Origin of the sequence: Clostridium frigidicarnis, assembly GCF_900111985.1 — a bacterium.
Taxonomy (GTDB): domain Bacteria; phylum Bacillota; class Clostridia; order Clostridiales; family Clostridiaceae; genus Clostridium_Z; species Clostridium_Z frigidicarnis.
Window position 1 is genome coordinate 57,672 of the sequence record NZ_FOKI01000001.1, and the last position, 57,137, is coordinate 114,808.

Annotated in this window: 77 protein-coding genes (2 of these 77 cut by a window edge); 2 read left to right on the top strand and 75 right to left on the bottom strand. The window is 28.7% G+C overall.

Annotated elements, in window-relative coordinates; translation table 11 throughout:
- On the top strand, nt 1-28 hold the 3' portion of the coding sequence (locus tag BM119_RS00230) for a tyrosine recombinase XerC (RefSeq protein ID WP_090037494.1). The gene continues 959 nt to the left of window position 1, outside the view; the window shows 28 of its 987 coding nt (coding positions 960-987); its start codon lies off the left edge, out of view; the stop codon is at nt 26-28.
- A gap of 195 nt (nt 29-223) precedes the next feature.
- Here BM119_RS00230 and BM119_RS00235 read toward each other — a convergent pair whose 3' ends face one another.
- The 16 genes from BM119_RS00235 to BM119_RS00300 form a co-directional block, all read right to left on the bottom strand.
- Complete coding sequence (locus BM119_RS00235; RefSeq protein WP_090037497.1) at nt 224-1,006, bottom strand: hypothetical protein; 783 nt, start codon at nt 1,004-1,006, stop codon at nt 224-226.
- Between the two features lie 38 nt (nt 1,007-1,044).
- A complete protein-coding gene (locus BM119_RS00240) occupies nt 1,045-2,427 on the bottom strand; it encodes a helix-turn-helix domain-containing protein (RefSeq protein WP_090037500.1) in 1,383 nt (460 codons plus the stop codon).
- Between the two features lie 416 nt (nt 2,428-2,843).
- Nucleotides 2,844-3,677 (bottom strand): DUF2785 domain-containing protein, encoded by an 834-nt coding sequence (locus BM119_RS00245; RefSeq protein WP_090037504.1) that lies wholly within the window; start codon nt 3,675-3,677, stop codon nt 2,844-2,846.
- A gap of 347 nt (nt 3,678-4,024) precedes the next feature.
- Nucleotides 4,025-5,167, bottom strand: a complete 1,143-nt coding sequence (locus BM119_RS00250; protein ID WP_090037507.1) for an ABC transporter permease — start codon at nt 5,165-5,167, stop codon at nt 4,025-4,027.
- Nucleotides 5,168-6,289: a SagG family ABC transporter permease subunit gene (locus BM119_RS00255; protein WP_090037510.1), complete on the bottom strand. Its 1,122-nt coding sequence runs from the start codon at nt 6,287-6,289 to the stop codon at nt 5,168-5,170.
- 10 nt (nt 6,290-6,299) lie between these two features.
- Entirely contained in the window at nt 6,300-7,238 is a 939-nt protein-coding gene (locus BM119_RS00260) for an ABC transporter ATP-binding protein (protein WP_090037514.1), read from the bottom strand.
- Between the two features lie 11 nt (nt 7,239-7,249).
- Nucleotides 7,250-7,987, bottom strand: coding sequence for a SagF family protein (locus BM119_RS00265; protein WP_090037517.1), 738 nt, complete (start codon nt 7,985-7,987; stop codon nt 7,250-7,252).
- On the bottom strand, nt 7,971-8,633 hold the full coding sequence (locus BM119_RS00270) for a CPBP family glutamic-type intramembrane protease (protein WP_090037519.1): 663 nt from the start codon (nt 8,631-8,633) through the stop codon (nt 7,971-7,973). The genes BM119_RS00265 and BM119_RS00270 overlap by 17 nt, the downstream gene beginning before the upstream one ends.
- Complete coding sequence (locus BM119_RS00275; RefSeq protein ID WP_090037522.1) at nt 8,608-9,966, bottom strand: YcaO-like family protein; 1,359 nt, start codon at nt 9,964-9,966, stop codon at nt 8,608-8,610. Before BM119_RS00275 ends, BM119_RS00270 begins: the two co-directional genes overlap by 26 nt.
- A gap of 6 nt (nt 9,967-9,972) precedes the next feature.
- Nucleotides 9,973-11,052, bottom strand: coding sequence for a hypothetical protein (locus tag BM119_RS00280; RefSeq protein WP_090037525.1), 1,080 nt, complete (start codon nt 11,050-11,052; stop codon nt 9,973-9,975).
- A gap of 2 nt (nt 11,053-11,054) precedes the next feature.
- Nucleotides 11,055-11,990, bottom strand: coding sequence for a SagB family peptide dehydrogenase (locus BM119_RS00285; protein ID WP_090037528.1), 936 nt, complete (start codon nt 11,988-11,990; stop codon nt 11,055-11,057).
- Nucleotides 11,991-12,121: 131 nt separating this feature from the next.
- Nucleotides 12,122-12,280 (bottom strand): streptolysin S family TOMM toxin, encoded by a 159-nt coding sequence (locus tag BM119_RS19530; RefSeq protein ID WP_143087276.1) that lies wholly within the window; start codon nt 12,278-12,280, stop codon nt 12,122-12,124.
- Between the two features lie 101 nt (nt 12,281-12,381).
- Complete coding sequence (locus BM119_RS19535) at nt 12,382-12,537, bottom strand: streptolysin S family TOMM toxin (RefSeq protein ID WP_143087277.1); 156 nt, start codon at nt 12,535-12,537, stop codon at nt 12,382-12,384.
- Between the two features lie 75 nt (nt 12,538-12,612).
- A complete protein-coding gene (locus tag BM119_RS19540; RefSeq protein WP_143087278.1) occupies nt 12,613-12,771 on the bottom strand; it encodes a streptolysin S family TOMM toxin in 159 nt (52 codons plus the stop codon).
- Between the two features lie 399 nt (nt 12,772-13,170).
- Nucleotides 13,171-14,223 carry a hypothetical protein gene (locus tag BM119_RS20150; protein ID WP_242948249.1) on the bottom strand — a complete coding sequence of 351 codons (1,053 nt, stop codon included), beginning with the start codon at nt 14,221-14,223 and terminating at the stop codon, nt 13,171-13,173.
- Nucleotides 14,224-14,687: 464 nt separating this feature from the next.
- Nucleotides 14,688-15,089, bottom strand: a complete 402-nt coding sequence (locus tag BM119_RS00300; protein WP_090037531.1) for a hypothetical protein — start codon at nt 15,087-15,089, stop codon at nt 14,688-14,690.
- A gap of 596 nt (nt 15,090-15,685) precedes the next feature.
- On the opposite strand from BM119_RS00300, the gene lexA reads away from it, so the two are divergent.
- Entirely contained in the window at nt 15,686-16,297 is a 612-nt protein-coding gene (lexA, locus tag BM119_RS00305; protein ID WP_090037534.1) for a transcriptional repressor LexA, read from the top strand.
- 514 nt (nt 16,298-16,811) lie between these two features.
- On the opposite strand, the gene BM119_RS00310 is transcribed toward lexA, so the two are convergent.
- From BM119_RS00310 to BM119_RS00585, 59 genes are all read right to left on the bottom strand, one after another.
- On the bottom strand, nt 16,812-18,092 hold the full coding sequence (locus BM119_RS00310) for a methionine gamma-lyase family protein (RefSeq protein ID WP_090037537.1): 1,281 nt from the start codon (nt 18,090-18,092) through the stop codon (nt 16,812-16,814).
- 92 nt (nt 18,093-18,184) lie between these two features.
- Entirely contained in the window at nt 18,185-18,430 is a 246-nt protein-coding gene (hfq, locus tag BM119_RS00315; RefSeq protein WP_090037540.1) for an RNA chaperone Hfq, read from the bottom strand.
- A 59-nt stretch (nt 18,431-18,489) separates the two neighbouring features.
- On the bottom strand, nt 18,490-19,419 hold the full coding sequence (gene miaA, locus BM119_RS00320; RefSeq protein ID WP_090037543.1) for a tRNA (adenosine(37)-N6)-dimethylallyltransferase MiaA: 930 nt from the start codon (nt 19,417-19,419) through the stop codon (nt 18,490-18,492).
- Between the two features lie 13 nt (nt 19,420-19,432).
- Nucleotides 19,433-21,358 (bottom strand): DNA mismatch repair endonuclease MutL, encoded by a 1,926-nt coding sequence (gene mutL / locus BM119_RS00325; RefSeq protein WP_090037546.1) that lies wholly within the window; start codon nt 21,356-21,358, stop codon nt 19,433-19,435.
- Between the two features lie 65 nt (nt 21,359-21,423).
- On the bottom strand, nt 21,424-24,093 hold the full coding sequence (gene mutS, locus BM119_RS00330; RefSeq protein ID WP_090037549.1) for a DNA mismatch repair protein MutS: 2,670 nt from the start codon (nt 24,091-24,093) through the stop codon (nt 21,424-21,426).
- Nucleotides 24,094-24,226: 133 nt separating this feature from the next.
- Nucleotides 24,227-25,606, bottom strand: coding sequence for a tRNA (N6-isopentenyl adenosine(37)-C2)-methylthiotransferase MiaB (gene miaB / locus BM119_RS00335; protein ID WP_090037553.1), 1,380 nt, complete (start codon nt 25,604-25,606; stop codon nt 24,227-24,229).
- A 147-nt stretch (nt 25,607-25,753) separates the two neighbouring features.
- Nucleotides 25,754-26,341, bottom strand: coding sequence for a hypothetical protein (locus tag BM119_RS00340; RefSeq protein ID WP_090037556.1), 588 nt, complete (start codon nt 26,339-26,341; stop codon nt 25,754-25,756).
- 360 nt (nt 26,342-26,701) lie between these two features.
- Nucleotides 26,702-27,538, bottom strand: a complete 837-nt coding sequence (locus BM119_RS00345) for an N-acetylmuramoyl-L-alanine amidase (RefSeq protein ID WP_090037559.1) — start codon at nt 27,536-27,538, stop codon at nt 26,702-26,704.
- 5 nt (nt 27,539-27,543) lie between these two features.
- A complete protein-coding gene (locus BM119_RS00350; protein ID WP_090037562.1) occupies nt 27,544-27,744 on the bottom strand; it encodes a hypothetical protein in 201 nt (66 codons plus the stop codon).
- A 14-nt stretch (nt 27,745-27,758) separates the two neighbouring features.
- Entirely contained in the window at nt 27,759-27,956 is a 198-nt protein-coding gene (locus BM119_RS00355; RefSeq protein ID WP_090037564.1) for a BhlA/UviB family holin-like peptide, read from the bottom strand.
- Between the two features lie 91 nt (nt 27,957-28,047).
- The gene (locus BM119_RS00360; RefSeq protein ID WP_242948251.1) at nt 28,048-28,191 is read right to left on the bottom strand and encodes an XkdX family protein; all 144 of its coding nucleotides are present in this window, start codon (nt 28,189-28,191) and stop codon (nt 28,048-28,050) included.
- Nucleotides 28,191-28,577 carry a hypothetical protein gene (locus tag BM119_RS00365; RefSeq protein WP_090037567.1) on the bottom strand — a complete coding sequence of 129 codons (387 nt, stop codon included), beginning with the start codon at nt 28,575-28,577 and terminating at the stop codon, nt 28,191-28,193. The genes BM119_RS00360 and BM119_RS00365 overlap by 1 nt, the downstream gene beginning before the upstream one ends.
- Before the next feature lie 12 nt (nt 28,578-28,589).
- Nucleotides 28,590-30,098, bottom strand: a complete 1,509-nt coding sequence (locus tag BM119_RS00370) for a hypothetical protein (RefSeq protein WP_090037570.1) — start codon at nt 30,096-30,098, stop codon at nt 28,590-28,592.
- A 10-nt stretch (nt 30,099-30,108) separates the two neighbouring features.
- Nucleotides 30,109-30,663 carry a putative phage tail protein gene (locus BM119_RS00375; RefSeq protein ID WP_090037573.1) on the bottom strand — a complete coding sequence of 185 codons (555 nt, stop codon included), beginning with the start codon at nt 30,661-30,663 and terminating at the stop codon, nt 30,109-30,111.
- Entirely contained in the window at nt 30,663-31,760 is a 1,098-nt protein-coding gene (locus BM119_RS00380; protein ID WP_090037576.1) for a baseplate J/gp47 family protein, read from the bottom strand. The genes BM119_RS00375 and BM119_RS00380 overlap by 1 nt, the downstream gene beginning before the upstream one ends.
- A complete protein-coding gene (locus BM119_RS00385) occupies nt 31,753-32,199 on the bottom strand; it encodes a DUF2634 domain-containing protein (protein WP_090037579.1) in 447 nt (148 codons plus the stop codon). The genes BM119_RS00380 and BM119_RS00385 overlap by 8 nt, the downstream gene beginning before the upstream one ends.
- A complete protein-coding gene (locus tag BM119_RS00390; protein ID WP_090037582.1) occupies nt 32,199-32,603 on the bottom strand; it encodes a DUF2577 family protein in 405 nt (134 codons plus the stop codon). The genes BM119_RS00385 and BM119_RS00390 overlap by 1 nt, the downstream gene beginning before the upstream one ends.
- Before the next feature lies 1 nt (nt 32,604).
- Nucleotides 32,605-33,531: an XkdQ/YqbQ family protein gene (locus BM119_RS00395; RefSeq protein WP_090037586.1), complete on the bottom strand. Its 927-nt coding sequence runs from the start codon at nt 33,529-33,531 to the stop codon at nt 32,605-32,607.
- Complete coding sequence (locus tag BM119_RS00400) at nt 33,532-33,987, bottom strand: hypothetical protein (RefSeq protein WP_090037589.1); 456 nt, start codon at nt 33,985-33,987, stop codon at nt 33,532-33,534. It abuts the gene before it with no gap.
- Between the two features lie 41 nt (nt 33,988-34,028).
- The gene (locus BM119_RS00405) at nt 34,029-36,479 is read right to left on the bottom strand and encodes a phage tail protein (protein WP_090037592.1); all 2,451 of its coding nucleotides are present in this window, start codon (nt 36,477-36,479) and stop codon (nt 34,029-34,031) included.
- A gap of 20 nt (nt 36,480-36,499) precedes the next feature.
- Nucleotides 36,500-36,688 carry a hypothetical protein gene (locus BM119_RS00410; protein WP_090037595.1) on the bottom strand — a complete coding sequence of 63 codons (189 nt, stop codon included), beginning with the start codon at nt 36,686-36,688 and terminating at the stop codon, nt 36,500-36,502.
- 26 nt (nt 36,689-36,714) lie between these two features.
- On the bottom strand, nt 36,715-37,122 hold the full coding sequence (locus BM119_RS00415; protein ID WP_090037598.1) for a hypothetical protein: 408 nt from the start codon (nt 37,120-37,122) through the stop codon (nt 36,715-36,717).
- 23 nt (nt 37,123-37,145) lie between these two features.
- Nucleotides 37,146-37,583 carry a phage tail tube protein gene (locus tag BM119_RS00420; protein ID WP_090037600.1) on the bottom strand — a complete coding sequence of 146 codons (438 nt, stop codon included), beginning with the start codon at nt 37,581-37,583 and terminating at the stop codon, nt 37,146-37,148.
- A gap of 66 nt (nt 37,584-37,649) precedes the next feature.
- Complete coding sequence (locus BM119_RS00425; protein ID WP_090037603.1) at nt 37,650-38,747, bottom strand: phage tail sheath C-terminal domain-containing protein; 1,098 nt, start codon at nt 38,745-38,747, stop codon at nt 37,650-37,652.
- Between the two features lie 20 nt (nt 38,748-38,767).
- Complete coding sequence (locus BM119_RS00430; RefSeq protein ID WP_090037606.1) at nt 38,768-39,229, bottom strand: phage tail terminator family protein; 462 nt, start codon at nt 39,227-39,229, stop codon at nt 38,768-38,770.
- Nucleotides 39,226-39,705 carry a hypothetical protein gene (locus tag BM119_RS00435; RefSeq protein ID WP_090037609.1) on the bottom strand — a complete coding sequence of 160 codons (480 nt, stop codon included), beginning with the start codon at nt 39,703-39,705 and terminating at the stop codon, nt 39,226-39,228. Before BM119_RS00435 ends, BM119_RS00430 begins: the two co-directional genes overlap by 4 nt.
- A gap of 12 nt (nt 39,706-39,717) precedes the next feature.
- The gene (locus BM119_RS00440; RefSeq protein ID WP_090037612.1) at nt 39,718-40,059 is read right to left on the bottom strand and encodes a phage head completion protein; all 342 of its coding nucleotides are present in this window, start codon (nt 40,057-40,059) and stop codon (nt 39,718-39,720) included.
- 78 nt (nt 40,060-40,137) lie between these two features.
- On the bottom strand, nt 40,138-40,410 hold the full coding sequence (locus BM119_RS00445; protein WP_341465739.1) for a head-tail connector protein: 273 nt from the start codon (nt 40,408-40,410) through the stop codon (nt 40,138-40,140).
- A gap of 42 nt (nt 40,411-40,452) precedes the next feature.
- Nucleotides 40,453-41,535, bottom strand: coding sequence for a phage major capsid protein (locus BM119_RS00450; protein WP_090037618.1), 1,083 nt, complete (start codon nt 41,533-41,535; stop codon nt 40,453-40,455).
- A 40-nt stretch (nt 41,536-41,575) separates the two neighbouring features.
- Nucleotides 41,576-42,181, bottom strand: coding sequence for an HK97 family phage prohead protease (locus BM119_RS00455; RefSeq protein WP_090037621.1), 606 nt, complete (start codon nt 42,179-42,181; stop codon nt 41,576-41,578).
- The gene (locus BM119_RS00460; RefSeq protein WP_090037624.1) at nt 42,174-43,460 is read right to left on the bottom strand and encodes a phage portal protein; all 1,287 of its coding nucleotides are present in this window, start codon (nt 43,458-43,460) and stop codon (nt 42,174-42,176) included. Before BM119_RS00460 ends, BM119_RS00455 begins: the two co-directional genes overlap by 8 nt.
- Nucleotides 43,461-43,679: 219 nt before the next feature.
- Complete coding sequence (locus BM119_RS00470; RefSeq protein WP_090037631.1) at nt 43,680-45,392, bottom strand: terminase large subunit; 1,713 nt, start codon at nt 45,390-45,392, stop codon at nt 43,680-43,682.
- Nucleotides 45,385-45,855 carry a P27 family phage terminase small subunit gene (locus BM119_RS00475; RefSeq protein WP_177199264.1) on the bottom strand — a complete coding sequence of 157 codons (471 nt, stop codon included), beginning with the start codon at nt 45,853-45,855 and terminating at the stop codon, nt 45,385-45,387. Before BM119_RS00475 ends, BM119_RS00470 begins: the two co-directional genes overlap by 8 nt.
- Nucleotides 45,856-45,978: 123 nt before the next feature.
- On the bottom strand, nt 45,979-46,140 hold the full coding sequence (locus BM119_RS19695; protein ID WP_177199265.1) for a hypothetical protein: 162 nt from the start codon (nt 46,138-46,140) through the stop codon (nt 45,979-45,981).
- Nucleotides 46,141-46,202: 62 nt separating this feature from the next.
- Nucleotides 46,203-46,787, bottom strand: a complete 585-nt coding sequence (locus BM119_RS00480; protein ID WP_090037638.1) for a DUF4236 domain-containing protein — start codon at nt 46,785-46,787, stop codon at nt 46,203-46,205.
- A 37-nt stretch (nt 46,788-46,824) separates the two neighbouring features.
- Nucleotides 46,825-47,256, bottom strand: coding sequence for a hypothetical protein (locus tag BM119_RS00485; protein WP_090037641.1), 432 nt, complete (start codon nt 47,254-47,256; stop codon nt 46,825-46,827).
- A gap of 11 nt (nt 47,257-47,267) precedes the next feature.
- On the bottom strand, nt 47,268-47,576 hold the full coding sequence (locus BM119_RS00490) for a hypothetical protein (protein ID WP_090037644.1): 309 nt from the start codon (nt 47,574-47,576) through the stop codon (nt 47,268-47,270).
- The gene (locus BM119_RS00495) at nt 47,569-47,766 is read right to left on the bottom strand and encodes a hypothetical protein (protein WP_090037647.1); all 198 of its coding nucleotides are present in this window, start codon (nt 47,764-47,766) and stop codon (nt 47,569-47,571) included. The genes BM119_RS00490 and BM119_RS00495 overlap by 8 nt, the downstream gene beginning before the upstream one ends.
- A gap of 15 nt (nt 47,767-47,781) precedes the next feature.
- A complete protein-coding gene (locus BM119_RS20345) occupies nt 47,782-47,907 on the bottom strand; it encodes a hypothetical protein (protein WP_278336764.1) in 126 nt (41 codons plus the stop codon).
- An 8-nt stretch (nt 47,908-47,915) separates the two neighbouring features.
- Nucleotides 47,916-48,257 carry a hypothetical protein gene (locus BM119_RS00500; RefSeq protein WP_090037650.1) on the bottom strand — a complete coding sequence of 114 codons (342 nt, stop codon included), beginning with the start codon at nt 48,255-48,257 and terminating at the stop codon, nt 47,916-47,918.
- A 164-nt stretch (nt 48,258-48,421) separates the two neighbouring features.
- Nucleotides 48,422-48,640 carry a hypothetical protein gene (locus BM119_RS00505; RefSeq protein WP_090037653.1) on the bottom strand — a complete coding sequence of 73 codons (219 nt, stop codon included), beginning with the start codon at nt 48,638-48,640 and terminating at the stop codon, nt 48,422-48,424.
- A 241-nt stretch (nt 48,641-48,881) separates the two neighbouring features.
- Nucleotides 48,882-49,424, bottom strand: coding sequence for a site-specific integrase (locus BM119_RS00510; protein ID WP_090037656.1), 543 nt, complete (start codon nt 49,422-49,424; stop codon nt 48,882-48,884).
- A gap of 131 nt (nt 49,425-49,555) precedes the next feature.
- A complete protein-coding gene (locus tag BM119_RS00515) occupies nt 49,556-50,179 on the bottom strand; it encodes a tyrosine-type recombinase/integrase (RefSeq protein WP_423230986.1) in 624 nt (207 codons plus the stop codon).
- Nucleotides 50,176-50,490, bottom strand: a complete 315-nt coding sequence (locus BM119_RS20530; protein ID WP_423230987.1) for a hypothetical protein — start codon at nt 50,488-50,490, stop codon at nt 50,176-50,178. The genes BM119_RS00515 and BM119_RS20530 overlap by 4 nt, the downstream gene beginning before the upstream one ends.
- A 29-nt stretch (nt 50,491-50,519) precedes the next feature.
- Nucleotides 50,520-51,044 (bottom strand): hypothetical protein, encoded by a 525-nt coding sequence (locus BM119_RS00520; RefSeq protein ID WP_090037659.1) that lies wholly within the window; start codon nt 51,042-51,044, stop codon nt 50,520-50,522.
- A 17-nt stretch (nt 51,045-51,061) separates the two neighbouring features.
- Complete coding sequence (locus BM119_RS00525) at nt 51,062-51,292, bottom strand: hypothetical protein (protein ID WP_090037662.1); 231 nt, start codon at nt 51,290-51,292, stop codon at nt 51,062-51,064.
- Nucleotides 51,293-51,385: 93 nt separating this feature from the next.
- Entirely contained in the window at nt 51,386-51,535 is a 150-nt protein-coding gene (locus BM119_RS19700; protein ID WP_177199266.1) for a hypothetical protein, read from the bottom strand.
- A gap of 45 nt (nt 51,536-51,580) precedes the next feature.
- Nucleotides 51,581-52,450 (bottom strand): radical SAM protein, encoded by an 870-nt coding sequence (locus BM119_RS00530; protein WP_090037666.1) that lies wholly within the window; start codon nt 52,448-52,450, stop codon nt 51,581-51,583.
- Nucleotides 52,451-52,485: 35 nt separating this feature from the next.
- Nucleotides 52,486-52,692 (bottom strand): hypothetical protein, encoded by a 207-nt coding sequence (locus BM119_RS00535; RefSeq protein ID WP_090037670.1) that lies wholly within the window; start codon nt 52,690-52,692, stop codon nt 52,486-52,488.
- Nucleotides 52,693-52,764: 72 nt separating this feature from the next.
- Nucleotides 52,765-53,073, bottom strand: coding sequence for a hypothetical protein (locus BM119_RS00540; RefSeq protein WP_090037673.1), 309 nt, complete (start codon nt 53,071-53,073; stop codon nt 52,765-52,767).
- A 32-nt stretch (nt 53,074-53,105) separates the two neighbouring features.
- Nucleotides 53,106-53,408, bottom strand: a complete 303-nt coding sequence (locus BM119_RS00545) for a hypothetical protein (RefSeq protein ID WP_090037676.1) — start codon at nt 53,406-53,408, stop codon at nt 53,106-53,108.
- 66 nt (nt 53,409-53,474) lie between these two features.
- The gene (locus BM119_RS00550; RefSeq protein ID WP_090037679.1) at nt 53,475-53,717 is read right to left on the bottom strand and encodes a hypothetical protein; all 243 of its coding nucleotides are present in this window, start codon (nt 53,715-53,717) and stop codon (nt 53,475-53,477) included.
- 103 nt (nt 53,718-53,820) lie between these two features.
- Complete coding sequence (locus BM119_RS00555) at nt 53,821-54,225, bottom strand: YopX family protein (RefSeq protein ID WP_090037681.1); 405 nt, start codon at nt 54,223-54,225, stop codon at nt 53,821-53,823.
- Entirely contained in the window at nt 54,212-54,475 is a 264-nt protein-coding gene (locus tag BM119_RS00560; protein WP_090037684.1) for a hypothetical protein, read from the bottom strand. Before BM119_RS00560 ends, BM119_RS00555 begins: the two co-directional genes overlap by 14 nt.
- A 101-nt stretch (nt 54,476-54,576) precedes the next feature.
- Nucleotides 54,577-55,053, bottom strand: coding sequence for a hypothetical protein (locus BM119_RS00565; RefSeq protein WP_143087280.1), 477 nt, complete (start codon nt 55,051-55,053; stop codon nt 54,577-54,579).
- 43 nt (nt 55,054-55,096) lie between these two features.
- Nucleotides 55,097-55,606 (bottom strand): helix-turn-helix domain-containing protein, encoded by a 510-nt coding sequence (locus BM119_RS00570; RefSeq protein WP_177199267.1) that lies wholly within the window; start codon nt 55,604-55,606, stop codon nt 55,097-55,099.
- Nucleotides 55,607-55,680: 74 nt separating this feature from the next.
- The gene (locus BM119_RS00575) at nt 55,681-56,064 is read right to left on the bottom strand and encodes a hypothetical protein (RefSeq protein WP_090037694.1); all 384 of its coding nucleotides are present in this window, start codon (nt 56,062-56,064) and stop codon (nt 55,681-55,683) included.
- A gap of 13 nt (nt 56,065-56,077) precedes the next feature.
- Nucleotides 56,078-56,857: an ATP-binding protein gene (locus BM119_RS00580; RefSeq protein WP_090037697.1), complete on the bottom strand. Its 780-nt coding sequence runs from the start codon at nt 56,855-56,857 to the stop codon at nt 56,078-56,080.
- Nucleotides 56,751-57,137, bottom strand: the 3' portion of a protein-coding gene (locus tag BM119_RS00585) for a phage replisome organizer N-terminal domain-containing protein (RefSeq protein WP_090037701.1). 525 nt of this gene lie beyond the right edge of the window; 387 of the gene's 912 nt are visible here — the last part of the coding sequence; the start codon falls outside the window, past its right edge — the gene reads right to left on this strand; its stop codon occupies nt 56,751-56,753. Before BM119_RS00585 ends, BM119_RS00580 begins: the two co-directional genes overlap by 107 nt.

Genomic DNA, 57,137 nt, shown 5'->3' on the forward strand with positions numbered 1-57,137 from the left:
TAAGTCTAATCCTCTTGGAGATCTTTAATAAAAGTGACAAGTTGAATGTGACAAACTTCACTAAAGTAACAAATTTAAAATGCTAAGTTGGAGTTTATGAGTTTATAATTGAAATATATAGAAAAAGATGAACTGTATGTTTAATATATAGTTCATCTTTTTCTATTGTTAACTTTTAAAAGTTAAAATATTATAGTTACTAATAAGATTGTTTAACCTGATATTAAACAATTTTATCAAGTGTATTTAAATCATTTACTGTATCATTAAACAATTTGATTGCCTCTTTATGTTTTAATGCCAAATCTTTAGTATCTAGTATGAAATAGAACTCTTCAAGTTTTTTTACTACATTTTTAGGTAAGTCATAGTATACATACCTTGACTTAAAGTTATATCTATAAGGATTATATTTCATTCTCAAAACTTCTACTAGTGGATTTAGTGTAAAGTTTTGATAAAATGCTAATGCTTCTATATGATTATTTCTATTAATCTCTTTTTCTATTAAGAATTGATATATATTAAATAGTTTGTCCAGAGTTTCTACTCTTGTCTTCAAGTTTTTATTGAAAATCTCATTATTAATAGGTTTAATATCAGTTATGTTTTTCTTATCAAAATGGACAAAGACGTTGCCATGTATTTCTTTTTGGAGAAATTTTTCAGAGCTGCTGTGTTTTACAGCACATATTTCAGCAACCATGAACCTGCTTACACCTTCTAGTTTGTAAACCTTTTGATAACCTCCTGGTGACATAGTCTGAGGATATTCTAAACTAAGTTCTATTGGTGCTAAAGATACTAATGCTTTATCTATAACTGGAAATATATCTCTAACTCTATCATCTTCTACATCAACTGCTATATCAAGATCTGACCATTGGTCAACCCTTTTAAAGGCTGCAGAACCACATTGCCACATTCCATAAACATAATCTAAAGGTTGTAATGCCTCAGTTATAACCTTTAATATTTCTTCTCTTCTCAATACCATTGTTTCCATTTTTAATCCCCCAATACTTTAATTATTAAGTTTAGTGTTTAGTTTTTTAAATTCACAGTTTTACAATTAGATAAATTATTTTTATATAATGTATTTACTTCATTTGATTTTTTTAATAATATATAGGCATTCTCATAATAGCCATTTAGAGAATACACTTCACTTAAACTGTTGTAGGCAAAAGATAATTCATTTAGTGCACACATAACAAACCCCTTGTATTCTAGATTTGCGTAGGACTCAATATCTTTAATTCCTTCTTCTATTTCGATAACAGACTCCTGAAAGTTTCCTAGCTTGCAATAAATCAAACCCTTATAAATCTTTGAGGTTGCTATATAAATACAGTCCATTAGATAAGCAGGTTTTTCATTAGGGTTTATTTTCATCAACGCCTCTATAGCTTTAGTATAATTACCTATTAAATATTGTGTTTTTCCATATTCCAGGTAATAATAAAAAGTCTTTTCACTTATAGTAGATTCTAATAAATGTAGATATTTCATAGCTTCCAGCGGATTATTTCTTTTGTTTTCATACTTTGCATAGTTATGATAAATTTTAGATAAGTTTAATTTATTACCTGTAAACTCTACATATTTTTTAGCTTCATTTGCATTTATATCAAATCTGTTAAAATCCCCTTGAAGCATATACGTAATAGCTAAAATTCTGTAAGCATCATCTAATCTATAGTAAATGTTATTTTCCTTTGATAAAGAAATTGCTTTTTCACATACATGTATTGTCTTTTCAAAGTCCCCCAAAGCAAAATATATAGATGGTTTTATTACTAGCATTTCAATTTCTAAGAATATATTCTTGTTAGTGGATTTACTATAAATTTCGTGAATTTTATCTAACATATTCATACAGGCGTTATAATTATAGTTTTCTAGCTCTAATTTTAATAAATCCATATATGATCTTGTTGCTTCTTCATATAAAAAATTATCCATATAAATATTACAACATGTATCTATAAGTTTTTTTCCTTCTTCCGTTCTGTTTAATTTAAGATTACAGTATCCTAATCTATACACTATATCAGCATACAGCTTATTTTCTTCATTAAATGTATATGAGCTTAAAAGCTTTTCAGTTTCTGTTTTAGCTAATTCATAGATTTTCTTTTTAATTAGTTCATCAATATTTTTAAAGACATAGAGTATTTTATCCATAGGCAATTGTTTCTCTTCACGTTGTTTACTAATACTCTTTGTATCATCCTCAAGAAAGTAAGCTACGGGTTTGTTAAGCTTCATTGCAATATACTCTAAGCTTTTCATAGAAGGATTTGAATGACCGGTCTCAATGTGACTAAGCATGCTTTTAGTCAGTTCGTTACCTGCTAACTCTGATTGTGTCATTTTAAGTTCTTTACGTAGTTCTCGTATTTTTTTTCCTATTGTTGTACTCATTCAAATTCACTCCTTGTTTTAAGATAATATTACCTTGTGATATTATTATAGTATAATTAAATTATACTTTCAATAGATTTCCAGCTTATAAATTTAATAATAATCATATTTGTACATGAATATCTTTAAATTTATATATAAATTCACAATAAAATATAATTAAATTATATTTTGTTGATCATGTGTAAGAAGATTTCATCATTAACTTATCACTGATTAAAATTTCTTTAACCCTAGCTTTTATCAGCATTTTATAATCGAAAATTTTTATACTTTTCTGTATATGAAATAAGGCGGCTATGCCACGTTCTAGTTTAAAATTGGCCATTATGGTTGAAAACATAAATTTTCCAAATAGAAAAAGCTCTAATGCATATCTAATACGCTTAGAGCTATGTTTTTGCTATAATAAATCACTAGGAAAAAATGTTATTTAGTGGTTCTTCAACGGCATTTATAAGTTTTTTATTTGCATTTATCTTTTTTAACCTGAAATATAAGCTGCGCATAAACATTTTGCGGTTTATCCTTAAATGATCATCTTCAGGATATTTATCAATGTACTCTATATTTTTAAAACTATTTATCCAATTTATTATTTCTTCATCAGTTAATATATTTCTATCAAGTATAGAAACAACTGCATTTATTAACCTTTCATCTTCTCTGTTTATATAAGTATATGTGTTTATGCATATTTTTTCTTTTATTGCTTGTAAAATTTCAATTAACTCCCTATGTTTTATAACTTTAGATTCTGATAAACTACATAATACATCTCCAGTATGAGCACTAGAATGTGCCCAACCTTTAATATTTACATATCCTCTCACATCTTTTTCATTTCTAAAATATCTTAATACTTCATTATATACGTGAAGTATGTCTTTTTCACTTAAAAAGCTATCATCACATTCATTATTAAGATTTAAAATCATGTTTATTATACAAAGGGTAAAAGTTCTTTTAAATACAGAATCATCTTCATTTTCACCAATTTTATAAAACAAATGATTATCATTTAAGGAAAGTTTTAATAACTCTTTAATTTCATTATATGATATTTTTTCGCATGATATTATATTATAAAGCAATTCTAATATAAGCATATCTCTAAGTTCAGGGTCAGTAGAACCTATATTATCCATCATCTCTAAAGATAAAGCGTAGATGTCAACATCCTGTGGAATATTCCAATCATTTTCCCATATGTTTTTAAGTTGAATTTTAAGTTTGTTTTCATCCCCCATAATTTATATTAGTGAGTTATTAATACTCACTAAATCCACCCCCTTTTTTAATATATCATTGGATAAGGCAATTTGTTGTACTTATTAAAACTTATTCCTTATTTTGTAGATAATGTTATTATACTATAATTTCAATAGATTTACATCTATTGAATTTTAAAACAAAGATATTCATCTTCAAATATCTTTAAAATTACACATAAAATAAGGGATTAAGTATAATTAAATTACACTTAATCCCTTACTTTGATGATGGATAGTTGAATAACAGTTTATATATAATTAATTATACGCTTAATTATTTAATACACTTTAAGTTTTTTTATTAAACTTTTTATCTTTAAACCTTATATTACATTTCTAATATCTTCATCATTTCTAAATTTAACTAAAGCTACTATAAATACAATTATAGCAAAAATTAAAATCATTAGTAAATAAGGAATTATATTTTCTAACTTTTCTCCAAACTGTAAATTATCTATGGCTTTAAGAACCCAACTTTGAGGGAAAATCATAGCAAGCTTTTGCATAAAATCTGGCATGATTTCAACTGGCCAGAAACAGCCTGCCAGCATTGATGTTGGCACAATGATAATATTTTGAAGTTGAGAGCTTTGGGATATACTTTTTGAGAAAGCAGCAATAAGTATACCAAAAGCTATGGAAGCAAAACCAAAACATATAAACAATATATATAAGTTTAATATACTTGTATAGAAGTTTAAATGTAATAATTTTGTAGATATAAGAATTATTAAGGAAATCTGAAACATATATATAGTCATATTAGCCAAGATATTAGCTATAATATACTGAGATTTTGTTAAAGAAGATGAAAATATTCTAAAGAAAGTTCTATTGGATTTATCTTTCATAATATAATCTGTTGTAACCTTTGATGCCATTAACATAAATACTAGCAAGAATCCAATACTTTGCTTTGTAACACCTTTATTTTTAGTTTTATCATTTACTTCTTTATCAATAAATTTAATAGGAGAATCCTTAAATTCCTTATATGTATTATCAAAAGTCTCTTTATCTCCTTTTGCTGCAAGGCCTATAGATTTTAAGTTGTCTACATAAAAATTTAAGTAGTTTTCAATCCAAGAAGTAATTTCAGTTCCTTCTGATGAGTAAATATTTATATCTTCAACAGAATTATTAAGGATTGATTCCTCAAATTCTTTAGGTATTTCTACTATACATTGCAGATTATTGTTTTTAAGTACTTTTTCAAAGTCAGAACTATTTACTGAATAAACTTTAAAGTTTTCATTTTCCCCAATAGATTTTACTACATCTTGAGATAAGTAAGAGTTATTTTCATCATATACACCAACATTTACAGCATTATTTCCGCCACTATTAAAAGCTAAAGCTGCAAATATACTTAGAAGAGGTAAAAGCAAAAATGTTATCCAATTCCCTTTTTTACCTAGAGATATCTTTAATATATTTTTTGCTATTGTAAATATATTTTTCATTTATACCACATCCCTTCTATTAAAAGCTATTAATGGCATACTTAAGAATATTAATCCTATTATTAAATTTACTGCAATGGCTATAGGTACTATACTTAGATCATTATTATAAATCAATCTAAAAATTGCATCATTAGTCCATTTTAATGGAGATATATTAGAAACCATATTAAGTATCTTATTATTAAATATAGTTAATGGTATATACCCTCCTGCTAAGAATACAAATAGAGGTATTGTCATGTTCAATCCAGCAGACATAACTATAGGGTTTTTAATTCCTATGGACAATCCTATTCCTAAGGAAACAGCCATAAATATTAAAGATGCTGATATTAATAATATAAAATATGGTCTATCTCCCCAATTAGTGTTTAAAACATATCTACTAAATAAATATACTATTGAAACTTGAAAAGATGTTATTAAAAACGCTCCTAATACCTTAGAACATAGATATTCAATAGGAGTTACAGTGCTAGCCATTATTCTTTCATAGGTTTTTCTCAAATTCTCTCCAAGAACTCCAAAGGCACCTATATTAGTGCTATAAAGAATTATCATAGTAAACATAGTTACAGCATAGTAATCTCTTGAGGTTGGCTTTGTGCTACCTTTAACTTCATTTATCTTAACGTTGTCTGGCATAGGCTTATTTATTATATCTTCTACTGATGATGGATTAACTTTTATTACTGCATTTACAACATTACTTTTATCAGTAAAAGTTTGTATTACAGTTTTGAGTAAGTTTCCATTTAACTCTCTTATATTATTTTTAAAGAGTTCTATAGTATCATCATCAGTAAACTTTATTAGCCCATCATATCTACCATCACTTACCATTTCTTTTGTGGTCTCTTCATCTTTAATTTCTTCGAATTCAATATTTAATGTCTTTTCCTTTGTAAATTCTTTAAAACTTTTATATATTTCTTTATCACTATCTCCTATATAAGCAACCTTAATTTTTGAAGGCATTATTGATGAACTAAAAGTTCCTGAAAGAGCCATTCCTAATATTAAAATTAATAATATAGGAAATATAGTCATTAAAAACATAGCTTTTTTGTCTCTGAAATTATGTATTAGTTCTTTTTTTACTAGTGAAAAAAATCTCATATCATCACTCCTAATCTCTAAGGCTTTTTCCGGTAAGAGTTAAGAAAATAGCTTCTAAGTCATTATGTTTTCTCTCTATGTTAATAATAGATAAATTATTGTTAGTTAGGTGTAATATTATCTTATCTAAGTTGTTGACATTTTTGTTGTTTTCTACAATAATCATTTTATCTTTTATTATAACTTTTCGTACTCCAGTAAAATCTTCGATAGACTCCACATCTTCTTTAGATATAGATGACATAAATTGAATAGTTATTACATTATCAGGACTATACTTTGTAAGTATATCCTCTATCTTTCCCTCTACAATTAATTTACCATGATCAATAATAGCTATGTTAGTGCATATATGTTGAATCTCCTCCATGTAATGGCTTGTATATATTATTGTACTTCCCATATCTCTAAGTTTTTTAATTGAATCTAGTATATGGTTTCTTGACTGAGGATCAATACCAACTGTTGGTTCATCCATAATTATTAGTTTAGGATTATGTACTATAGCGCAAGCTATATTTAATCTTCTTTTCATCCCACCTGAAAAGTTTGAGGGCTTTTCTTTAGCTCTTTCACTTAGACCAACAAATTCTAAAGCCCTTTTAGCATTCTCTTTTAAATTTTGTCCTTTTAAGTTGTATAAACTACCAAAAAACATTACATTTTCTATAGCTGTTAAATCTTCATATATTGCTATATCTTGTGGCACAATTCCTATATTGGATTTAATATTTCTTGAATTTTTAGTAAGTTTTTTTTCAAATATATGTACTTCTCCAGATGAGGGAGTTAGCAATCCAGTTAACATGTTTATAGTAGTGCTTTTACCCGCACCATTTGGGCCTAATATTCCGTAAATCTCTCCTTCGTTAACTTTAAGGTTTAGATTATTTACCGCAATGTGTTGTCCGTAGGATTTAACTAAATCTTTTAATAAAACTATTCCCATAACTAGACCTCCTAAAATTTAACTTTAAAATCTTTAAAAGCTATCATAATAAGTATAATATACAAAAACAAAATCCCTACTAATAGACTATTCACTGTATTTATCAAGGATAATGTAGTTGATGATATTGCAAAACCTAATATACTAAGCATTATGTACTTGTCTTTATTTCTTCTAATAATAAACTTTCCATAGCAATAATATAAAACAGTTATAATCATGCTTAGTGCTATGGATAATTCAAACTTTTCATTTAATATGCTGAATATAAGATTAAAGAAAAATAATACTTCAAAAATAGCTATACCTAAAGTTCTTATATATCCTGTATAAACAAAGTGATTTAAATTTACTTTTATCCAATCTATAGTTTCTAAACCTTTATTAAAATCTTTTTTCAAAAACCCTAAATATACAACAGTTACTGTTAGAAATAATATTTGGATAAATGCTATAAAGGAAATCACTATTATTAATAAATTCTTTATAGTAAGTTTCATATAAATATTTCTAATAATAAAATCATTATTAATAAATAAAAATACTGAAAAAAATCCTAATACTACTACTAAATAAGATATTCTAATAAATTCTTCTGCTACCTCTTTTGAAAAAAATCCTCCTAAAGAAAGTATTCTTCTCTTAAGCCATCTAGAATTTTTTGAATTTACTCTACCTTGTCCATATATTAGTGAAGTGAAAATAAAAAAGCAAACTAAGTATATAAGTAAATTAACCTTTACATCCATTCATATTCCCCCTTATTACTACAATTAAGTTTTGTAATCCGTGGCATATTAATGGTATTAGTATTGCGTGTCCACTAAGATAAAATAACATTGAGAAAATTAACCCACTTATAAACTTTTGAATTACAACATACTTTCCTAAAGTAATATGGTTTAATGAATAAAATAAACTAGATATTATAATAACTAAGATAATATGTATATCTAATATATAAACCATTAAGTAAAACCATATTTGTCTATATACGATTTCCTCTAATATTCCTATAAGTAAGGTATATATAGTAACCTTTACACTGCAATTAACCCATTTGCTGGCTATTTTAACTTTACTAAACTCTTCACCTTTAAGTTTTAATATTATATATGAAGTTAAAATTTCTAATAATATAACTAATGGAGCACATAAAATACCTATAACTATCCATAAACTATTCATTGGCATTTTTATATCATAACTTTGAGGTATTAAATAAAAACTTAATACAATGAATAATATATAGATAAGTGTTAAATTTCTAAAAAAAACTGCTATCTTGATATTCTTTCCACTTCTTTTTATAAATTCAATTAACTCGGCTATACTTAAAGGGTTTAATGTAAATAAAATAACTATTAAACTAAGGCATTGGATGTGGATATTCATTCTTTACTCCTCCATATTTAATCATTCGAGGATGATTAGCAAAAGGAAAATCTGGAATACACATTTCTAAAATTTCTGGTACCAATAATCTCATTACGTACCAACCCTTTTCTCTAGCTTCAGGAGGAGTTAAATCCATATATACAGCATATTCACTTACTTTAGATAATTCTTTTATTAAATGTTTAATTTGCATATCTACATCATAATCAGCATAGTTATTTATTTCAGATAAGTTGATTTCTCCTTCTATTAAATCTTCAAGAAGTTTATCTTTCTCCTCTTGTTTATATGGCATTGCATAGAAAAGAACATTTTTATCCAAATCAATAAATTTAGCATTAGGCGACATAACCTCTTCAATTGCTTCTCTATGAAATATAGTATTATAGAAAGTGCTTTGGGCTATTGGTACTGCCTCCATAATCCCTCTTACCATACCGTGAATTGGGTCCATATCTCCTTGTATTCCTAAAAGCATATAAGGTGCTTTATTATCTTTTCTTCTAAGATAAACTGCAAAGCTTGGTAAATCTAAATCAGGTAAAGTTAACTCCATTGGAATTATTTCATACTCACAGTTTTCATCTAATTCATGTTGTTTTATAATTTCTTTAACTCTTTTATCATCTATATTAACTCTTTTACATTTTCTCTTTGTATACCAGTTAATCATAAATGCATCTATTTGCACATACTCTATAAGAGCATTTAAAAGAGCCTTATTTAAAGATTTATGAGATGCTGTTCCTGTGCTAAAAGCTGGAATATATCTCTGTTCACCTCTTAGAGTATTATTTTCATACCCTATAAAAAGCATCTGGGCTGGAACCCAAATATCCTCTTTAGGATTAAAAAGAGAAGGACATTGTATCCAAGCAATAACATCATTATCAGTTATTTCCTTATCACATAATATAATCCTCATTTCCTTTATTTTTTCTATCTGTCCTTTGGTAAAGACATTCATATATTTTACAGGCATAGTCTTTCCAGTTTTGCTAATTTCATTATAGCTTGCATAAACTAATTTATCTTTAACTAGTTCGCTTCCTACTAAGGTGGAATATCTTTCAATGCTTTCACCTATATATTTGATAAACGCCTCTTCATAGTGAGACCCATATCCGATAATGTGATATTGAATAGATTGACCTCCAGTTAAAATTTGCTTATGGTAATCAGGCATAGTTCCTGTCATACTCTTTAAAGTTGGTTCTCCTTCATAGTTAACTAAAGGAACGACCATAGAAGTAATTATTCCTGTTTGAGTACCGGCAACATCATTAAATTCTTTTAAAACTTTATTATAACTAGGATAGAACTTAAGCATATCATCTTACCTCTCTTTTATGTCCTTAATGATTTCATCAATAATAACTCTTGATTTAACATTCATTTCTTCAAATTTAGATTTAGAAATATGTCCGCATGCTGGGCAATAAGGTACTCTTAAGATATCTTGAACTTGTATTTCTAAAGTAGGTATAAATATACTTAAAACTCTTCCTTCAAATTTAGTTGCGCCTAAAGAGCTTAAAAGTAAACTTTCAGATAGTAATAAATTAGTTAACATGCTTGATAATAATATTTTGGATGGATTTACAGCTGATTTATTTACAAAGTCATTCTTAACATATTTATTATAAAGATAATGATCTTCTAATCTTGCTAAAATCCTTTGTTCATAACATTCGATACATCCAGTAGCTGGTGGTGTAACACTAAACACCGTAATAAAAGGACCATCAATCATACCCACTACCACTGGTTTATTAAGTTCTATTATGGTTCTATTTAAATTTCTTAAAGCACTCATATTAATATGTGTCATAAGTATTACTACTGAATCAAAATCTTTTATTCTTTCTTTAATAATATTTACGCTGTCTAGTGTTTTTAATGCATCTATATTAGTTACAGCGTCTATATTAGAAAACTCTTCTATAAGATCTGACCCCTGTATATTTATTTTTAAATTCATTTCATTGCATAAATCTTTACATAACTTTTCAGAATAAGCACAGTCAGTCACAAATAAAACTTCTCTATGTTTTCTATCTTCCTCAGTAAAGACTTGAGTCATATCTCCTAAAAGAATCTGGTTTATACGTTCTTTTAAATCAAGGTTTCCTTTTTCATAAATCATCCCTGCATTTTCTAATTCAGAAATTAAATTTTTTAGATTGTCTAAATCATCATTATTTAAGTTTAAGTCTTTTAAATTATCTAAATTAAAACCATCCTTTTCTTTCATTAAAGAAACTGTTTTAACTAAAGCCTCTTTAAGATTATCTGAAAAATCATTTAAAGATATTGTTGCTTCATTATAATTCCACAATCCCATTCTAATTCTTAATTCATTTTTCCCATTATGTAAAATTCTTAAATCAGTATCTAATTTATATTGTTTTCCCATATTTATTTCTCTCCCTCAGTTCCTACAATAGTCATATGAATAAGATGTTTGTTTAATCCATCTATATTAAGATCCTTTTCAACTATGTGTTTTACGTATCCACCAATATCACATACTCCATAACCCAAACTACTTGAGACCAGCTGAATATTTTGTGATAGTTGTCCTGCTTCTAAAAATCCAAATGCTGCTCCTATATTTCCGTATTTTCTTGAGTTAACTAAAAGGTTATAAACATAAAAGAAAATAAGATTTACATTAGAAACATCTATCATAGCAAAATCTGCATAGCTATTTACATCTGACATGGTCTCTCTTTTAGCAACTAACTTTATGCTATGTGATTCAGGATAATATTCATATATACCATCTTCTATTTTATCAATATTCCTTGCAGAGAAATATAGGGTTACAGGATATAAACCTCCACCAGAAGAGGTATTTCTTAGGGTTAATTTAAGCTCATCTTCATAGTAATCCAGTTTTACTTTATCTATAGCAGATACACCTTGAGTATAGAAAAGAAGATTACTTAGGTTTTGAAGGCTCATTTTCTCATCTTTATAACATCTAACACTTCTTCTATTAATAATTGCATCTGATAAATTTACTCTGATTTTTTTAGGTTTAGGTAATTTTATTGAATTTTCAAGATCCTCACCTAAAGATTTCTCACTTAAAGTTAATAATCCACCTGACTGATAAAATTCACCAGCAGTCATTCTATTTCCAACATATTTATTGTTCATAGAAAAATTCAAAAGATATTCTTCGCTACTAAATCTATTTTTCGAAAAAATTCCTCCATTTATAGTGTTACTATGCATTTTAACAACAACACTATCACAGTATTGAGATAAGCCAATATATTGAGTATTGAAATGATAAATTTGAGGTATCTTTTTTATGCGTATTGATTCACTAGTAGTTGTATCCATTATAATCACCTCGCCATCTTTCTTTGGTTATAATATGTAAACAGTATATTTTCTAAAAGTATTAGATTTTATTATTAAATAGTCTATATTGTACCTATAATTATGTAGGTACAATATAGACCTAACAATACCTATTTTTGAGGATTATTTGTTACTGTATTGCTACCACCAGTGTTTATAGTGCAACAACAACAACAGCATGTACAACAGCAGCAACAACCACCAGGTGCTAAAGTTACATTGTCCTTAACTAAAGATGTATTCATTGTGTTTTTTTCAAAGTTAATCATTTTGAAATCCCTCCACTTTTTCATTTTTATAAGATATTAGAATTACTAAAATTAAAAGACATAGAAATTAAAAATTTTTATTTATTATTAGGGGTTATTTATTATTGAGGATTATTTGTTACTGTATTGCTACCACCAGTATTTATAGTGCAACAACAACAACAGCATGTACAACAGCAACAACAACCACCAGGTGCTAAAGTTACATTGTCCTTAACTAAAGATGTATTCATTGTGTTTTTTTCAAAGTTAATCATTTTGAAATCCCTCCTTTTTGATTTTTATAAGACATTAGAACTATTAAACTTAAAAGACATAGAAATTAAAAAAGTTTATTGTTGAGAATTATTTGTTACCCCATTGCTGCAATTGATATTTATAGTTGAACAACAACAACAGCATGTACAACAACAACAACAACCACCAGGTGCTAAAGTTACACTGTCCTTAACCAACGATGTATTCATTATACTTTTTTGAAAACTAATCATTTTGAAATCCCTCCATTTTAAAAAATTTTAGTTTTTTGCAAAACCGTATAAAATTGAAATTGTCGGTCAGCGCTAAACTAAATTGGTAAGCCATCTTTTATATTTATTATATATATAAATACGTTATAAACCGTAAATATGTAGTAAACACATGTTTTTTCATCTTAAACGCTTAAAAACTTTAGCTGTTTTATCATGAACGCTTGATATTTTGTCATGAACGCTATTTATAAAATAAATTTTTTCATTATAAGTACGTTATAGATTAAAGCAATATATAAATATCCCCCTACATTTACTTTCTAAATCTATAAAAAAAGGATTAAGAGATTGTCTTCTCTTAATCCTTTTAAAATTCACTATTTAATCCAATCAATGGGTTATAGGAATATATATATTTCAACTCTTAAGTCTTTGTAATGCACCATTTGGTCTAGGTATGTTATTAATATCAACTTCTTTAATCTTACAATAATGATCTAAAAACTCTTTTGAAAGTTCTTCTTCTAAAGTGCCTTTTTTTATTTCACAAATTTTCTTAAGTACCTGAGCTGATTGAACATCTGTTAAATATCTATGCATACCACTTCCAAATAGAATTTTTTCAGGCTTAGTAGAATTAAAATAATAATCCCAAAACTTCACTTTTTTAGCTTCATCAAGGGATAATTGTATTCTATACTTAGAGTTTGCTCCAACATACCCTTCTTCTCTATTACCACCCTCATAGTTTTCATCTACTAAAAACACGGCAAAAATAAATCTATCTTTGTCTTTAGCATGTGGAAGTCTTGTTGTGAGTAATGCTAAACTATTTGAACTAACATTTCTTAAAGTCATTGGTTTTCCTTTATTCAAACCGCTTTGAGTAATGCCTGCATATGCACGCCAAAATTCCAACATTTTACTTTCATAGCATATAAGACTATCTTCTTTATAAAGGTCATTTAATTCTTTCCTTGTCATTTCATTATTCAAATACTTATAACATTGAGAACCTGAACTACAACACCATATATGCTTTGCTACATTAATATTATATTTGATTAAGTCATCACTACAAAGACCTTTAAACCCAACTATTTCTTCACTATTTCCCCCATCACAATAAGTACACTTAAAAGCAATATTATTCCTATCAGAAGTTTTTATATTAGTGCTTTTTGAACATCTTACCTTATCAGATTTTGATTTTATGGCCATTGCTACTTTTTCTTCTTTAATCCTTTTATCCTCAGCTTCCTTTTGAATAATTACATTTTTATCTTCTTCAATTTGCTTTAAAAAAGATTTTTTTTCTAATTCTAAAAATGGACCAAAAGCAGATGGATAGGTAAACTTCTTTTCTAATTCACCCTCATCAAATAATACTGTTACATAATTATTTACAAACTTTACTATTTGACCTCTGCCAAAAAATTTATGATTGACGACTTCGCCACAAAGTTCCAATTCTACACCCCCAACAATAATTTTATAAAATCAACTGTTACATAAAAACCCCTATATTATATAATTAACTTACCTCATATTTTCATCTAAGAATATAGTGTTTATCTAAAGATTACCCTAGTGTTTTACAGAAATATCTAAGATAATAAGATTATCTAAAACCTTATTATAGAAATTTAATCATACGGTTAGTAAATTAAGTCTATTGTATGAATTTTGATATTATCTGTAATTTACTATTACTTTTAAAGCAACGTCAAGTTAAATTATACCACAAACCACGATTTAAATAATGTTTACACTATAATTAGATTGTTTCCATTGAATCAAATGCTGTAAAAGATGTTGCTCTTATTATTCCAGTTCCAATAATTAATGCTAAAAATTTATTCTTAATTTATATTATCTCCTTTTACTCATGATAAAAAGCCCTTGAAAAATCAAGGGCTTAATTATAAATATGTTTATTTCTTCTTTTTTAAAACTCTAACTCCAGGGAATAGCTCATCAGTCATCTCATCTAATGAATCCTCATCAGATATATCTAAATCCTCTAAATACTCTATATGTTCAAAGGCATCCTCATATTCTTCATTATCTAAAGGTTCATCAACATAAGAATCTAAGTCTATGCTTTCATCTTCCATATAATCTTCTTCGTTGTCTTCATTTTCAAGTCTTAAATTTTCAAACTCAGCTTTAAGCTCTTCTTCAAGGACTTTATTCTCCTCTAAATCCTTAGCTATATCTTCTATTTTTATAGCTCTTATATCTATTCCAGCATCTTCTAAGCATTTTCCACAGTTATCGCATAATTTCTTTGAATATATATCACAGTAATCCTCTTCGGTATATTTTTTATCCATATAAACACCTCTACTCTTCACTAAAAATCAAACTAAATTATATCAAAGTAATGATAAATAAGCAAATCATGATTTCTTGTACATTAACATATAACTCCATCTACATTAAATTTATAATTAATTACTACAAGTCATACTAAGATTATGTCTTGTTAGCAGGTTTATTATACCATTAATTTCTATATAAGATATATAGCTAAACACATAGAGTGAATTGTTCCTTGGTATTTTGTTAAGGTATATCTATAATATATTATTAATGATATTTATATCCTTTTGGTATAAATATGTTGTTTTATCCTTGAACCTTTGAATCATAAGGGTTTATAGAGGTTTATTCGTAAATTAAATGTGAAAAAAGTGCCATTTTTACGGGGTCTGAACATATGTTCTTTAGCCTTGTTTTCAATAAAAATAAGACGATTTCAATGGATATTTAATAATATTAGAAAAAATAATATACAGTATTTTGAAATCTAAGCTTAATTTTTAGTATAATCCTGGTGTGAAAATGCCCTTTTAAAGGTAATAGAACATAAGTTTGCTATATGGTTTATGCTATGATATAATAGCTTTAATATAGCGAGGTGAAAGTTATGGTAGACATTAAAGATAAACAATATGAGATATACGAGTTTTTAAAGAGATACGTTCAAGATAAAGGGTATCCACCATCAGTAAGAGAGATATGTGTAGCTGTTTCTTTAAAATCAACATCAACAGTGCATGGTCACCTTAAAAAGCTGGAGGAAAAAGGATTTATCAGAAGAGATCCTACAAAGCCTAGAGCATTAGAAATTATGGGAGTAAACAAACCATTATCTAAAGAAATGCTTACTATACCTATAGTTGGCAAAGTTACTGCGGGGCTTCCTATTTTAGCACAGGAAAACATAGAGGATGAATTTACAATTCCATCAAGCTTTATAAAGCATGATAAAGAGCTTTTTATACTTAAGGTAACTGGTAATAGTATGATAGAAGCTGGAATACATGATGGAGATCTTGCCATAATTGAAAAGACCTCATATGCCAAAAATGGGGATAAGGTTGTTATTTTAATTGAAAATGAAGCAACTCTTAAAACATTCTATAAAGAAAAAGATCATTATAGACTTCAGCCAGAAAACAAAACTATGGAGCCTATAATAGTAAAGGAATGTTCTATACTTGGCCAACTTGTTGGAATATATAGAAATTATGTATAGTAAATATTAAAAAAGCTGGTATGTGCAAAATAAATTGCGTATACTAGCTTTTTTATGTTTTTTAATAAAAGATAGGGTTAAGCATTAGCAAATTATCTGATGAACAGTTAGTATTGTTGGTATAAAAAATTTATATGGCGTTAAAAATTCCAATTGTTTCAACGCTTTGAGTTATTAGAATTTAGCTATCAATGCTTTTTTATAACTTAGAATAATATGTGCAACTAGCTAATTTATGTTGCTTATACTCACATATTTTTATACTTAAATTGCATATTCTTATAATAATAAAAGTACCTTAATGAAAATAGAATGATAAGCGTTAGTAAACTATCAGATAAACCGTAAGTATTCTTAGTGAAAAAAAGCATTGGTTCCGTTAAGAATTTCAATTGTTTGAACAACGTGAGTTATTGAAATTTAGGAAACAATGCTTTTTTACTTTAGAATACTAGGTGAAATCTGCTTGTTTACGGTGCTTATCATTCTATCTTCATGTTTAGCTGAATTTACTTTATTGAATTATCTTTGAAAGAGCTATAAGAACTCCTATTTTTCCGTGATCAAATGTTAATCCACCTTGAAGGTAAGCTATAAAAGGCTCTCTTATTGGTGCATCAGCAGAAAGTTCTATAGAAGAACCTTGTATAAATGCTCCAGCTGCCATTATAACTTTATCTGTATAACCAGGCATAGCCCATGGTTCACACTGAACAAATGAATCTATTGGAGATCCCTTTTGTATTCCCTTACAGAAGTTTATTAACTTTCCTTCGTCATTAAATTTAATGGCTTGTATTATATCACTTCTTTTATCATTATACTTAGGCATTACTTCAAATCCTGCAAGTTCCATTATTCTTGCACAGAATATAGCAGTTTTAACCGCTTCCATAGCAGTATGTGGTGCTAAGAATAATCCTTGGAATAATGATCTCATAACTCCAAATGTAGAACCACACTCTCCTCCTATACCAGGGATTGTTAGTCTATATGCAGCTTGTTCAACATATTTTTCCTTACCAACTATATATCCACCAGTTGGAGCAATTCCTCCACCAATGTTTTTGATTAAAGAACCTGCTATTAAGTCAGCACCAACATCTGTAGGTTCTCTATCTTGAATAAATTCTCCATAGCAGTTATCTACAAATACTAAAACATCATCTCTTAAAGATTTAACAAAAGATATAACCTCTTCAAGTTCTTCTATTAAAAATGATTTTCTCCATCCGTAGCCAGTAGAACGTTGAACATGTACTAGTTTAATTGATTTGTCTTCTTGTAAAACTTTTTTAATTTTATCAAAATCAAACTTTCCATCTATTAAGTTTACTTGCTTATACTTTACACCATACTCTTTAAGTGAACCTATGTTTTCTTCTCCACTTATTCCTATTATATTATGTAAAGTATCATAAGGAGCACCTGAAATACAAACCATTGTATCATTAGGTCTTAAGTTTCCCATTAAAGCACAACCTATAGCATGGGTTCCGTTAACAAAATGAGGTCTTACTAAAGCACTCTCTGCATTAAATATTCTTGCATAAACCTTTTCCAAAGAATCTCTACCAATATCTCCATAACCGTATCCTGAAGAATTAGTAAAGTGTGAATCACTTATATGTTCTTCTTGAAAAGCAGCTAATACCTTTAATTGGTTTAACTCTCTTATTTCATCATATATTTTAAATTGTTCTTCTACATCATTTATAGCCTTTTCATATAAACTAATTGTAGCGTCATTTATCTTATATTGCTTAAAAAGCAAATCTTTAGTAGCTTGTAACATTACATTTCCTCCAACACAATAAAATATTCTCTGTATATATTATCACATAAAAAAAGAATAGGCAAAAATAATTACCTATTCTTCCTTTAATTTTATGATGATTGATTTTCGGTATTGTTATTAAAAAGAATTATTTTAGCTGGATTTATAGTGCTAATGGCATGTTTATATATTAACATTTGCTTTCCATCACAATCTAAAACAACTGTAAAACTATCAAAACCTTTAACATAACCCTTTAATTGAAATCCATTTGTTAAGTATATAGTAACTGGAATTTTATTCTTTCTAGCTCCATTTAAAAAAATATCCTGTAAATTATTAGCCGTCTTACTCATGCCAATCCCTCCTTAATTTTTAGAACTTTTAAATTATATAGCTAATTAAATTATACAACCTAAGTACTACTTATGTCATCTCTTATTTTGCTTATAATTTCTTCTTTTGTCAAAATATCCTTGTCTAGATACATTACCCTAGGGTCTTTTCTAAACCAGGTAAGCTGTCTCTTTGCATAGTTCCTAGACCCTTGTTTTATCATGTCAGCAGCTTTTTCTAAAGATATATCTCCATCTAGGTAGTAAAGCATTTCTTTATAGCCTATACCCTTCATAGATTGCATATGAGCTTCACATCCCATATCTTTAAGGGTTTTAACCTCTTCAATAAGACCTTTTTCCATCATAATATCTACTCTTAGGTTAATTCTTTCATAAAGCTTACTTCTATCCATAGTCAAAACATAATATCCTAAATCATAAGGTATATTGTATATTTCATTTCCAGCATTATAGGAACTAAAAGGTTTCTTTGTAATTTTATAAACTTCTAGTGCTCTTATAACTCTTTTAACGTTGTTTTTATGAATTCTTTCAGCACTTATAGGATCAACTTCTTTTAGCATATTATGGATATAGTCATTTCCTTCTTTTTCACTTAGTTTAGTTAAGTATTCTCTATATTCTTCATCTTTATGTCCCTCAGTGAAAGTCATATTACATACTAGGGAATCAATATAAAGTCCTGTTCCTCCAACAATCATTGGAAGCTTTCCACGGGAATATATATCATCTATTATTTCAGTAGCTTTTTCTTTAAAATCTGCCACAGTGAAATCATCTTTAGGATCTACAACATCAATCAAGTAATGCTTAACTCCATCCATTTCTTCTTCAGTAACCTTTGCAGAACCGATGTCCATATGCTTATATATTTGCATTGAATCTGCTGAGATTATTTCTCCGTTTAAAAGTTTAGCAAGTTTAATTGAAATATTAGTTTTACCTACAGCAGTAGGTCCACTTAAAATCAAAAGTTTTTTCTTCATATCTATTTTACCTCTATTGTATTCTTTTAAATCTTTTCTCTATTTCATATAAATCCATTTTTATTATTGTAGGTCTGCCATGTGGACAAGTAAAGGGTTCATCTATATATCTAAGTTTTTCAAGCAAGTGCTCCATTTCATCTAATGTTAGGGAATCATTTGCCTTAATAGCAGCTCTACACGCCATAGAAGCTATTTTGTTAAACTTAATATCTTCTTTTTTACCAGAACCTAAGTTTTTAATATTATCAATCATATCCATGAAGAAATTCTTAAGGTCTAACTTTCCTAATACATAGGGAACTTCCCTTATGGTAATAGAAGTATCTCCAAATTCCTCTATATTAAAACCTGATTTTAAGAATATTTCTTTATTTTCTTCATATATACCAAAATCATCTAAAGAAAGCTCGAGTAAAAGAGGAACTAAAAGAGGTTGACACACAACTTTACTATTTTTAATTTCATTTTTATACCGTTCAAATAGTATTTTTTCATGGGCTGCATGTTGATCTATTAAATATAAGGCTTCATTATATTCAGATAATATATATGTTTTGTTAAATTGGCCTATTATCCTGAAATAAGGAAACTTAGGTTTTATACTTTCATCTACATTTACATTTTCTTTAGAATCACTTTGCTTTATTTCTTCAGTAGTATGTTCAATGTTTTCACTTAAAGGTTTAACATAAGTATTAGTTTTTACTTGAGATGTAGCGTTATATAAATCATTATTTGTATCTTTATCATTAAGTATATCCTTATATGTTAATCCCTCTTTATTGTGAGGATTTAAATCCACTGGTATATTAACACCATCTAAAGGTTTATCATTCTCTTTTACTTTCATAGAATTATCAATCTGATGAAAATAGTCTATAGGTTCAACTTTCTCTGAATTATTATTTTCACTTGTATGTTCTTCATCTAATGAAAAATTGTCCTCTAAGGATTTTCTAAGAGCTTTATGAACACTATCAAATACAACCTTAAAGATAAGTCTATCGTCTCTAAACTTTATTTCTGCTTTTGTAGGATGAATATTAACATCTACAAAGTCAGGAAATATATCAATAAATAATATGAAGAATGGAAATTTGTTAACTGTTATGAAAGACTTAAATGCATTTTCAACAGCTGTAGCTATTAATCTATTTTTAATAAATCTATTGTTAACAAAAATACTTTGATAATTTCTACTGCCCCTAGCTATCTCTGAATTACCAATGTATCCATGAACAGATAAGATATCAGTAAGTCCTTCAAAATAAGTAAGATTTTCTGATATGTTTTTTCCATATATAGCTCTAACAACATCTAATATATTGCTATTACCATAGGTAGTTAAGGTTCGTTTACCATTATTTATTAATGTAATACTAATATCTGCATTGGCTAAAGATATTTTACTTACAATTTCATTTATTAAAGCACTTTCTCTAGAAGAACTTTTCATAAACTTTTTTCTTGCAGGCACATTAAAAAATAAATCTCTAACTTCTATTATAGTACCTACATTACATCCAGTATCTTTAATATAATTTATTGTTCCACCCTCTATATAGATTTCACGTCCAAATTCAAACTCCTCTATTCTTGAGAAAAGCTTGGTTCTTGAAACAGAAGCTATACTTGCTAAAGCCTCTCCCCTAAAACCTAAAGTATTTATAGAAAAAACATCTTCTATATCCTTTATTTTACTTGTAGCATGGGGTAAAAATGCTCTTTCTACATCGTCAGCATGTATACCTGATCCATTGTCTATTATTTTAATTAGTGTTTCTCCACCATTTTCAATTTCAACTGTTATTTTTGTTGCATGAGCATCTATGCTGTTTTCTATTAATTCTTTTACTACAGAAGAGGGTCTTTCAACCACTTCCCCTGCAGCAATCTTATTTGATGTTTCTATATCTAAAAGATTTATTCTTTTCAAGGTTTCTTAACACTCCCTTGCATAAGGTATACTCAAGAAAATAACTAATGAATATTATAATCTAGTTATTTTAAATTTTTAGCCTTTTTAACTAAATCAAATAATTTATTCATAGCGTCCATTGGAGTCATATTTAATATATCTATTTCTTTTATTTCATCTAAAAAATTATCTTCAGCAACATCCATAAAAGATATTTGAGTTGATTCTTTAAAATCTACTGCTATTTCATTTATAACAGTACTTTCTTTTGTTTCTACTGCTTTTTCTAAAGTAGGTTTATATTCTAATATTTCATCATTTTCTTTTATAGAAGAAACATTAACTTTATTATTCTCATGTTTTTCTTCTAAATCTTTTAATATTGAATTGGCTCTAATAACAACCTCTTTAGGAAGTCCTGCAAGTTTTGCAACCTCTATACCATAAGATTTATCTGCCCCACCCTCTACAATCTTTCTTAAGAATAGAATACTGCCATCTATCTCTTTTACTGATACAGAGTAGTTTTTAACTCCTTCTAAGGTGTTTTCAAGATCAGTTAACTCATGATAGTGAGTTGCAAATAAGGTTTTACATTTTAAATCTTTTTTAGAGCATATATATTCTATTACAGCCCAAGCTATACTTAAGCCATCATAGGTACTAGTTCCTCTACCAACCTCATCTAATAACACAAGACTTTTGCTTGTGGCATTATTTAATATGTTGGCAACTTCCCACATTTCCACCATGAAGGTACTCTTTCCACCAGATAAATCATCAGAGGCACCTATTCTTGTAAAGATTTTATCACATAGGGATATTTCTGCATAACTTGCAGGAACAAAACATCCTATTTGTGCCATAAGAGTTATTAATGCCACTTGTCTCATATATGTAGATTTACCTGCCATATTAGGGCCAGTTATTATAAGAAGCTGATTATCATCCCTATTTAAAAGTGTATCATTGCTTACAAAGGTTCCTTGTGGTATAACCTTCTCAACAACAGCATGTCGCCCATCCTTAATATTTATATTATCATTTAAATTAACTATAGGTTTAACATAGTTATTATCAAGAGATACCCTTGCAAAAGATAATAAGCAATCAAGTTCAGCTAAAATTTTAGCACTACTTTTCATTCTGCCTATTTCTTTTTCAATATTATCTCTTATCTCAACAAACAATTTGTATTCTAAAGAAATAAGTTTTTCCTCAGCACCTAGTATTTTTTCTTCTACAGTTTTAAGATCTTCTGTTATAAATCTTTCTGCATTGGCTAAGGTTTGCTTTCTTATATATCTTCCCTCTGGAATAGAATTATAATTTGCTCTACTTATTTCTATATAGTAACCAAATACTTTATTGTACCCAACCTTTAATGATTTGATTCCTGTAAACTCTCTTTCCTCAGCTTCTAGAGATGCAATCCATTCTTTTCCGTGGGTTTTAGCATTTCTAAGTTCATCTACTGCTTCGTTATATCCATTCTTTATTATATTACCTTCTTTAACAGATAAAGATGGAGTATCTTGTACTGAAGTATCTATTAATGAATATATATCTTGAAGTTCATCTAAATTTTTAAACATGTTATTAAGAAGAGGGCTAGAAAAGTTTTCAAGAAGACTTTTAACCTTTGGTATATTTCCTATAGAATTTTTTAATGACATAAGTTCCTTGGCATTAACACTTTTAGCAGCTATTTTACCAAGAATTCTTTCTATATCATATACATCTTTTAAGCTATCCCCTATGTCTTCCATTAATCCTATATTATTTAAGACTTCTTCAATAGAATCTAATCTTTCATCTATTAAATCCTTATTTATAAGAGGCATTTCTATCCATCTTCTAAGGGTTCTACTACCCATGGCTGTAGAGGTTTTATCTAGAACATGTAGAAGACTTCCTTTTTTTCCTTTGTCTCTAATGTTTTCTGTAAGTTCAAGATTACGTCTAGAATTTATATCTATTGTCATTGTATCTGTAATATTATAAAACTCTACAGAATTAATATTAGAAAGAGCTAATTTTTGAGTTTCTAATATATATGTAATTAAGCCTTTATTTGAAGGGGTATCATAGCAATCATCAAAACACTTAAAAGTATCTTTTAAAAGTTGGAGATTTTCCGTACTATTAAAATAATTCTCGTGTCTTTCAGTTGTAGACATACCGAAGTCTTTTAATCTTTCTTTAACATCATTATTTATATTTGAATTTAATAAGATTTCACTTGGCTTAAATTTAGATATTTCATCATATATAAGTTCTAAAGAATTTCTAAAAGATGTGCTATAAAATTCTCCAGTGGAAATATCAGCAAAGCTTACAGAGATAAATTTATCCTCTGATATGTAAAGACTCATTATAAAATTGTTTTTACATTCATCTATAAAGCTTTCATCAGTAAATGTTCCAGGAGTTATAACTCTTATAACATCTCTTTTAACTATACCCTTTGCTAAAGCTGGGTCTTCCACCTGCTCGCATATTGCAACTTTATAACCTTTATTAACAAGCCTTCCTATATATGAGGTTGAAGCATGAAATGGTATTCCACACATGGGAGCTCTTTTTTCAAGGCCACAGTCCCTACCTGTTAAAACAAGCTCAAGTTCTTTAGATGCAGTTTCAGCATCTTCAAAAAACATTTCATAAAAGTCACCTAATCTAAAAAATAGTATACAATCCTTATATCTTCCTTTTATTTCAAGATACTGTTGCATCATTGGAGTTAAATTCATTATTTATTACCACCTTTATGAGAATATATGTTACAGATGCCAGTCATCAGATAAAAAGCTCTTATTATTTTTTATAAGAGCTTTTTAAACAGTGACCTTTTTACATCACTGCAAGGTAAATTTCATCTTAAAGTTAAATTTGTTCTCCTATTAAAGAGAAGGAATTTGCTTTAGTTATTTTTACATTAACAAGTTTTCCGATACTGTCATTGTTTCCATAAAAGTTAACAAGCTTACCCGTTCTAGTTCTTCCCATAAGCTTTTCAGAATCCTTAGCACTTACTCCTTCAACTAATACTTCAACTGTTTTTTCTTCATATTCTTTATTATTTTTAGCACATCCTCTATTAACAGCCTCAATTAATCTGTTAAATCTATCATGTTTAACATCATCAGGAATTTGATTTTCCATTCTGTCAGCTGGTGTGTATTTTCTTCTTGAATAAATATAAGTAAATGCTACATCATATTGAACTTCATTAACAAGACTTAAAGTATCTTGGAAGTCTTCTTCAGTTTCTCCAGGGAATCCTATTATTATATCAGTAGAAATAGATGCATTAGGAAGTTCTTTTCTTATCTTCTTTATAAGATCTAAGTAATAATCTCTTCCATAATGTCTATTCATTTCTTTTAATATTCTATCAGATCCACTTTGAACTGGTAAATGTATTTGCTCACAAAGTTTTTCACAATCTCTTATTGCATATATAACCTCATCAGATATATCTTTTGGATGAGATGTCATAAATCTTATTCTTTCAATACCTTCTATTTTGTCTACTCTTCTTAAAAGCTGTGCAAATGTTATTTCATTTTCAAGACCTTTTCCGTATGAGTTAACATTTTGTCCAAGTAAGGTTATTTCTTTGTATCCTTTACTTACAAGGTCCTTTATTTCATTTTCAATATCTTCAGGTTTTCTGCTTCTTTCTCTTCCTCTAACATAAGGTACTATACAGTAAGTACAGAAATTGTTACATCCATACATTATAGTAACAAATCCTTTTGTACTGCTCATTCTTTCTATTGGAAGACCTTCAACTATTTCAGTTTCTTTGTCCATTATTTCTCTAACCTGAATACCTTGTTGTTGAACTCTACTTAAGTATTCTGGGAACTTATACGCATTGTGAGTTCCAAATATAATATCAACATGAGGATACTTTTTAGCAATCTCTTCAGGTACCCCCTTTTGTTGCATCATGCATCCACAAACTGCAATTATAAGGTTAGGGTTTTCTCTTTTAAGCTTTTTAAGAGCTCCTAGATTACCATGTACCTTTAATTCTGCATTTTCTCTAACACAACAAGTGTTAAATATAATTACTGATGCTTCGTCTCTTATTAAAGTACTTTCATATCCTATATTCTTTAGCATACCTGCAAGCTTCTCTGAATCTTCTTCATTCATTTGGCAACCGTAAGTGGCAATATAGAAGAATTTCTTTTCGCCATCTTTATTTCTATTTTTAAGGTCTATTATATTATTTTTAATTTTATTAATCTCCATGTTTTGTTTTATCCTCCAATGTACAAATTTCTTTTGTATTATAACATATTAATTGATTTAAAATAAAGAGAAGGTAGTTAAGTTTTATATTCTTAACTACCTTCTAAGCTTTTGTAATTACATCTTTGCTAACAATTCATTTTTCTTTTAATTCTCTAATTGTAATTTTATTTCATATTCTTTAGCTTTTGAATCAAATTTATCATCTGCACCTTTATGACTACGCCAAGAAAGTTTTATCCATTCTATATCTTTTGCAGTACCATCTTTTTTAAGATACCAAATTATATCTCCTTCTTTCGTAACTCCTTCATCTATTTCGCCACCCAAGTGGTCACTTGCCCAAAGATTAGGAGTTTGTATTTGTTCTCCAGTAGATGTTACAAGTACAGCCTGGTCGGGATACGTTGTGAATTTCTCTTTAGTTGTATTAGTAACTTTCATTTTAATGCCTACAGCTGAACTTGTATTTCCTTTTCCATCTGATCCTATAGCTTTATCTGTTACAACAACTTTTTCTATTTCTGTCTTCAACCCTTCGTAATCATCTTCCCATTTTGAATTCTCAAAGTATGTCCAAACATCATCTTTTTTTTCGTCTTGTTTTTCCTCTTGCTTAGTCTCCTGTTTAGTATTTTCAGTTTTAGTTTCTTCTTTTTTGTTTTCTCCCCCACAAGCTACTAGTCCAATACTTAGAATTCCCACAAGGAAAATAGATAAAATTCTTTTAATCATATAATTAACCCCTCCTATGTATAAATATATTAATAATTTTAACATATTTTACACACTTTTGGTATAAATAAACCTGTTTTTGTAGATAATTACATAAAATAGATTTAATATATTTGAGAAATAATACAAATTAATATATAATTAATCATAACATTAACCTACTATATTATTCGATAAAACAAAGAAGCAATCACTAAAATTAAGAGGTTGCTTCTTTGTTTTTTAGTTTTTTATATGTTTAGAACCTATCAATATGGATATAATCCTAACTAAGTCTGTATCAATTTTTATATTTCTCCTAACGTTCCCTATCTTGTTGTATATGTAATAAAAGAGTAGTCAATGGCTACTCTTTTGTTTTTATTTATTATTTGTTCTAAATTCACAGAACCAACTTCCTAAACTGTTTCTTATATTTTTGGCTGTTTCAGGATCTAGTAATTCTGTTACTATCCATTGACCAAAAGTATTGTGTCTCACTTCCCACCTAACACCGAGAAGGTAAGGTCTTATATATTCTATATCTATCCCCTGAAAGTCTGTATTAGGATGTCCTAAGTATCCTGTAGGTAAATACTCGCTTAATACATAACAATTTTGGTTTGCTTCTTCAATTTTAGAATTTACACCTACACTTTCTCCTTTTTGAACTTCTTGTCCTGTTATACCTTTTATAATAGCGTTAGCAAGTGCAGTGTCTCCAACTCTGTTATATACGGCTACATCCTCGGTAGCTTCTACAAAGAAAGGTTCTATTATTATAGCAGGCATATCAGTATTGTTCATTTCTGCAAGTCCACGTGTATCTGCATATGCACCTTGATGTTTTACAAAGCCTAAATTTAATAGTTCTGAATTAACCTTTTCCGCATATTCTTTACCTTTAGAACTATTTCTATGATAAAGGACCTCGCAACCCATTGCTCCATTAAATTCCTTATATGCATTATTCACATGACAACTTACAAATAAATCAGCACCCCAATTATTAGCTTTTTCTATTCTATAATTTAAACTATTTGATAGGGATCTATTGGCTTCAGGTGGAGTAACATCTAACACCTCATGACCTTGGCTTCTAAGTCCTTCTATAACTAACTTATAATATTTTTCAGCTACATCAATTTCTTTAACTAGTCCTTGTGATGCTCCATCTTCTCCAGTATATTGGTGGCATCTTCCTACTGCTATTTTCATTCTATCTACTCTCCCTTAACGCTTATATTTTTAGAACTTTGACCAAAATAAAAACCTATTACAATTAGCAAAATGTTAGTAAAACTTTCTGTAATGTTTCCATTCCACAAAGTTAATGCACAAAAAGTAAGAGTTAAAAGTAATGCTATTATGCTTTTAACTCTTAATAGGTTAGCAACTCTATCTTTTATATTTAGTTTTTCCAATCTTAAATCATCTCCTATAATTTATTTTTTATGTCTATAACATCCCTCTTAACTTCTTCAACTATATTGAACTTCTCTGTAAGCTTATTAAGTAAGTTTTGATAATTACACTCTCTTGTACTATTTTCTTTAAGTACATATAAAAGTAAATATACAAATAACGCACAGAATATGCCCTGTGTAATTACATATTTAAATAACTCATTTTCCATCATGTCCTCCTTAAAAAGGAGCATAAAAAAAGAACCTCTTAGGCTCTATCTAATGCTCTAATATTATTTTATTTTGTGTCATCTTATAAATCTATTCTGTTACATAATTGTCGCCTGTTATCTCTTTATACTGTTCAGACGTTATTTTCTTATAGTCAACAAAGTCTGCCACATCTCTATTATCATAACATTTTAATTTATAATATTTTTCTATTTTTTCAAACCAATTTATCATTATTTATTACCTCCAATTACTTTATAAATATCAGCTACATCTTTATTTAAAGATTCTATCATAGCATCTTTTTTTGCATTTTCTTTTAATAATAGTGCATTATCTTTTTGTAGATTGTCTATAGTATCTTTAGTCAATTCCTCATCTGATTTTGGAATTTCTGAATACTCATACCATACTTCGTTTGTTTCAGGATTTACATGTAATTCAGGAACTTTATTTTTTATTAGCGAAGGTTTTGGTATACTATCTATTATTATGCCTTCTTTTTTTAAATTATCTACTGATTCATTTAGACCATATTCATCATTGAATGGATCGTAATGTATATAGCCAACTATGCTATTCTTTGAATTTATTGGTTTTAATTGTGCTAAAAATATCATCTTTATCATCTCCTATTTAATTACTTTATATTTGAGGTCTGTAAACTCCGAAATCCCGTTATTATCCTGAACTATTAATTTTTTATTACTGTCTAAAAATCCGTCGTAAATTTTCGTAGAGCTTAAATTTAACGGTTCTAAAGTGTTTTTGTAATTATTCTTTTTAATCTTACCTATAGGTTTAGCAACTCCAAAATCTCCTATAACGTACATATAATCAGAGTTACTAATAGGAATTACTTTTTTAAAATTAGACATTAAAGAAGATATGAATTTATTTCCCCATATTACATTCCCATCTCTATCTAATACAAAAATACAACGTGATGAAACATCCATATTCGGCTCGTAAACATAGTAAATATATTTATTATCTATACTGATTTTAACACCAGAATATGCGGTACCAGCATACAAAAGATTGTCTGTAAAAGGATTTATTAAAGACATAAGAGTTCCAGATAAGTTTATTTGTAATATAATTCCTAAGTCTGTATATCCTTGATAGTAGTGCCTACAAGACATAGCTACATATATACAATTATCATATTCAGTAACGTCCCTTATAGTCCACGGATAGGCTCTTTCAGATACTCTAAATACTGAAGGTATAAAACCAGTAAAATTCTCGTCTAATTTTCTTTCCCATACCTTAGTGCCATCAACTTTATATTTAACTAAATTTTGTTGGTTCTCAGTCAAATCATATATATACATATATCCAGTATTATTACAATATATTGATTGGTATTGTGATGATTTCCTAGATGTCAAATTAAACTGATTACCTTGTTTATCAAATTTAATTACATTATAATTAGATACATCACTTGAACTATTATAAATTATTATTAAATCATCTCCTGATTGAGAACAAGCACAAATTTCTCTAAAATCTATTTTTTTAGACCAGTATGTGGCTTCTCTATGACAACAAGTCACGGTATTACTATTTTTCATATAAAAATATTCTGAATCAGGTGAAGAATAAATACTACCACTTGATTGTATATTATTAAATTTCCTCAAAGTAGGTTGTATTATTTCAATATTATCACAAGACACTTCATCACCTGTGGTGTATCCAATCTTTATATTCCCAACTTTATTAACTAAACTTTGTAAACTCTCACTTCCATTACTAGGTTGTTCTTTAGCAGTTAGATTACTTGCTAAATTGTTTTTCAAGCTTTGTGTTTTACTCTTTAGGGTAGAGAATGTATCTGTAGATACTAACGGAGAACCAATAACGTCTACCCAATTTTGTTTACCATTATTGGCATTTGTAAAAAGCTCGTTTATAGAACCTGTAATATCTTTTGCTTTTGTCAATCTTGTGTCGTCTGTCTTCAAATCATCCAAGGATGACTTAACTGAATTTATATCATCAGCTTTTTTCTTGCTATCTGCATCTATCTTTTCCCAGTTTTCGTTTAACCCTGTATCTATATTGAATGTCATTTTTTTATCTGTAACTGGATCATACTGAAATAATTTTAAATTAGTGGTTTCTTTACTCATACCACACCTCCTATTCTATGACTAACGTATTAAATGCAAATTCTTCTATTGTATGAGTTTGTAACTCTTCTATTGTCATTTTATTATGTATATCTTCTATAAGAAAATAAGCAAAAGTATACATAAGTGCTAAATGTGCTGGTTTGATATCATCTAGGGCTTCTATTAAGCTTTTTAAATCTTTAGGTACTCCATGTTCACCAATAAATTTTAGATTTATTTTACCTTCTATAAACTCTACATTTACAGAACCATTTTTCCAGCTATTTGCAACAGCTTGTATTAAATCTAAGTCACATTTTCCACCACTACTTTTCCACTTAGCTTCCACAAGTGCCCTTCTATCTTCTATATCATTTTTATGGTTAGATTTTATTCCTAGCAATTTCTCATACAATGGCAAAAAATCCTCATCCACAGTATCAAACCAATATTGTTTATATAATCTATCTATTTCTTTTTCCGCTTCATCTAAAGTTAATCCAGTAGACTTAAACAATTCATTAAGCCAAGGGTCTTTCCTGTAAAGCTTGTGTAAGTTATTTAGTAATTGTTCTTTTTTCATTAAATTACCTCAACACTTCCTAATGTTGCAACTTCTTCATTACTTATAGTTATATTTGAAGATCCACCATTTATATTTAAGTCCTTATAGTCTTGTACACCTTCCGTATTCAATATAATAGCTCCTACCCTAGCATAAGAAATAAAGTCTTGCTTAAATGCTATTTCTTTAAGATAATTGGTAATATCAGTTTTTATATTTTTTAGTACATCCTCACTCTTATAATTATTCATTTCTTGAATATCTACACTTATATTGATAAGTAATGCGGTTGCTGATACTACTGTGGTATATGCTCCAATTGGTGCTTCACCACTTCCAGAACCCCAAGTTGACCATGTTTTTTTATCTTCATTATAAACGCCTACAGGGTCTATATAAGTTTGCACACGATTAATTAATTCCTCATTTGCTGGTAAATTATTATCATCTATAATAACTACTTTTACAGTATTGTCCCCATTCCACAAAGGAATTACTTTTACATTTCCAACCCCTATAACTTCCTTAGACCATTTTATGTAGTGAAATTTATTTGCACTTGTTGCAGGTATCTGCAAAGCTTCATAATATCTCTGTCTTAGGCTTTCATCGGTTTCAGAATCATAACCATCATAAGTTGGATTTATATTTGTAACTGAGACAATGCCCTGTAGAGTTACAGGCATTTGTGTAATTGTATTTTGTCCAACTATCCCAGTACTTCCGGGTTGTATTGCTTCAATGCTTATTTCAGCTTCATTTACTATTTTTTTAGTTTCTAAACTTCTAAATCTTATTCCAATTGCAGTAGAAAACAAATCACCTTTGTTTATTTGCCCATTACCCTTAACTATGATTATTCCTTTTGCATTTGTTGCTATCTTTCTTTTTAAGCCTTTTCTTTGATATATATACTTTTCTAACTCTTTACCTTCTAATTTATCTACATCTAATTTATTAATCATTTCTTGCATAGCGTTATATAATGTACTTGCTTCAATAGCAAAACTTTTTGTTAGATCATACATAGGATACCCTATATTTTTGGCATAATCATTTGAAATATTATCTAACATTTCATTATGAATAACATTAGGTGTTTTATTTTCATACACTAATTTTTACCTCTCTTTCTAATAAGCTTTTATTTTTTAACTCTATTTCTAAGTGAACTATTAAATTAAATCCCTTTTGTTCCAAAGTTAAAGAATTAATCTTTGTAAATTGCTCATTTTTTAAAATAGCTTCCTCTATTTCTCTTCTCATTTCAGTTTTATAAAATGCATTTAGTTTTTTATTTATCATGTCCTCAGTATTACAACCAAATCCACTATCTTTATATATATTGAATTTGTCTTTATGGGTTCTTAAACAAAGTTCTATCCATTGTTCTAGTGCTTGTATTTTTGTAGTATCTTTTATTTGTCCGTCCTTCATTAAAAACTGACCTGTCTTAAAGTCAAACATAAAACTTCTTCCAACCTTTTTAACTTCTATATCTTGTTGTGTATTTATAGGAGTCTGTAAAGGTGCACCAGTTGGAAATAACCCCATTAGATCACCCCTTTAACTAATTTATCTACAATAAAAAAAGTCTTGTTATCCTCACCACAGACAACTAAGACCTTATCCTCTATACTTAAGCCTTTATATTTTATTTTTGTATCATAATCTGATTTACTATCTACGGTTATATTAGATAGTGAACCGCCTCCATTAGGTGTACTTATACTTGCTGTGGCACCTACTGTATATTTTTTTATTTCCATATATGCATATTTTTCTATTAGCCCACTACATATGTAAGTAGAAGGATTATCTTCGCTTATAATGACTTGATTATTAAGTATACCTATTTTTATAGGATTAATTTGTAATACAGTTCCTACAACTGCTCCTATTTTGCTTAAATTATTTCTATTTTTAAATTCTTGTGCAAATTCTGTACTCCATGTCATATTACCACTCCAAACTTAATGATATTTTATGTTGATTATTAGCTAAAGTATGGCTTACACTCTTAATCCAGTACCAGCCTTCTCCACCGAATTTATCATAAAAATAGAAATATAGATAGTTATTAGGTTTTATATTTTGTCCACCTTCCAAAGCTATACAGCTTATATTTAATGTATTCTTATCCTTATTTAATTTTCTAAGTGTATTTTCTGCAATTTGTTGGGCTTGTGAATAGTTTTTATCATCTACATTTACAACTTCTTGTAACCTTCCTATCCTATTAATGCTATCACTATCCCAAACATTTGCTATTATATTAGCATTTTCACTTTCGTTAGATACTACAACCACACTATTTTTTAATTCTTCCATATCAGAATCTAAAGTCATATCACTATTTATAAGTAGTTTGGCTCCTATACGTGCAGTTGATGTTTGGGCTATTGTAAATACTTCGTTAACCATATAGAAATGATAATTTATACCAGTCTCGTTATAAACCTGTTCTAGTATTTCTTTTATAATATCACTTATTGGTTTATCCTTAAAAACTTGATTTATATTAGTCCCAATCCAAGGTATATTAGTTTTTATTTCTTCTTTAGCAAGTAGTTGCTCAATTGCTTGACTTGCTGGTATGCTATTAAATTGAATTACTTCTTTAGATTTATTTAGATACCACATGTAGTCCATTGCTGTGTAACTGTATGTATTTTTTTTAGTTGCTTTTTTAACTATAATACCTCGAAAAAATTCTTCTTTATTATCTGTTAAACTTACTAAATTTCCTTTGAAATTTTCTGTTATACTATCCCAAGTTACTTGCATTGCAAGGTTGTCCGCATCTTGAGACCAACTCAGATTATTTGCAAGTGGTGTATAATCCTTCCACGCTGTTAAATCTGTAATCCATAGTTGTTTACTCAATTACCACACCCCCAAATTGTTAGTATCTATAGGTTTATATTCTTTACAGGTTATAGAATACACATAATCCAATTGCTGATTTAACTGCCAACTTAAACTTTCTATAGTAATAATACCGTTATAATATTCGTCAACATCAGGGTTTCCTGTCTCACCTCTAATCATTAAGCAACGTAGTGGGATTTTATAAAACATACTACTTCTCCATAAATTTTTTAATTCTATAGCATGATTATTACCCCTTTGCCAATGGTATTTTCCATAGTCACCTGGTAGTGATCCTTCTAATGAAAATGTTGTTAATGATATATTACCTTGAAAATTATAAAATCCATTGTTAAATGTTTCAAATTCTTCATTTCTAGCTGAATTATCTAATTTAGGAAAATCTTTAGGTAGCTGAGGTAATTGTAATACTATGCTCCTATCTAATGTACTAAAATATATATCTGCCAATGTCATTCCTCCTAACTAAAAAGTGGGATAAAAACCCCACTCTAAACATTTAATAAATCTGTCTTAATTCTATTTATTAAATAATCACCTGTTTGATCCATATATTCTTCATTTCCTATCATGTTCCCTTGAATAGTAATATTCACGTATATAATAGGTTCTTTATTTATATTCTTATTACTAGAACTACCTATCTGGTTTTTAGTTCCTATTGAAATTTCATGTGACATACTTAATGCTTGAGACTTCATGTTAGCTAACGCACTTGGCATTTCCATTCTAAATCCAAGTTCAATACCTTGTGGTATAAATTTACCAACTTCATCTGCGAATAGCCTAGATGGTGAATGTATTCCTAATCCATCCTTAATACCTTGTACAAAACTATCAAAGAATTCTCCGGCTTTAGCTTTTAGCCATCCAGCACAACTTTTTATACCATCCCAAATACCTTTTATAATGTTTTCTCCTATATCAAAAAACTTTCCTGGCAAATCTACAAACCATCCTAATAAATCTGAAATAAATGAAGGTGCCCATCCACTTGCCCACTCTCCGAGGTTTGTACCCCAATCTATAAATTTGTTCCAACATTCTACTAACCAATCCCAGATTCGACCGGGTAACTGACATATCCATTCTATAATGCTATCTATAAGCTCTCCCATTGCTGTTCCAGCCCATTCTAAAAGATTAGCCCCCCATTCTATAAACTTATTCCATGTTTCTACTAACCAACCCCAAATTCTTCCCGGAAGTTGAGCAAACCAGCTTATTAGAAATTCTATAAAATTGGATATTTCTGTGGATGCCCAAATCGTTAGATTTATTGCCCATTCTCTAAATTTGTTCCAAGTTGCCACTAACCAATTCCATATATTACTTGGTAAATCTTTAAACCATTTTATAATGGCATTTACTATCTTAGGAACTTCTATTGCAACCCACAATGATAAAGCAGCGCCCCACTTAATAAACTTACCTACAATAAATCCTAGTACGTAAGCAATTTTATTAGGTAATTCTTTAAACCAATTTATAATTGCGTTTATAAGTTTTGGTATTAACTCTACTACCCATTTAAAAAAGTTTGCAATTCCATTTCCTATCCACTTAAAGAACTCTACAACTCCATTAATAGCCCAAGTGAAAAATTCAGATATACTATTACCTATCCATTTAAAGAAGTTGAGGGTTTTATCTATGCAATACTTCCACGCATTCACAATTGAGTTTTTTATATATTCAAATTTATTACTTATCCATTCGCCTAATTCTCCAGCTTTTTCTTTTATTTTATCCCAATTTCTCCATAGTACCACGCCCACAGCTACAAGTGCCATTATTATGAATACAGTTAATCCTATAGGTGCTCCTAAAAAAGCAATAGCTGAACCAATTTTTTTGAAAATATCTATTATCGCCAAAGTTGTTAAAAATATTTTTATAACTCCTATCCATGCAATACCTATTTCTGTTATTGTTATTATTACTTCTTTATGTTCACTTATAAAGTTAAATACATTTTTTATGGTTTCATATGCTTTTGTAAATCCATCTGTAAATTTTTTAGCTATATTATCTAAAGTACCGTCACTTTGCCATTTTTGTAGTGTTTCAGCTAATTGCAACGCCTTTTCTTTTATTTTATCTAATAATGAACCAGCTTTTATAGTACCATCAGACTGCGCACCTAAAATACTAGCAAAAGCATTTTTAGAAATACCTTGAATTGTACTCCATAAACCTTTAGTTGTTTGTGCTAATCTTTCAGAGCCACCTTTAAATTTTTCTTGCATCATGGCTTGTACTGTATCCATTAATTTAGCTTGATCAACAACCTGACCTTTAGCATTTATAACAACACCCTCGCCATAACGTTTATTACTTTCAAGAAGTATCTGGTCTTTTTTAATACCGAATTCTTTAATACGTTCAAATTCTCCCACTGCTATATCAGCCATAGCTTCTGTGGCTTGATCTATGCTTTTATTTGTAGAACCAGCCATATCAGCAACATCTTTTAGCCACCGCCTAGAACTAAGCCCATACATTTCCATCTTTGCAGTTGCTTCTACAACTTCACCGGTTTGAAAGGGCGTACTATTAGCAAAAGCAACTGCTTCTTGCATTAATTCACTTGCTTTCTGCGTATCTTTTGTAGCCGTCTCTAACTGTGTCCGGTAACCTTCCATATTAAAAGCTTCTTCAAATCCAGCTTTTAAACTTAATCCTGTTATGGCTCCGCCTATCATACTTCCATATTTCAAAACATTTTTAGCTACACCATTAAATTTATTATTAAAGCTTTCAGCTCCTTTTGCTACCTTATCAAATGCCCGTCTAGTTTCTGTATCCCATTTACTTTTATGGAATACATCAGTTGCTTTCTTTGCCTGTTCACCAAACTTCTTTGAGTTCTCAATAGCTTTTGTAAGTGTAGGGCTAAACATATCTTTAAGCGTTAAGGCAACGCCTATGGTTTTTCCCATATCTTCACCCCCTTACCTATCTATTTACCTCCAAACATTTCACCCATTGTTGGATTATCCTTTTCGCTACTATCTCCAGCCATAGCCTTTAACTTCGATTCTTCAAATTCTATAAACATCTCATAAGAACGTTCATAAAATATTTTTTCTGTTGCTGTAGCGTTCAAAAGGCTATCTAAACTATGCCCTCGACTTATAAGCCATGCCATAATAGATAACCAACCATCTTCTTTTATTATTTCTTTAACTTTTTTTTTACATCCTTACCGCCTAATCCTGTCATTTCTAACAGTTCATTTCCTACAGCTAGTCTGTCACTTAAAGTAAGTAAATCCACTACAACCTCAGTAGGAGTAGAATATTTTTTATCGCTTCCTTGTTTTGTATAAATATCTTTTAACATTGGACAACATTTATATATCAAATCTGCAAATACTCCTGCCAATGCTTCAAAATCCCCATCATGCTGAGATAATTCATTTATTACTTCTAAACTTAATTCTTCACTTGGTTTATTAAATGTAACAAGCATCTCTAAAGATGGTACTTCTATATCTTTAAATTTAACTTCAGTTTGTTTTCTCTCTATTGCTTTAGCCATAAAACTTTCTAATGTTGCTTTTACTAATTCTTTCTTTGCCATGTAAATCACCTTACCTTTCAAAATTAACCTATTGTTTCTTTTACTTCATAGTCTGAGAATGTAAACGCTAAATCTTCTTCAATCATCTTTTGTGCTTCTAAATCTACTAATGTAAGTTCTGTAAATAAAACACCATTTAATACAACCCTTTCACTTTGTCCACTTACAGGGTCAGTTGTTTTAGATTCTAGTACTATCTCCGGGAATATCCCTGTCTTTAAAGACTCACCTATATATTTCAAACCTACAGATTTTACTTTCTTTAACTTTAATGAACCTTTACCTTCCCAAGAAGTGTAACTTTGATATGTAGCTGGATCACCTACGAAGGACACATTTTCAAATTTTGGTGTTGCCTTTGCATTCATTGTGGATATGTTCCCTAGTTCCTCACCATTTATCCATACCTTTCCGTTGTTACCTCTTAAAATTTTATTTGTTAAGTTTTGCTTATTAGCCATTAATTAGTCACCTACCCTTCCTATTTTTTGAATTAAAAAAAGTGCCTATTAAGACACTCTTATCATTTATACTAAAGTGTTATTAAATTCTAAATTAATAACACTTTGGGCTATTTTTATTGTTCCTTTTGCATAGACATCCTTGTCAACGACATTGTTCTTCACTTTTGCATCATCCCACTTTTTAGCTTCTTCAAATCCTTTTGCAATTAACTTTTCCCTTTGTCTTCCCACGTTTATATCTGCAAAATTAGTATAATTACCATCTAAAATATTTTCTTCTTCTAGTTTTCTAAAATAATTATTTACATCTGTAATGAATAATTGTTGCATGTCTGGAGAGTTCTTCTTTCCTTTCGCTATATAATCATTTTTAAATACATTTGATACGTCCCTTTTCATTAAGTGTATTGTCTCTGTAGTCTCTAAGAACTTAAGATCGTCCCCTTCTCCTTCTTTTAAGGTTACTTTACTATTTATTCCTAGTGCTATCCTTACAGTTCCCTCATCATTTATTAATACTAAATGTCCTGTGTTTATGCTCTCATCTACATCAACTGGTTCTTTTACCCTCTTTAAATTTGTAAGGGCTACATAATTCATGCCTCTAGTTGCTCCACTTCCTGCAATAACAGAAGCTATAGAAGGTATATAATTTTTAAACTCTTTATCTGTTCTTGTCCCATCTAAAAAGTCAATTTCTTGTGTTTTATCTAATTGTATAACTTCCTCTATGTCTGCTCCATCCCCTACAACTACACATTTAAATGGTTTATTAGTTTTAGCCTGTAACTTTGTCCAATCTACTAGTGCCTTTTGAGTAGGTTCACTACCTTGAGGGTATATTAAAATACCTCTTTCTCTAGTAGCCTTTACATCATTTAGAATTGTTACCATATCCTTTGGTTCTTCCTTCATGACATAAACTGTAACCAAATTAGGAGATATCTCAAAAGAAAAACAGTCCTCAACTAATTGCAAAGACTGTTTAAAGATATTATTTAATTTTGTTGCATCATCCTTTTCTTCTAATTCTAAAATTGTCTCCTTCTCTATTTCTGATTCTGTAACAAACATTATTATATTTCCTGTACTTCTTTGCTTAAAGGTTTTTGCCTTTTGCGTAAACGTAAATTCCATACTTGGTTGTTTTAATGTTCCCATATAACCATCATCTTACCTTTCTAATTTTTAATATTAATTTCTAATTCTAAATTTTCCATAGTTTTATAATTGTCCACAATTTCAATTTCCTCATTACTAAACAAAGTAAATTGTGTAATTAAATATCCATCTGCATGCCTTAATTCATGTTCTATATTCTCTATTCCATAAAGAAATGTTTCTGTTACCCAAAAGTCACCTAGTAGAATATTGTCTAAATAGTCTTGCATAATTAACAAGTCTTTCTTTTTAGCTTTAGTATCTTTACAAAAATAATATAGATATATTTGAAGTTCTCTTTCCTTCATACCAAACTTTTGTTTAGTACTATTAGTTACACCTAGATCAATATAAAAACAAGGGCGTTGTATCTTCTCAGTTATATCTGTAGAAGTAAATACAACGTCCTTATATTCAGTATCTTTTAAACCATCTGTTACCTTCTTAGTTAATGCTATATTAATATCTTTTAATGTAATCATAAAAGCCCTTCTTCCTTTAACATATCACTTAAAAAGTGTTCTACCATCTCACCGTATTCGTCTTCAAATTGTTCAGCTGCTTTTTCTATAAAGTGATATCCTGGTATATACTTTTCTCCTTCACCCTTATATCCACTTTTCTTTTTACCTTTTTTCTTAAGATGTGGCTTATGTACAAAACCATTGTTTATTAAATGAGCATGTGATGCACTATTGAATGCCCTACAACTCCAGTTTTCACCCTTTTTGTAAGGCTTACCACTCTTAAAATTGTTTATTATTTTAGCACTTTCTTTTGTGTCTGTATGCTCTAATCCCGCCCCCATAGCTTTATACATAGTTCTTTCTTTACTTTTAAGTTTATTAGCACCCTTTTTAACAATTTTTTGAGTTTCTTTTGTTTTATAGTCATTCACAAAATCTAACATTCTATCATTAAATTCATCTAACTCTTTAAAGTTAAATCCATCCGTCATATATTTACCCCCCTATTCTATTATCAATTTAGTAAATATATTGTAATATTCCCTATGTTTAAAATCCTTGTCCCATGCTTCAAACTCATACTTTAATTTATCATGTATGAAAAACATATCTCTACTTGGATTTTTAATACTTAAGTATCTTACTTTAAACTTATGTGTATGTTCATATTTAGAAGTTACCGGATTTTCCTTATTGCTGTATCCAGATGGCACTATATTGCAATAAATCAAACCTTTTAACCTTACTGGTTCTCTTCCAATTTCTCCCCAATCATCTTTACCATCTCCCATACCCCACAATTCAGCCCTGTTATTTAAATCATTAGTTAAACTCCTATTTGCCATAATTTTTATATCTATTAATCTTCATAACATTAACCCTTCTTTCTTTTAATTAAATTAAGAGTGCCATTTTTGACACTCTTAAAATAAAGATAATTTATCTAAAATACTTGTAACAATCTTGTCTTGTTTAGTACCCTCAGGTACTTCTGCACTTCTATTTTCATACATATCATTAATTAATTTTTTCTGTAGGATCCCAGCTAGTTTTACAGCTTTTTCATCTGTTTTATAGCCTTCTCCAACCATAAAATCAATATATATTTCAGCTTCTTCTATTATGCTTGGGAGTAACGGTTCTTCATAATCTATATGCAAATACTCTTTTGCTTCTTCTAAAGTCAAATTGACCACCTACTTTTCATTAAATAAAGTAACATCAATTTAAAATAATTATTAAAATTCAATGCTCTTTATACTTCTTACTGATCCTTTAACTACGTCAAATCTTTCTAAGATAGATATATTATATGTGTCATTGTCTGGCTTTCTCCATCTCTCTATGGTAGATGCCTTTCTATCCATAAATTTAATTGCTTCTTTTATATTAGCTACATAAAATATTTTATTTCCTTCTGTTAATGGTGATAATAAAGCATCATCTACAGTTATTAATTCCTTTCCATTAAAGTAATACTTATCACCTATCATTGTTACTAAATTTAAAGGTCTTCCGTTCTTATCTGTTAGATTCTTTAAGTAACAAAAGCCTGTAACATTTGTTATGGTAGATAATCCATTTTTAACAGAAGGTAACGAACTATCTATTAAGTTATTTATCTCTGTATAGTCCTTTTTAGTTGATTCAACAACTGTAGCATTTTCTTTTATAATTTTTAATATCTTTGCATTTTCTTTTGCTACTGTTATATTTACAAAGTTTTTAGTACATAAACTTTCGATTTCCACTTCTGCATCTTCCACTAATTCACTTGTTAATACTTGTTTAAGTCCTACTTTAGAACACTTATAATTTTGGTCTCTTGTAACTAGTGTTCCATCAACTATGTCTTCTCCTTCTGCAATATCCTTTAATTCGTTTTGATCTAAATCTACAAGTGGAAATGTTCCTTCATTTTTTGTAACTGGTATAATATCTGTATATTGTTTTAAAGAACCAAATCCTTTTTGTAATTCTATTAATCTATTTAAAAATTGTTTAGGTATAACTGGAGCATTGTCTGTAGTTTTTACTATTGCTCTTTCTTCTGTTGTCATTTCTTCACCCATTACTTTTTTTATCAATGCCCTCATTTCATTTGTTTTCCCTATTTGATTTATAGACCCTTTTTCGTTTCTTTGGTTTTCCAAATCCCTTTTTTCTTCTCGCTCCTGTTCTTCCGCTATAGCTAGTAATCCTTTAGATTTTCTTATCTCTTCTTTTACTACTTTAGCACCTTCTAAATCTCTAGCTTCAAGCTTTGTTTTTAAATCCTCTGTTTTTGTTGCTATTTCCTGTCTTAATTCTATTGTTTTCATAATTCACCTTACCTTTTATTTTTTTGCATAAAAATAACTATCAAAGTATAGAATTTTCTATCTCTAATAGTTGTAGATCAATATTTAATTCTTTTAATTCATTTTCTTTTTCTATCTTTTTTCTTTCTTCTGTTGCTAATTCTTTTGCTCTTGTAAATACGGTTGTATCATCATATTGTGGTATACATAAAACAGAACCCTCGTACAATTCTACTTTTAATAAAGTTCTTGTCATTATATTCTTTTCAGTATCAAAATCAAAATCTTCTTTTATAGAGCAAAACCCAAAACTGCAACCTTGTATTAAGCCTTGTCTTACTAATTCAATAGTGTCTCTTGCATAGCTAAGTTTATTATTTACAGTTGCTTTAAATCTCAATCCTAAGTTATCAGCATTTAACTCTAAAGTTCCAGTTTTAGTTGAAGCTAAAGGCTTTGTCCAATCATGATGATATAACAAAAATATGTTATGACCATCTTTCAATGTATCGTCAAAAGCCCCTCTATCTATTTTCTCGTAATACCCTTCCCAAAGTTCTGTGACACTATCAAACTTTGCAATATAACCTTCTATAACAACATTTTGATCTTCCGTTACTTCTCTTATTTCATATTGTTCTATATTTCTAAATTCTCTTTTATCCATTTTCATCACCGCCTTTGACTTCTTCTAAGGTATCTTTTTTATTTTCCTTCTCAATACTTTTAGGTGTTTTATAGCCCTTTTGATAACTTGTATTCCCATTTAATAAGTCTTTTAACAATACCTGTCCAGAAGGTAGAGTAATGATAGGTTCTCCGCCTAATTTTTCTAAGCCTAATATACCTTTTGCCATATCTAAATCATAAACCCCATTTCTTACATAAGCATTTATTATATTTGCTTGTGTTTGACTATCTGTTCTTAATAAAACATTAATATTAAATCTTATCTTATAACCTTGTTTCCTTTCTGTTTCAGATAATAATTTATAATCCATCTCCTGTTCTATAGCTTCAAATATGACTAATAAAGTATCTGTAAGAAATTTTAAATTATCCTGCTCTTCACTCTTAGCATTTTCTTTTACAAATCCTAACTTAGTTAACGGAACACCAAAGGCTCCTGCTATTTCCTCCTTACTCAAAAGTCTTAGTTGATGATATTGTGCATCTGCTAAAGATAAGTTTAAAGCCTGTACATTGTATCCAGCTGGAACTAAAAAAGTTCTTCCATTGCTTCTATATAATCTATCAAATCTATCCTGTAGCTTTTTTATGGCAGAATCTTCTTTTATATCACTTGTCATTTGTACTACTAATTTATTAGTTAATCCGGCACCAAATAAGGTATTCAGATAAGTTTGGCTCTTTATAGAAGTATCTAAGTTTTGCCTTAATGTCTTTCTAACTGCTTTAGTATATATCCCATCTAATGTTAAATCCTTGAGTATTATTAAATCATCTTCAAAACATGTACCTATTTGAGTATCTAACTTGAATTCATATAATATTTTATTTTTTTTATTACTTCTTAATAGACCAGCATTATCTATAATTATGTTAGTTATCTCAACAGGGTATAATCCAACTACATTAGAATCTTTGTCTCTATTTATGTATAAAGCTGATATACCCTCATGTTTTGCTCTTGCTACAAAAGATTTTATACAATCTATGGCGGTCATATTTTCATTAGGACGTAATTTAAGTAACTCAAATAATTTATGTTCTTTAGCAATTACTTCGCCTTTTTCGGTTTCCCTTTTAACTACTATGGGACATTTTGCAATACTTTCAGATATAATTTTTAAACAAGTGAAATAAGTTATTTCTTTTAAATCTTTTGTATCTATTTCATAACCATTTTCGCTTAAAGATGTCCAGGTGTATTTATTTAAACCTTCATTTGCACCCTCTCTCTTTTCGAGTTTATTGAAAATAATTCTAAATCACCTCACTTTCTACAATGAAATAAAAATAAGCTGTAAATTATAAATAACGTTCCTAAAAAATACAAACCAAAGAACAAGTTTATTATAAAGTTAGTTATCGTTACAATGATTATGCCAATAAAAAAAAACACATCTATAACGAATAATTCATTAAAAATGGTTTTTTCAAGCAATTTATTTAATTTTTCTTTCATATCTTATTTTTACCTCCTACCAGTCCTCACTTGCCTTTAAAAGTGCATCAATCGGATTATAACATCCATCTTCAACCCTCATTGTAAACTTATGACTATCTACCCAACAAGCTATAGGGTCTATTCTTTTAAATCTACTATTCTTATCAAGCATTACTTTCCCTTGGTATGGTTTTGTTAATTCGCAATTATTTATAGCCCACGTTAATAATTCATCTTTTTTATTATATTCTACATTACCAGCTTCAACGCTATATTTTATGTCCATAACACTATCATTTAAAGATTTACTATTTTGGTAAACATCCAATGTATCCCAACCCTCACTTTCTAAGTCAGCAAGAAAGGCACTTGCATTGGCTTGGTCATAATATATGCACTTTATTTTTAAGTCATATAATCTAATCTGTTCTTTTATATATTTAATTACCTCTTTATAATCTGTTTTTACTCCACCACCAGCATGAGTTACAGTTAATAACCCCTTCTTTATCCAAAGTTTATACGGTGCATTATCTGTTTGTTCATGCTCTTTAACTCTATTCACTGGCATAAAGGAATGTTGATGCACAAAATATTTTCTTTCATCATCTTCAAACCAAACAAACTCAAAACATATGCTTGTTAAATCTCCACCACTGGATAAGTCCATACCAATATTACATTCTTGGCTTCTAAAATCCTCTAAGGTTTTATTTGTAGCACATTTATACCAGCTATCCATGTTCATATATTTTGTTTCAGTAAAAGCAACCCACATATCAAGTTGTTTAGTAAGAAAGTTATTCCAATCTGTACCACCCATTTTTTTAGCTTGTGCATAGTCTGTTTTAATAGTTTCTTGTGCAAATTCATCATATTGTAATGTTGGGTTAGCTTTAAAATAATTATAGCTATCTTCTAGATCATCATCCTTATCTAATTCAGCTATGAATATAAATTGTGTTTCGTTTTTTTCTTTTCCTTCCAACACTTCTTTACAATACCTATAAAGCTTGTGACAAGGTCCTTCTAAATTAAAACCAGCTGTTGTTATTACATTTAATAATGCTTCTTTTAATTTCTTTTGTCCATCTTTAATCAATGAATACATTTGATTATCTTTATGTGCATGAAATTCATCTACAGAACCATATATTGCCCTAAATCCATCTAGACTTTTGGTATCTCTACCAACTGCACGTATAAGATTATTTGTTAAATTACATTCTATTTCACTTTTATATTCTTTTACTTCAAATAATTCTTTTAAATCTTCATCACTATCTATGAATTTTACAGCTTCTTTATAAACTATTTTGGCTTGATCTGACTTTGTTGCACCTAATAATATTAATCCATAGTTATAGTTAATAAAATTACCATGATATGTAGTTAAAACACCACTTAATAGAGATTTACCATTTTGCCGACCCATCTGTATGTAGCTTTGTCTAAATCTCCTATATCCAGTTTCTTTGTCAACCCACCCCATCAAAGAGCCTAATATAAAACATTGAAATGAATATAAAACTAAGCTTTTTGCTCCTTCACTTCCTTCTATAAGGGTTAAAGTTTCCGCAAAATCAATAATATGGTGTGCTTTATCAATATCAAATTTATATCTATATGGTGCTAATTTACTTTTTTCTAAATCTTCTAAATGTCTGCAACATGCTAGTTTTATGGATTCTCCAGCAATTATTTTATTATCTAAAACATCATAACAATACTGGGTAACTCTATCCATTACCTACACCGAATTTTTCAAATTTATTTTTCTTTGAATTATCTTCTTTTTTAGGAACTACAACTTTACTACGACTTAAAATATTTAAGCATAATTCATTAGAACTTTTGCTAAGCATTGTATATACCTTAGTTTGTTTTATTAGCACTTCGTCATAATCTGGATCTAATACATCTAACTTATTAATCTTCTTGGTTATTTTATTATACTGTTCCTCTAAGGCAACATATCTTGCTAAACTTTCTACATCTAAATTAGTTAATACTTGTGCACTTAAAAGTTCAGCAGCCCAATAATTAAATCTGTCTTTCTGTTTTTTAGTTAGGCGTGAAGGTGGCTCAATGTTGTCATTTTTCGCCTTAACTTCCGTTGATTTTCTATTTTCAATCTCTAATTTTGTTAAATGTTTTTTGCCATTTGCGATAATTAAATCTACCGGTTGCCTAGGTCTTCCTATCTTCACCACCTCACTTTCTATTGATAATTCAAATTTATCTCATAAAGGGAGTTTTTGCGAGAGAACACAGGGGCTTCGGTCACAAGCTAATCGCTAATAATTATTAACTACTCCCCCCACTTAAAATTTTTAGCAATACTTATGCATGCACGCAAACCACATAACGATACAATATAGTACCAACATCAATAGCACCCAAAATCTATAACCAGCATTCTCTTTAGAACTAATAAGATTTATAACACAGGATGCTATTGATAATCCCACAGTTATAACTACTATCCACCACATACTCGCACCTCCTAATTTATGCGCATAACAAAAGAGAGTAGCACTCAACCACTCTCTTATCATTACTTTACTATATTAATACTACTATCTTTAATCATTCCCTTATCTCTAGCATCTTCTAGCACCCAGTTAACGGTGTTCTTCTTCCAATGCACTAATTGTTTTATGCCCTTATACACAAACAATAGGAGCAGTGGCACGACTACCAACCCAGCAATCGGAAATATCATAGCAATTGGGAAGCCTACGATCAATAGTAATGCCAACCATATACCTATTCTTCCCCTTTTCTTTTCTTTCCTAGTTAATGAATATCCTTCTAATCCATAATCACTTAGCCACTTATCTCTCTTAGCATTCCAGTATTGATTATTACAATCACACAATGTTAAGAAAGTACTGTTATCTATTGCTTCCCTTTGTCTTATTTGTTCTTCTATATCTATTCTATTTTTATCTTTATTTTTCCAACTTTTTTGTTCAGTATAATAAACTCCTTTAGCACCTATAGTCTTTCGAGTGCCTTGTTTATTCATGCTAACCCTAGAGCCTTTAATGCCTGTAGAAATACCTATGCCACCTTTTCTGCTTAAGTTTATTCTTGTATTTTTTCCTATCCTTATACTCTTTCTAAAATTTAAGCCCATATTCACAACCACCCTTTACAAATATGTTTATGTAAAATTAAATTTCATAATCCTCAATATATCTTTCAATTATTTTAAATAAGTAATCTTGCATATTAATTTTTGCTTGACCACCTTTTCTATACTCTTTATGTATTTCCTTATGACTTCCATCTGTCAACCAAATTAAATTATCTATATCGTAGATTTTACTTTCATCTTCATTTATTTCTATTACGTGATGACTTAATTCTCCTTGTTTAATAATACCATATTTGTAAAGTTTGTAAATGTCCATGCCATTAAATTTATTACTACATAATATGCTTAATTGCTTCCATCTTTTAGAGCCGTATGTATTTTTATTTTTTCTTAAGTTTTCATCATAAAATTTATTTCTTTCGCTCTTATTCCTTTCAGATATTTGTTTACACTTATCACAATATTTTATTCCCAGTGGTATTATTTTTCCACATCTGCATTGCTTCATTAACATATTATCTAAATTATTTGCTTAATTTCTTTTGTTTTAAAATCTTCGAATTCTATTTCGAAACAACTTCCATTAATTTCTTTTATTCCTACTTTAACTAAAGTAGTTATACCTACATTATTCCTAACTATAATTTCAAATTCTTCATCACCTAAAATTCGTTCTACCCTTTTACAATCATCATGTATACCAATGTGAAAGTGTCCATATCCTTTTTTTATTTCACTTAAAAATCGTTCATCAGGAATTACATATGCTTTTACATTCTGTACATCAACAATAGTTCTACCATTTAATATTATTCTTCCACTATTCACTTTGAGCACCTTCTTTTTTAATTTCTTCTAATGTTTTTGATAGTGCTTCTATAATACGATTATTTGGGATAAAACTTTCATCATTTTCCTTTAAAGCTTTTAATATATCTTTTTTATATGCTTCTTTCAACTCTCTTATAGATATTTCAGCTAATATTTTTAAACACATCTCTTTCATTTCATTAATCATTGCTTTACACATCTCCTATCTTTTCTCTCTATTTAATTTAATTTTTCTTTTACCCGCTTTTTTATCGGCTCTTTTATTTAAATATCTTTGTTTTGATTCTGATTCTTTTAAGTACTTATCAATCATCTTTTCAAAGTTCATATTTTCTCCTATCTTATCTCCATACACTTGAAATCACCGTAAGTAAAATTAACTTTGTAACCAAGTTCACATAGTTTGATATCTTCCTCTTTAAACTTAACCCTATTTATTAAAGTAAGTTCATTATCTTTTTTAAAGACAATTTGCCCATAAATACATCTTGGATTTCCTTTAATCTCATTGTATTGTTCATTACTCAATATAAGATTTCCAGTTAAATCAGAACCCAAATATAAATTAGAATCATCATACTTTGGTGTCATTTTTACTTGAAGCTCTTTTATTCCTATTCTATAAGCCGTATTACCTTTTGCATGTCCACTTATACATATTAACAATGCTTTTTCCATTATATATTCCCTCCCAAATAAAAAGAGAGCAGAAATATATTTCCTGCTCTCTTCATTACTCCATAATACTATTATATTACTTTTAATCTTAATTTTTATGCAAATATTATGCAAATATTATGCACGTTTTCAAACTAACCATATTATTCATACTTAACTTCCTATTATTTTAAACATATTGCTAAGCTCTCGTCTTCATTAACATATATATGTTCTACTTCACATTCTCCATACTTTTCATTAGCACCTATTTCTTCTTCGTCTATCCCAACTAGAACACAATACCCACCTGTTTTCATTGCTACCAACATTATAGTTTCATTGCCTTTATAAAGATATATACACCCTTCACTACATATCTTTAATAATTCTTTAAGTTCCATAATATACCTCCTAAATTATAGTTGTATTATACCATCATATTTAAACATAATTCATATTTATGAAAATAACCATGTTACTCATAATTCTACTTCTTCTTTTCCTATCACTTAACATATTTTATATTTTGTTAACCCTTTCAAATCACCCTTAAGCCTTGTGTTAATATTGCTTTAGGTCATATTTATTTTAATTGGTTAACATAGCCTCATTGTGTTAACTACCATGTTAAATAAAAAAGGTTTATATCTTAAACTCTCTTCTTGCCTTATTCATAGTATCTTGTGTACTACCAATATATCTTAATGTTATGGATTCTTTAGAATGATTAAACATGTTCATTAGGGTTGCTATATCTCCTGTCTTTTTGTAATAGTGATATCCGAATGTCTTTCTTAAGGTATGAGTTCCTAAATTAGGCACTTTGAACCTTTCTCCTATTTCTTTCATTATCTTCCATGCCCTTACTCGACTAATAGGTTTATTGATATCGCTCTTTCTAAACAAATAATCTTCTTGATTCATATATTTACAATACTCTTTATAAGCTTCTTTTAATTCTGGATTAATCTCTATTATGTTTCTTTTACCTGTCTTCTTTTCTTTAATGTCTATATACTTCTTGCCTTTTACATCTTTAACTTTGAGTTTTAAAACATCTGAAATTCTTAGTCCTGCATAAGTACCAGTCATTATAAGTACATAGTTCCTTGGATTTTCTTTTTTTAAAGTAGCTTGTATATCATGAAATATATCTGGATCACGAATAGGTTCAACAAAATTCAATAATAATCCCTCCTTATAAAAAATTAAGGGTAGGTCTTATAATAGTTCTACTAAAGCCTACCCTGTACTGACTGTACAATTTAATTATAATCTTTATAAGTGATATTATTATGCAACTTTTATGCAACTTTTTAAGATACCCTTCTATATTCATGGAGTATATTTTCTTCATTTAATGAAGCATAAATCTGAGTTGTTGCTGGATTGTCATGCCCCATTATATGTTGTAGCACTGACAACGACATACCTGAGTTAAGTTTATGAGTTGCAAATGTATGCCTCATTAAATGTGGAAAAATTGACTTTTCAGAATTAGTTCTATTTGATATATTCTTAAGTTCTCTTTGAATGCTTCTTGCTCCTAATCTACTATTAGGTTTTTTAGATGTTACAAACAAAGCTTCGTTGTTATCATTTCTACTTTCTAAATATGACTTCAATAATAATTTCGTCCTGGTATTAAAATATACTTTTCGTTGCTTGTCTCCCTTTCCTATTACATATAAACTTTTTTCACTCCAATTTATATCTTTTATATTGGCATTTACTACTTCACTTAATCTACATCCAGTACTTACGAGAAACTCCACTATAGTTTTTTCTCTTAAAGTTTTACATGCATTTTTAAATATTTCTAATTCTTCTTCTGTCAAAGCATTTCTAAGTCGCTTAGGTTGTTTTGTTTGTTTTAACTTTAGAGCAGGGTTTTTAGGTATATATTCTTCACCAACTAACCATGAAAAAAATGATTTCAATATGGATATTTCTGTATTGTTGCTATTGGTTTTCTCAAATAACTTGCAAATATAGTTAAATTATTTCTATAGTTTTTTAATGTTTTTTCGCTTAGTCCATCTAACTTTTTAGAAGCTAAATATATATTTAATTTTTCTTCAATGTCACTAGTTATTAAGCCTGTTTCCTGTGGATTTATATCATACTTGTATAGGACTTCCTCAATAATTTCCCTTATTTTCAATTGATCCTTATACTCAGGAAATTCAATTGTTAATCTTCCTACCATTTTTATAACAACTTCATCTTTACATGTTACATTAGAATACATACCTTTATCCCCCTATTCTTCTATAGTTATTATTTGCGTACGCCCAAATCTTCCCAGTTTGCTATTATTCCTAGAATATTGGATTTTCTTTTATTAATGACACTTTGATCCAAATTAAGTTCTCTACCTATACTAGTTTCTGTTCTCTTATCCTTGTATAACATTTTAAGCAATTTTTTAATATCTTCTTCTAAATAAACTATATTGTATTCTAAAATGGAATTATCCATTTCTATATTTAAAATAATATCTTCTATTTCCTCAATATGATCTTTAAGTGTATTTATTCTTTTCTCCTTTCTCTCCTCAATTCTAATCAATTCTGTTTCTGCATAAGATGTGTTACTACTAGAGGTTTGAACTTTTTCATCCCAAGAAGGGCTCTTATACCCAACGTAATCCATTTTTTCGCTTTGTATTTGTTGTATTTGCTTTTTTATATATTCAATTTTGTGTTTTAAGCTTTTTATCTTTTTTTCCTTATCATAAAAATTATATAATTTTTGTTCTATCCCTTCTTGTCTTTCCTTAGAAATAATATACTTTTTACCCATATAATCAAAACCTCCTCCTAGCATAGTTTAAATTGGTAATATTCTTCTCCGTTTATATCTTTCATTTTTTCAGTTGGTAAACTTCTATTTATATATTCCTCTTTTGTGATCTGGTCTACCTTATATCTAAAATCCCAATCTACCAATCGCCTTAAGTCTGTATTAATAGCATTCTCATGAGATATAGTTACCTTTCTAAACCATATTTTTTCTTTATCCATAACTCTAAAATAAACATCAGTTTTCATACTATCACCTTGCAATTGATTCCCAAGTGATAATATAGAGTTATAACAATATCCTCACTTGGAACTATTTTATATGATTTCCTAAATAATATCTTATTTATTCTTAATCCTAGTAAATACTATTAGCATCCCATATATTGCTCCAGCAATCCCCTGAAATTCTAATGGGATATCTCTAAAAAATAAAACTGCTAACAATACTAATAAGCTAAACGCTAAATCTTTAATTGTGTTTTCTGTCATTTATTCACCTACTTCCTCCACAACATATTTGCATTGCGACATTTATTAAGCTATATAATCCTCAAATTTATCACAACTTCTAAAAATCCATTTACTATTTACCCATCTTTGAAGTTGCTTAATATTTTTTGGTGCATTCCATTTTTCATATATCATCACGTATGGATCATAGTCTAATTCTTTAAGTTTATATATCCTTTCTAAATCCTGTTCTATAGTGGTATTAAAATTAGTTAATACATACACTCTAAGTTTTCTAAAGTTAAAATCTAATAATGGTCTAAATTCTTTTAATTTTTCATAAGTCTTAAATTCATAATTGTCCCATGCGAAATGTAACATTTTTAGTTTTAATTTATTTATCATTTTAGCTTTTTCATCTGTCATAAGCCTTATATCTAACCCTTGCGTAAAATCTACCCATGAATTACTATCTATAAGTTGCTGTAATAGTTCTTTCCACTGGGCACAAGCTATTAGATTAGGATCCAAAAGTTTTATTTCTTTTTGACCATTCCAAAACTGATTCAAATCTGCAACTTTCTTACTGCATTGTCCTTCCTTTTCTGCTACTATGCAAAATTCACATCCTCTCGGGCACCCTCTTGTCAAATACCCATATGCTGTATCTTTTATATTATAAAGAGAGTAATCTGGGTATTGGTGTTCTATTTCTATAGGCAATTTATTTTGTAAGTCATAGCCTGTACCACCTTTGATTATCTCATCAGCGTTGACACATGTATCAAAGTCTTTAGTGAAAGTAAATACCTTACTCATATAAACTCTGTCATAGTGCATCATAGGGAAAAACATTTCAACATTATCACCTTGCTTTTTATGCCATGCTGATATTTTCATTAAAGCCAAGTTTGGAAAGTTATGTCCATCAACATCAATTAAACCTACCTTCAAACCTTCACCTACTTTCTGTCACCTTATTTACAAACTTAGAATTTTGAACTAATCGGAATTTCCGAATAGTTCCCATACTCAATAATTGTCGCTTTGTACTGACAATTTTCAAGAAACTTTTTTGCTTCTTCTGGCTTATCTGTACATAGCCTTAGTCCATTTTCCATTTTCTTTTCAACTAATCCTGAAGCAACTAACTTATTAATTATTTCTGTATTTATAGTCATTAATAATTCGTACATAAATTCTCCTTTCAACTTGTAAATAATGCTTACAAGTTCGTCTTTTTTACAAAACTCTATTTGTATGATATATTAACTAATTCCTCTAATTTCTTTATCAAATTTTCTTTTATTATTTACCCCTTCAAATGTTTTATCTATTAACTTGGCTCTTTCTTCATCATTAAGGTTATTGAATTGTTCTTGTGTTTCTAATATATAAATTTCTTTAAATTCTCCCTGTATTTCTTCTTTAGTTAAATAAGTTAAATCTACTTGCAAACCTTCGGCACAAAGCCTAAACCCATCTTCTAATTTTTCTAAATTATATGCTGTATTTGATACCAAAGATTCTACACTACCACCTTCATACATCACTTTTAATGCTTGTTCAATATTCATATAAATTCCTCCTAAAGTCTTTGTATTACGAACTATTCTTGTGGCGTTGTATACTTTAATTTTTGACCACAATTAGGGCAATGTTCATAATAAAGTTCATTAGCTTCATAATCTCCTACAACTTGTTTGCAGTTAGGACATAACATATTAAAATCAATATCATATTCTCCACTAACTCCAATTCCTTTATTAACAGTATTAGTATCTACTTCTTTAGAAATTTGTTTTTCCAATGCTTCTATACTTGTCTGAAAAGCATATTTTATTTCAGAACAAATAAATTTACTTTTTATTTCCTCTTTCATAATATCTAAAGAATATTTACAATCCCTCATTATCACACCTCACTTTAATTGTGTTGTATTTTCTTTTATTAATTTTGCTTCCATATTTCCCTCAATTTATTTTAATGATTGAATCATCACTTCTTTTTTTAATTCTTTAAGACTTTTAATGTGATTTTCTAGTTCATCAATCTTATCATCAATACAATAATTCATTACTGTTGCCATGCTAGTTTTATACAGCATAGAATAATTTCCCATTGAGTCATGTATGTGTTGTTTATCTACACCTACCTTATCAGCTACATCTTGATAACTAAATCCAGTTAGTTTTTTGAATTTTTTATAAAGTTCTTTCATTCAATTACCTTCCTTATTTCTGATTTATTCGTCAATTCATTTTGATTTATTATTGATTTTAGTCAATTATTTATGACGTAATATTTACAAATATAGATTCATATTAAAACTCTAATAATTTTTGATCCTCATAAATGTTTCCTATGACTTCAATTTTATAATCAAAAGATAATGCCCATATAAAAGGTCTTAAATCTTTATCTTTCAAACTCCCTCTTAATCCAAAAGAATAATAATCATACACAACAATTTGTATTGATGTTTCCTCACTTGTTAACCTTTTTTTGTTACAATTTTCATAATGTCTTTCAGTAAATTTCACAATATCTCCTTCATAAATTTCTTTTCCATTTTCGTCTTTTAATCCTGTATATTGCATTAAAATTTCTTCTCCTATGCAACTTGAATTATCATTAGCACTAACCTTATCACCTATAAATCTAAGGCTACAAACATCATATATATATTTATGTTTTTTGCACCATGCTCTGAATTTAATCTCTCTCATTATTAACCCTCCTTAAAATTTCCTTAAGCTCTTTCAATTCTCTAATTCTCTTCTCATGTCTTTCTATTTCTTTTGCAAATTCTTTCTCTATAACACAGTTAATGCATACTAGAAATCTTTTAGCTGGTTGTTTTCCTTCATCAATCATGTTAAATGCATAATGTAAACCTTGTTTTGTATATCCAGTTAATTTTTCAATTTCTACACCCTTTAAACCAATCTCTTTTTTAAAATCAGAATAGCTTTCCATTCCGCCACCCTCTTTCACCTTTTAAGCTAATTTAGTAATTTCTCTTTACCTTTTCAGTTATTTTAGTCAAATAATTAAGACGTCTTATTTACATTAGATAACTATTCTTCTACTGTATAAAAATAATTCTTGCTAAAATTCACTGTTTTTCCTGTTTCATCAACTATTGAATATTTATCATCATATTCACTTACAAGATCATATTCTTTGTTACAAATAATTCTTTTATTATCAAATTGGTCTGTTATCGTTTCCCTTGCTTTTATTTTAAAAATCTCTTCTACTTCTATATCTTCATATTCCTCGTCTATCTTAGTAAAATTAATTCCTTGTTGTTCTTGACCATCTCTAAAAAGGCTTTCGCCTTTTATTAAAGGACATCCATATCCTTCATAATCTGAATCATTAGCTTTATTCCATGCTATATCATAGGCTATAGATGCGTATTTATCATAACATTCATCTAAATTATGCATATATCTTTCGAAACCTTTTATAAATTCCTCATTGATAATACTTTCATCAATTTCTATTTCATATTCCTTTTCTTGAACTACCTTTACTTTAAATTTTTTCATAATTAACACCCTTTCAATAGTCTTATTTACGTTATTATTCAATTTACCTTGCTTCTTTTTTACTTACTGTTTTCCCCCTTCTTCTAAACTCCTTAATTAATTCTTTGTTTGAAAATTCTTTTAACATACTAACTTTTAAATCTTTATATTCAAACCTATCTAATAAATAGTCAACTTGAACATTTAAAACTTCTGCCAATTTATCTAAAACATTTATACTTGGATTTTCTTTTTGCCCTAGTTCCAATTGTTGTAAATAAGAAGTTGAAATTTTAATCAACTCAGCTAATTGCTTTTGAGTTAAATTTCTTTCTTTTCTTAGCTTTTTTATATTTTCCCCTAACATAAGCATTTCCTTTATTTCTTTCACTTCATATCCTAAATTCTCATTAGACTTTGTAATTATTTCTCTAAGGTCTTCTACTTTATCTTGGGTTACTTCTAATTCTCCTCTTATTACTTTTTCTAAATATACTGTGCTATGCTGTTCAAGTTTATTTAAATCTTTCCTAGCATTAATTATTTGATCCTTAACCTTTTTTTCTGTTTCCATATTCAAATATATTAATCTACTAACAATAACCCCTACACAAATCGTTAGACTTAAATTTAAAACTAGTAACATAATCATATTTGTATAAACTCCTTTCCCATATCCTCGCTTATGGCTTTAAAATTAATAACTGGAATGTCAATCTCGTTCTGTATTAACCAATCTAAAATTTCAACATTATATACTTTATTTTTATTTTTAAATTTTTCTCTAAATTCTTTTTCTATTGTGCTATAACCCTTATATACTTTACCTTTGGTACACTGTTCAGGTGGTTTTTTCTTTATAGATTTTTTTAGTTTCTGGTATTCTTTTTTATCTAGTGTCTTTAACAACCATTTATTAAATCCTTTATGCTTTATACCTGCCTTTTCTGCTGCTATAGCTTGAGAGCATTTTTCTTTTCTTATGATTTCTAAAGTCTTTTGGTATGCTACAATATTTTTACTTGTATACATTTCTAAACCTCCATTACTTTAACCTATAATTATTTTCCTTTCCTTCTATCTCTATAATGTAATCTTTGCACATCTGGTAAATTCTACTTCCTATGCCTTCATCAAAATTTAGCATTCTTTCCATGACAAATTCACTCGAAACTATTATTGGTAAACGATTTAAGTACCTATAATTAATAATTTCAAACATAATATTTATATCAGATTCATTAATCTTACCCTTATATAGATCATCTATTAGAAGTATTTCAGCTACTTGGTACTTGCTTATAGTTTTCTTATAATATTCTTCATCAGTCATATTTTGCTTTACCTTTGTAATTACATCTCTATAAGGCATGTACACAACCTTGTATCCTTTTTTCATAAAGTTTATTGCTAATGCAATACTAAGGTGGGTCTTCCCACTTCCAACTTGTCCACATAGCATTATACTATTTTGTTTATTTTTCCTTATCTTCTTAAAGTTTTGAAAATATTCTATAGCTGTCTCTTTTGCTACTTTGCTACTGTCATTCCAAGCTTTAAAAGTATTAAATGTTTGGGTTGCTGTTTCTATGTTTATGCCACTATTATTCCATTGTCTTTTAACTATTTCTTTTTTCAAACACTCGCATTGTTTAAAAGTTGGTTGACTATTTTCATTAGGGATTATTATATAACCCGTATCTTTGCACAATTCACAATTATATAAGGTCGTCGCACTCAGATTTTCCTGTGAGTTTTGGTTTTGGCACTTTAAATCCTGTGTATTTGCCCTCACCTTGTTTAATATTCTCCCTAGTGCTTCCATTAGATACCTCCTTATTGTTATTGTTGTAGTTACCTTCTAATACTTTTATAAAATTGTTAGGCTTTACAAACCAATCAAACGTTATAACCCAACCACGATCATTTTGTCCTTTCAAAAATGGTCTAGTTTTTACATTTTCTATTGCAAGTAAAATATTTTCTAAACCATATTCTTTTATCCTAGCATTAAGCATGGTGTATCTATTAGTACCATAATTGATAGATACTAATTTATTAAGATTTAAAGAGTTCCATTTATCAATAATAGGTTGCAACTTGTT

Excerpts from the sequence above, each read along its gene's own strand:
- BM119_RS00375 (WP_090037573.1), bottom strand. The coding sequence starts at position 30,663 with ATGAAAAAAGAACAATTACTAAATAACTTACACAAGCTTTACAGGAAA.
- BM119_RS00570 (WP_177199267.1), bottom strand. The coding sequence starts at position 55,606 with ATGGAAACAGAAAAAAAGGTTAAGGATCAAATAATTAATGCTAGGAAA.
- BM119_RS00405 (WP_090037592.1), bottom strand. The coding sequence starts at position 36,479 with ATGGGAAAAACCATAGGCGTTGCCTTAACGCTTAAAGATATGTTTAGC.
- BM119_RS00565 (WP_143087280.1), bottom strand. The coding sequence starts at position 55,053 with ATGAAAAAATTTAAAGTAAAGGTAGTTCAAGAAAAGGAATATGAAATA.
- BM119_RS00415 (WP_090037598.1), bottom strand. The coding sequence starts at position 37,122 with ATGGCAAAGAAAGAATTAGTAAAAGCAACATTAGAAAGTTTTATGGCT.
- BM119_RS00480 (WP_090037638.1), bottom strand. The coding sequence starts at position 46,787 with ATGGGCTTAAATTTTAGAAAGAGTATAAGGATAGGAAAAAATACAAGA.
- BM119_RS00310 (WP_090037537.1), bottom strand. The coding sequence starts at position 18,092 with ATGTTACAAGCTACTAAAGATTTGCTTTTTAAGCAATATAAGATAAAT.
- BM119_RS00440 (WP_090037612.1), bottom strand. The coding sequence starts at position 40,059 with ATGGCAAATAGGAGTTTAACTAATGATTTAAATAACAGGGCTGAATTG.
- BM119_RS00575 (WP_090037694.1), bottom strand. The coding sequence starts at position 56,064 with ATGTATACAAGTAAAAATATTGTAGCATACCAAAAGACTTTAGAAATC.
- BM119_RS19695 (WP_177199265.1), bottom strand. The coding sequence starts at position 46,140 with ATGTGGTGGATAGTAGTTATAACTGTGGGATTATCAATAGCATCCTGT.
- BM119_RS00470 (WP_090037631.1), bottom strand. The coding sequence starts at position 45,392 with ATGGATAGAGTTACCCAGTATTGTTATGATGTTTTAGATAATAAAATA.
- BM119_RS00275 (WP_090037522.1), bottom strand. The coding sequence starts at position 9,966 with ATGCTTAAGTTCTATCCTAGTTATAATAAAGTTTTAAAAGAATTTAAT.
- BM119_RS00250 (WP_090037507.1), bottom strand. The coding sequence starts at position 5,167 with ATGAAAAATATATTTACAATAGCAAAAAATATATTAAAGATATCTCTA.
- BM119_RS00420 (WP_090037600.1), bottom strand. The coding sequence starts at position 37,583 with ATGGCTAATAAGCAAAACTTAACAAATAAAATTTTAAGAGGTAACAAC.
- BM119_RS00540 (WP_090037673.1), bottom strand. The coding sequence starts at position 53,073 with ATGAATATTGAACAAGCATTAAAAGTGATGTATGAAGGTGGTAGTGTA.
- BM119_RS19540 (WP_143087278.1), bottom strand. The coding sequence starts at position 12,771 with ATGATTAGTTTTCAAAAAAGTATAATGAATACATCGTTGGTTAAGGAC.
- BM119_RS00485 (WP_090037641.1), bottom strand. The coding sequence starts at position 47,256 with ATGAAGCAATGCAGATGTGGAAAAATAATACCACTGGGAATAAAATAT.
- BM119_RS00505 (WP_090037653.1), bottom strand. The coding sequence starts at position 48,640 with ATGGAACTTAAAGAATTATTAAAGATATGTAGTGAAGGGTGTATATAT.
- BM119_RS00390 (WP_090037582.1), bottom strand. The coding sequence starts at position 32,603 with ATGACATGGAGTACAGAATTTGCACAAGAATTTAAAAATAGAAATAAT.
- BM119_RS00410 (WP_090037595.1), bottom strand. The coding sequence starts at position 36,688 with ATGGCATGGCTTATAAGTCGAGGGCATAGTTTAGATAGCCTTTTGAAC.
- BM119_RS00560 (WP_090037684.1), bottom strand. The coding sequence starts at position 54,475 with ATGGAAAGCTATTCTGATTTTAAAAAAGAGATTGGTTTAAAGGGTGTA.
- BM119_RS00260 (WP_090037514.1), bottom strand. The coding sequence starts at position 7,238 with ATGGGAATAGTTTTATTAAAAGATTTAGTTAAATCCTACGGACAACAC.
- BM119_RS00370 (WP_090037570.1), bottom strand. The coding sequence starts at position 30,098 with ATGAGTAAAGAAACCACTAATTTAAAATTATTTCAGTATGATCCAGTT.
- BM119_RS00495 (WP_090037647.1), bottom strand. The coding sequence starts at position 47,766 with ATGATTAATGAAATGAAAGAGATGTGTTTAAAAATATTAGCTGAAATA.
- BM119_RS00340 (WP_090037556.1), bottom strand. The coding sequence starts at position 26,341 with ATGATTAAAAGAATTTTATCTATTTTCCTTGTGGGAATTCTAAGTATT.
- BM119_RS00520 (WP_090037659.1), bottom strand. The coding sequence starts at position 51,044 with ATGGGTAAAAAGTATATTATTTCTAAGGAAAGACAAGAAGGGATAGAA.
- BM119_RS00280 (WP_090037525.1), bottom strand. The coding sequence starts at position 11,052 with ATGGGAAAACAATATAAATTAGATACTGATTTAAGAATTTTACATAAT.
- BM119_RS19535 (WP_143087277.1), bottom strand. The coding sequence starts at position 12,537 with ATGATTAACTTTGAAAAAAACACAATGAATACATCTTTAGTTAAGGAC.
- BM119_RS00285 (WP_090037528.1), bottom strand. The coding sequence starts at position 11,990 with ATGGATACAACTACTAGTGAATCAATACGCATAAAAAAGATACCTCAA.
- BM119_RS00425 (WP_090037603.1), bottom strand. The coding sequence starts at position 38,747 with ATGGGAACATTAAAACAACCAAGTATGGAATTTACGTTTACGCAAAAG.
- lexA (WP_090037534.1), top strand. The coding sequence starts at position 15,686 with ATGGTAGACATTAAAGATAAACAATATGAGATATACGAGTTTTTAAAG.
- BM119_RS00270 (WP_090037519.1), bottom strand. The coding sequence starts at position 8,633 with ATGAATATCCACATCCAATGCCTTAGTTTAATAGTTATTTTATTTACA.
- BM119_RS00345 (WP_090037559.1), bottom strand. The coding sequence starts at position 27,538 with ATGAAAATAGCAGTAGGAAGATGCCACCAATATACTGGAGAAGATGGA.
- BM119_RS19700 (WP_177199266.1), bottom strand. The coding sequence starts at position 51,535 with ATGACAGAAAACACAATTAAAGATTTAGCGTTTAGCTTATTAGTATTG.
- mutS (WP_090037549.1), bottom strand. The coding sequence starts at position 24,093 with ATGAATTTAACTCCAATGATGCAACAGTATCTTGAAATAAAAGGAAGA.
- BM119_RS20345 (WP_278336764.1), bottom strand. The coding sequence starts at position 47,907 with ATGAACTTTGAAAAGATGATTGATAAGTACTTAAAAGAATCAGAATCA.
- BM119_RS00365 (WP_090037567.1), bottom strand. The coding sequence starts at position 28,577 with ATGATATTTTTAGCACAATTAAAACCAATAAATTCAAAGAATAGCATA.
- miaA (WP_090037543.1), bottom strand. The coding sequence starts at position 19,419 with ATGAAGAAAAAACTTTTGATTTTAAGTGGACCTACTGCTGTAGGTAAA.
- BM119_RS00255 (WP_090037510.1), bottom strand. The coding sequence starts at position 6,289 with ATGAGATTTTTTTCACTAGTAAAAAAAGAACTAATACATAATTTCAGA.
- miaB (WP_090037553.1), bottom strand. The coding sequence starts at position 25,606 with ATGGAGATTAATAAAATTAAAAATAATATAATAGACCTTAAAAATAGA.
- hfq (WP_090037540.1), bottom strand. The coding sequence starts at position 18,430 with ATGAGTAAGACGGCTAATAATTTACAGGATATTTTTTTAAATGGAGCT.
- BM119_RS00385 (WP_090037579.1), bottom strand. The coding sequence starts at position 32,199 with ATGGGGTTATTTCCAACTGGTGCACCTTTACAGACTCCTATAAATACA.
- BM119_RS00240 (WP_090037500.1), bottom strand. The coding sequence starts at position 2,427 with ATGAGTACAACAATAGGAAAAAAAATACGAGAACTACGTAAAGAACTT.
- BM119_RS00235 (WP_090037497.1), bottom strand. The coding sequence starts at position 1,006 with ATGGAAACAATGGTATTGAGAAGAGAAGAAATATTAAAGGTTATAACT.
- BM119_RS00555 (WP_090037681.1), bottom strand. The coding sequence starts at position 54,225 with ATGAGAGAGATTAAATTCAGAGCATGGTGCAAAAAACATAAATATATA.
- BM119_RS00355 (WP_090037564.1), bottom strand. The coding sequence starts at position 27,956 with ATGGAAAATGAGTTATTTAAATATGTAATTACACAGGGCATATTCTGT.
- BM119_RS00450 (WP_090037618.1), bottom strand. The coding sequence starts at position 41,535 with ATGAAAACAATAGAATTAAGACAGGAAATAGCAACAAAAACAGAGGAT.
- BM119_RS19530 (WP_143087276.1), bottom strand. The coding sequence starts at position 12,280 with ATGATTAACTTTGAAAAAAACACAATGAATACATCTTTAGTTAAGGAC.
- BM119_RS00265 (WP_090037517.1), bottom strand. The coding sequence starts at position 7,987 with ATGGATGTAAAGGTTAATTTACTTATATACTTAGTTTGCTTTTTTATT.
- BM119_RS00580 (WP_090037697.1), bottom strand. The coding sequence starts at position 56,857 with ATGGAAGCACTAGGGAGAATATTAAACAAGGTGAGGGCAAATACACAG.
- BM119_RS00360 (WP_242948251.1), bottom strand. The coding sequence starts at position 28,191 with ATGATAAATTGGTTTGAAAAAATAGAAAAATATTATAAATTAAAATGT.
- BM119_RS00525 (WP_090037662.1), bottom strand. The coding sequence starts at position 51,292 with ATGAAAACTGATGTTTATTTTAGAGTTATGGATAAAGAAAAAATATGG.
- BM119_RS00550 (WP_090037679.1), bottom strand. The coding sequence starts at position 53,717 with ATGAAAGAACTTTATAAAAAATTCAAAAAACTAACTGGATTTAGTTAT.
- BM119_RS00435 (WP_090037609.1), bottom strand. The coding sequence starts at position 39,705 with ATGACGGATGGATTTAACTTTAAAGAGTTAGATGAATTTAATGATAGA.
- BM119_RS00430 (WP_090037606.1), bottom strand. The coding sequence starts at position 39,229 with ATGATTACATTAAAAGATATTAATATAGCATTAACTAAGAAGGTAACA.
- BM119_RS20530 (WP_423230987.1), bottom strand. The coding sequence starts at position 50,490 with ATGTATTCTAATGTAACATGTAAAGATGAAGTTGTTATAAAAATGGTA.
- BM119_RS00535 (WP_090037670.1), bottom strand. The coding sequence starts at position 52,692 with ATGTACGAATTATTAATGACTATAAATACAGAAATAATTAATAAGTTA.
- BM119_RS00455 (WP_090037621.1), bottom strand. The coding sequence starts at position 42,181 with ATGGATAAAAGAGAATTTAGAAATATAGAACAATATGAAATAAGAGAA.
- BM119_RS00500 (WP_090037650.1), bottom strand. The coding sequence starts at position 48,257 with ATGGAAAAAGCATTGTTAATATGTATAAGTGGACATGCAAAAGGTAAT.
- BM119_RS00545 (WP_090037676.1), bottom strand. The coding sequence starts at position 53,408 with ATGAGGGATTGTAAATATTCTTTAGATATTATGAAAGAGGAAATAAAA.
- BM119_RS00300 (WP_090037531.1), bottom strand. The coding sequence starts at position 15,089 with ATGGATAAAAAATATACCGAAGAGGATTACTGTGATATATATTCAAAG.
- BM119_RS00245 (WP_090037504.1), bottom strand. The coding sequence starts at position 3,677 with ATGGGGGATGAAAACAAACTTAAAATTCAACTTAAAAACATATGGGAA.